Below are 57,671 nucleotides of genomic sequence, written 5' to 3' on the forward strand. Positions count from 1 at the left end.
TGAACCAAATCTATGGCAGCGCGTGCATAGCGGTGGCGTTTTGATTAATGAACAGCTCGCAAGGCGGGAATCACTAGGGTTGGGGGATCAGCTTCAGTTCAAGCTTGGCGACACCTCTGATACTCGAACCGTTGTCGGTATTTACGCAGACTACGGACGCCCACAGGGCGAACTGATGTTGCCGCTTGCGCAAGTGCACGATGCGCTGCCCGAGCGTTATACCCGTTTCGTGTTGGGGTTAACCGATCCCGCTGATGAGGTTTGGCGGGATTGGTTGGATGCATACCCCTGGCTTCAGGAGAGCGATTTGCGTGACCAACAGGAACTCAAACGAGCAGCCAATGCTGCCTTCTCGCGTACTTTCCAGTTAACCCGATTATTGAATGGGTTAACTCTCGTGTTAGCGGGCACCGCACTCGCGTTAATGGGACTGGTCATATTCCGCTTGCGCCAATCCAGTTATACCTTGCTTTATGTCAGTGGCGTACCACGCGCAAGTCTGCGCCGTCGCTTGATAGCCCACAGTATTCTGGTGACGGGGCTACTCGCGATATTGGCGGTACCGCTTGGTTTGTTCCTGAGCTGGGTGCTGGTGGCGCGGGTCAACCCGGCAGCTTTTGGCTGGGCGCTGCCGCTGCATTTCTATCCGATGTTTTGGCTACAGGTTTGGGGCGTATGCCTGCTGATTGGAGCAGCAGTCGGTTTACTGGCCGGTAATCCGGTACGGTTGGAGACCCTCAAGAATGAATAGCCGCGCAGTTGTTTCTACCTGGCTCACTGCGCTGGTCTTGTTGCTGGCTGCCTGTAGCGAAGAGCCATCGACTTCCTCCACCATGAGCGCACTCACCGATCCTCCGCAGGGTTTCAAGCAGGCGCACCCAGGAATGCCGGTTGTGCTCCCACAAGATATGGGTGCGCACCCGGAATTCCGCCTGGAGTGGTGGTACCTCACTGCGAATCTGGAGGATGCGGACGGTGAGCAATTCGGGGTGCAGTGGACCCTGTTTCGCAACGGCATCAAGCCGGGCCCGTATTCCAGTGGTGAGCAGGAGCGCAAACTCGATTGGCGGCGCAACGAAGTGTGGTTCGCGCATACGGCGGTGAGTCGTCCCAACCAGCATTGGTTCGCGGATCGAGCTGCGCGCGGTGGCAATGGACAAGCCGATGTAACTGCCGAGCCGTTTCACGCATGGATTGATCACTGGCAGCTGGCATCTGATCAGGATGGCGTTTGGACACTTGAGGTGGTTGAGCGGGAGTTTCGCTTCCGCCTTCGTATACAGCCGCGATTACCGCCAATCTTCCACGGTGAACAGGGCTTTAGCGCAAAATCCGCCGGGGGCGGTGGCTCGATGTATTTCAGCTACCCGGATCTGGCGATTGAAGGCGAAGTAGCATTCCTCGATAACGAAGAGACCGAAACCTTTACGGTAAAAGGGCAGGGTTGGTTCGACCGCGAGTGGAGCAGCCAGTACCTGAAAGAAGACCAGACCGGCTGGGACTGGATGGCCCTGCATCTGGATGACAAGCGCCACCTGATGGTGTTCCGCGTGCGTGGCGCAGAAGATTTCTATTCCGCCACACTGGTGGCCGCAGATGGGACGACGACGCCGTTGAAACCGGGAGATTTCACCCTCAGCGCCATGGATTATCGGAATACCCGCTATGGCCGGGTGCCGGTGGTGTGGCGGCTTACCGTGCCCTCGGCAAATCTCGAACTCGACGTTCATTCCTGGCCTGGTGAATACTGGAATACGGGAGCTATGCGCTATTGGGAGGGGCCGGTCACGGTCAAGGGCAGTCATAGCGGCGCTGGGTATCTGGAAATGACCGGGTACGGCGATTAACGCCACTTAAGGTCACTTGCAGTAGGAAAGTCAGGCCGGCTTACCTACAATACGCCGCCTTCCTCCAAATCGAGCTCACTTGAGCCGACCCGAACCCCATATTCGAGCCTATACCGTGACTTCCTCAACTTCTGATAACGCCAACCCTAAAGATTTTCAGTCATTGCCGCTGAAACCAGCTTTGCTAAAGAACCTCAAGGATCTGGGCTACGCCCAATTGACCGAGATCCAGGCGGCGGCATTGCCGGCGATGGTTGCGGGCAAGGATGTGATCGGCCAGGCCAAGACCGGTTCCGGTAAGACGGTGGCATTTGGTCTCGGCCTGTTGCAGAAACTGCGCGCCGAGCAATTTCGCGTGCAGGCGCTGGTATTGTGCCCGACTCGCGAGCTGGCCGATCAGGTAGCCCGGGAGCTGCGCAAACTGGCGCGCGCGATTCACAACATCAAGATCCTCACTCTGTGTGGCGGTATGCCGTTTGGTCCGCAAATCGGCTCTCTCAAGCACGGTGCCCATATCGTGGTAGGTACGCCTGGCCGCATTGAGGATCACCTGCGCAAGGGCAATCTCGATCTGGGTAGTGTGGAGACTCTGGTGCTGGATGAAGCCGATCGTATGCTCGACATGGGTTTCCAGGCGGTGCTGGACGAGATCCTTGCTACCTTGCCGAAAAGTCGGCAGACCTTGCTGTTTTCTGCGACCTATCCAAAAACCATCGATGCGCTCGCCAGCCGCGTGCTCAGCAATCCGGTAAAAGTGGAAGTGGCTGCGGGTCACACCAAAAGTACCATCGAGCAGAAGTACTACAAGGTGCAAAACAATGAGGCGCGCCCGGCGGCTCTGTATCAATTGCTTGCCAATCACGATGCGTCATCGGCGCTTGTATTCTGTAACACCAAAAAGGAAACCGATGAGGCCGCCAACGCGCTCAAGCGCGCAGGTTTCGCCGCGCTCGCGCTGCACGGCGATATGGAGCAGAAGGAACGCGACCGCACTTTGACCCTGTTTGCCAATGGCAGCGCGTCGATTCTTGTAGCCACCGATGTTGCCGCACGCGGGCTGGATATCGAAGAGCTACCCATCGTGGTGAACTACCACCTGTCGCGAGACCCAGAAGTGCATGTGCACCGGGTTGGCCGTACCGGACGGGCAGGGCAGAAGGGCGTGGCAATCTCTCTGGTCAGCAAGAAGGAAGTCTACAAACTCGAGCGTTTGGAAGAATTGATGGGTCAGGAAATCCCTTTGCTGGACGTGCCTGATACCCCACAAGGCTTTGCCCCTGTTCGCCCAGTCATGACAACGCTGCAGATCGACGGCGGCAAAAAGCAGAAGGTCCGCGCTGGCGATGTGGTTGGCGCACTGACCGGTGAAGGTGGCATTGATGGCAAGCAGATCGGCAAAATTCAGCTGTTCGATTTCTCCACCTTCGTAGCAGTGGAGCGCCCGGTGGCCAAAAAGGCCCTAAAAAAGCTCGCCAATGGCAAACTGAAAGGTCGCAACTTCCGCGCGCGTATTGTGGGTGTTTAACCCAGAACATACTGAACAGGGACGGCTCAGGGGAGAGCCGTCCGCTCAATGCTACATGCTGAATAGCGTCTATTTCGCCTAGGGGCAGATGCTAACCTTTTCCCAGTAGCCGGGTCCTGATTCCAGTAATGTGGATGTTGCCGGGAACCATAATGAGCTGGAGCCCAGTGCATCGCCAGAGCCAACCGCACAAGCGCTGGATGTGAACAGGGTGCCACATTCTACTGCCCGGCCAGCACTGATATGTGTGGTATTCGCTGCAGTTTCACACGCGGTTGAAACCCGGGCCTGCAGTGTTTCCAGTGCACTGGCATTGCCCGCCGTATCGACAGCCTGAATCAAAATGGAATAGTCGCCTGCAGCAGGGGCTGTTGCGGTACATTCAAACTCTGCAACACCTGAGCAAGTGAAGCTAAGCTCAGAAGACACACGCAATTCTTCCGCATCCCCATCCAAATCACTGACCGTTCCGGAAACTCGAATATCGTAGCCCTGTACAGTGAGTGCTATCGATTCGATCACGGGTGGTTCGGGAACCGGCAGCAGGGTTGCGGTAAATGCTCGCGTTTGGCTCTCATTTCCTTTGGCGTCGCGCGCTAAAACAAAAAACGTATAGTCACCTGGCGGGCCGATAAGTGTGAAACTCGCGCTGAAGGTATGCGCTGGTGCATCGAAGCTAATGCCACTGGCTGGCGCGAGTTGTCCGGTACCTCCATGATTGCCGTCACTGTAGTGCAGCTCTAGCGTTTGAATATCGTCATCGACATCGATAAAGCTTGCATTGATATGTGCGGTATCGGGGGCAACACGGCTCCAGCCAAAACCGGCGCGTTTGGGCGGGTGATCCCAGTGGCTTCGCACTACGTGAATGGTTCGCTGTACAACCTGACTGAGATTGTCGCTGCCATCGGTTGCTTGATAGGTCTTGGTGTAGGCGCCTTCCGTGTAGGTATCTGGGTCTGGTCCCGGTGTTACACGCGGGTAGCTATCCAGATCATCTTCGACACGGTAACCGGGATCGATAAAATCATCGCCAATTTCGATTTCAATAGTATCTGCGCCGTTCAGGGTCAAGACAGGAGGCTGGGTATCGGTGACGATCTCGACCTGTTGCTCGGCAACCGCAGTATTACCATCGCTATCAGTAAAGATTGCTGTCACGCGATACTGGCCATCATGGGATGCATCGACATTATGGTTGAACGCTTCCAGCGATAGGTATTGGAAGCCATCTTTCATATCCAGTGCGTAAGCGCTTGGATCAAACTCCCAATTGTCCCGGCGGTAAGTGCGCACCGTACTACGTTCCGCGGGTGTCGAGTTGTGCAAAGACTTGCCATTTGGCCGGTTCTCAAACTCGATCAGTGGTAATTCAGGATCCGCAATCCCAACGAGGCGAAATGCTCCACTCTCGGTTTCATTCCCGGCACTGTCAGAGACCGTGTAGCGAATTGCGCGCACCCCGAGGGTACTGGTATCGACCGGTGTGTAGGTAACTGAATCGGTCAGGTCGCCATCGAGCAGGTCCCAGCCTACGTATCCCGGGTCTTGCCAGGGTTCGCCAACGCTATGCAGCGCTACATCGCACCACCAGAAATCGCAGACTGGTCCCAGTAGCGCCAGCCGGGGCGGGGCGTCGTTTGCGAGTACATTGATTTTTTGTATCCAGGGCACTGCGGTCAGGTTACTGCTGTCGGCGACGCTAAACCGACGCAAATAGTACCCAGCGAGTCCGGTTTGCGGTGCGCCGCTATCGGAAATTCCGGTGGAGATGTCCCCGTCTTGCAGGTCGGTAGCGACAAGGTTAGGTTCTGGTGCCGTCTCACCTTCGCGCAAATAGATTTGTTGTTGTGATTCTCCTGCTAGCAGCGGCGGTGTGTTGCTCGGTGCACAGAGATTAGTGGTGCTGAAAAAGTCTGGGTCAGACTCAAAAAGTAGCACCGGCTCCAGGGCGTAGTTTGTTCCTATGTACTCATTACTGCCTGCCGCGCAGAAATTGATATAGCTCCCAGCACAGTAAACCGCACGCCCTGCGAGATGATGATTCATGGGGGTTGCGGTATGGCTCGGGCAGTGCCCGGATGGAATGTGGGTAAGCGCACTGTGCAGGTTGAGTCTGCCTCCGGAGAGCGTAATACCGGCCAATGCTTCCACTGGCTCTGCGCTTTCAACCAGTACCGCGCGCAACTCTTCCACGGAAAGCTCTGGGTATTGTGCGGCAACCAGCGCGGCGGCTCCGCTCACGAACGGGGCAGCCATGGAGGTGCCGCTATAACTTGCGTACTCTGATCCCGGCACGGTCGAAAGAATATCTTTCCCAGGTGCCGCAATGTCAGCGCCGGTTTCGCCAAAATTGGAAAAATCTGCGCGCAGGTCTGCGCGAGTAGTGGCGGCTACGGAAATCACATTGGGAGAATCGATGGTTGCAGGGGAGGTGACCTTTAGCGATTCATCCGCACTAAATCCGTTATTGCCCGCTGCGGCGACGAATAGCATATCGGCTTCGCGCGCGTAGTGAACTGCATCGGCGATGGGGCGATTGAAGATTTCCTCGGCGACTGCGTCGGTGAATACAGCACCGTAAGAATTGTTGGAAATTCGCGCGCCCATATCGGCAGCATAGAGGATGCCACTCACGATATCGGCGGTGTAGGCGGCTTTGGAGTTATCGGCGAAAACCTTGATCGCCATCAGTTTGGTTTTCCAGGTGACACCGGAAATACCTAGGCCGTTATTTCCCTCGGCACCAATAATTCCTGCAACGTGGGTACCGTGGCTGTCGGTATCCATGGGATCGGCGTCTTTGTTGGCAAAGTCATAGCCGTGTACATCATCAACGAAGCCATTGCCGTCATCGTCGATACCGTTATTGGGGATTTCTCCCTCGTTAACCCACATGTTCGCGGCTAAATCGGGGTGCGTGTAATCAATGCCAGTATCAATTACGGCGACTACAATATCTTCCGCGGAATAGCGAATGGACCAGCCCAACTCCGCATCGATGTCTGCACCTGAGGTACCGTCATCCTGTCCGGTGTTATGTAGCCCCCACAGCGCCGGTGACAAGTCGTTGGGTAGCGATTGCAGCTGGAATGCTGCGTTCGGAGCGACATATTCAATATCTGGATTATTTCTTAATGCCTCGAAGCTGGCGCCGGCTCTGGTGGCGTTCCCAAAGGTAACCAGTTGCCACGAGGCAAGCTGCTGGTTGAATGCCTGTAAATACTTCACCGGTGAGTAGACCGACTGGGTGGAAGTAAATTCATAGGGCTGCAAAATCTGGTTCCAGAGATTGCTGGTCGATCCTTCGCGAAACTTTACTAAAAGTTGGCGGCTGGCCAGGTTCGTCGTTGAGTCGGAGAGAGGGTTGGAGACAAATTGTGGAATCGTTGGCTGGTCTGTCACAGCGTTGAGCTGAGAGGAAAAAAATTGGAGAAAAGTGATCAAGCACAGCGTAGAAGATAATCGCATGTCATACTCCCTTTTAATGACAGTTGCTTAGTGCTAGTGCGCTTCAGAGTTGCTCGTTAACCATCTTGCTTCCCTTTTGAGGCACGCGAAATCTCTCATGATCGCGGCGCCATTATATTCTCGCGGGGTCTTTTTACCCTGAGACCTTCGTATCTCATGCTTAAGTTGTAGAACGACCGATCAAATATGTATTTGAATGGGGGAGGGCCTTCTCTTAGTAATTTGGTGAAGGCTGGATTGGATTGGTTGCGCCGATAATGAACTTTCGGTTGAAAGGTCGGGAGTGCGGTGGGGAAATTGACTAGGGAAAATAGAGGCCCGATACATAAAGTACGTATCGGGCCTGCGGTTTAAATGCCGTAGTTATTGCTTGGTGTCAACCGCTCTGCTTTCTAGCTGGCCTTTGCCAAGCAGGTCCAAGTAGAACGCATACTCTAGAGCGCGTTCCTTGTTGCGGCGGAAACGGCCAGAGGAACCACCGTGCCCGGCTTCCATATTGGTATGGAACAGGAGTTGGTTATCATCGGTTTTCAGATCACGCAGTTTCGCCACCCACTTCATGGGTTCAAAGTACTGCACTTGAGAGTCGTGCAGTCCAGTGGTTACCAGCATGCTCGGGTAGTCTTGCTCTTTTACCTGATCGTAGGGCGAGTAAGACAGCATGTAGTCGTAGCTATCTTTGTTGTTCGGGTTACCCCACTCATCGTACTCATTGACGGTCAGCGGGATGGACTCATCCAGCATGGTGGTGACCACATCCACGAAGGGTACTTTGGCGGTAATGCCGCGGTAGAGGTCGGGCTCCATATTCACCACGGCACCCATTAGCAGGCCACCGGCACTGCCACCCGACGCAAAGACCTTATCCGAAGCAGCATATTTCTGCTCAACCAGACCTTTGGTTACATCAATGAAGTCGGTAAAGGTGTTCTTCTTGTTGAACATCTTGCCCTCTTCATACCAGGGACGTCCCAGCTTTTGGCTACCGCGAATATGGGCGATGGAGAATACAAAGCCGCGGTCCAACAGGGAGAAGATGCTGGGAATAAATACAGGGTCAATGGTGTTGCCGTAGGACCCGTAGCCGTACTGCAGCATCGGGTGGGAACCGTCTTTCTTGAACAGGTCTTTACGGTAAACCAGAGACACCGGAATCTCTTTGCCATCCCGCGCAGTAATACTAATACCTTCCGCCTGGTAGCGGCTGCGGTCGAAGTCACCGAGAACCTTGTCCTGCTTCAGCAGTTTGAGATCGCCAGTCAGCAGGTCTGCATCGTAAATTGTGCTGGGTGTGGTGAGGCTGGAATAGGAAATACGCACGGCATCGGCGGATACTTCCGGATTGCGGCTCAGAGACAATTGGTAGACGGGGTCGTTAAACCCGACTTCAAAATCATCCTCATTCGACAAGCCGATAATGCGCAATGCGGACTGGCCATCGGCCCGTTCGACCACGGCGAGTCGGCCCTCAAAGGTGGTGAAGTCCTCCAGCAGCACATTTTTCCGGTGCGGGATGACTTCTTCCCACTGGGACTTGTCGCCAACCGTATCCGCATTTGCCTTCATCAGGCGGAAGTTTTCTGCCTGCCAGTTCGTCTGGATAAAAAACTCTTCGCCCAGTTTCTGCACAAAGTATTCATGCTTGGGTTCGAGAGGGTGCAGTGGCTGGAACTCGCCATCAGGTGTATCGGCATCCAGTGCGGAAACACCTTTCACCAGCGTGGAGTAGTGATGGATGTACACCATTGAGCCATCGCGAGACTTGGATATGAAGGTGTAGAAGGTGTTGTCTTTCTCTTCGTAAACGATCTGGTCTTCGCTTTGTGGGGTACCCAGCTTGTGTCGCTTGACCTGATAGCCGAGCAGGGTCTGCGGGTCCTTATTGATGTAGAACACGGTCTGGTTATCGTTCGCCCAGACGACGGTGCCTTCGGCATTCTCCAGCTGGTCGTCCAGCAGTTTGCCGGTGTTCAGGTCTTTGAAGCGAATGGTGTAAATACGGCGGCCGACTTTGTCTTCCGGGTAGGCGAGCAGTGTGTTGTTTGGGGAGACCGCTGTCTGTGCCACATTGAAGTAGGATTCGCCCTCTGCCAGTGTATTCACATTGAGCAGTATTTCTTCTGCAGCTTCCAGGCTACCTTTCTTGCGCGCATGGATCGGATACTCACCGTCGGATTCATAGCGCGAGTAGTACCAATAGCCGCGTACCTGCACCGGTACCGAGGACTTGTCTTTTTCCAACCGCCCGACCATTTCTTCGTAGAGGGCGTCTTGCAGCGGTTTGGTGTGCTGCATTATCTGGTCCACGTAACTGTTCTCAGCCTCCAGGTGCGCCAGCATTTCCGGGTCGCTACGGGAGTCGTCGCGCATCCAATAATAGGGGTCGACACGCTCGTGGCCGTGGATCGCCATTTTGTGCGGGACCTTCTTTGCCACAGGTGCGGCGACTTTAGGTGCCAGTGCGCTGGTGTCAGGGGAGGTGGGTTTGTTCTCGTCGGCGGGCTTGCCACAGCCAGTGGCCAGTATCGTCATAGCTAGTACTGCTATTTGGGGCTTCATAGCATCTCCGGTGGATGATTATCGTTATACCGCGTACCGCTGTATCCTATAACAGTTCCAGTATCTATGGATATTCGCTGCGGCAAAGCGAGGTTGTGAGGGGATACGGGCGCAAGTTACTTCTTGAGGCGTGATGCTGAGAAGCAACTAACCTAACATCGATATGAATATCTATTTTTCCCCACTGGCGGTTCTAGCGCTTTCCGTGATTATCGTCACGCTTCCTTTCTGGCCGGTTTTCCAGCGGCAGGGGCACCCGCCAATACTGAGTGTATCCGCCGGTGTTGGCATTACGTATGTATTTCTCGCGGTGCTTCCCAAGATGGCGATTGTTCAGGCTTCCCTTGGCGGCAAGGTGGACGATGGGTCTATCTTGCCGGTGGAGCGCCACGTATACCTTGGGGCTCTTGCCGGTTTTGTCATCTTTCTCTTTATTGCCAATAAGGGGTTTTCAGAGCGTGCTCAGGCACCAGGGTCGAGACTGACCATCGGCGAAATCATCGTTCTCGTTGTTTTCTCCGTGTATTTCGCACAGATTGGATTCTTGTTGGGGGAATGGCCCAGCGGGTCACTACTCGGGTATTTCGCCTTAAGCTGCGCGATAGGGATGCACTTTATTGGTATTAATTATCATTTGTGGCAACGATATCCATGCCGCTATTCCCGCTTATTCCGCTGGTTTTTTTCTTGCAGTTTGATTATTGGCTGGCTCGCTGCCGGCTTTGCGGACAAGGTTGGTGAGTTTGTGAAGCTTTCATCCATGTTTGTGGCAGGCGGGATCATTATCACTGCCATCCGTGAAGAAATACCCAGCCAGAGTGACGCCAACATCCTTTACTTCTTGGCCTCAGTAGTGGCGACAACGGCATTCGTTTTGTTCGCTGAAATCGTTCTGCTCAGATAAAACGCACCATCAAGCTGTGCATTGTGACTTGTTTCGGTTGCGCCACAGCAGTGGTGAGGGTAGTGGTGCCAGCCTCGTATGGCGGGGGGGCGGCAAAATATAGATAATGCCGCGCATTCTCGGCCCAGAGCCTCTGAACCTCCTAGATTCCGGAATTACCCATGGAAATCAGCGTCAACTTCCTCGATAACCTCAGACTTGAAGCTAAGTTTGATGACTTTACGGTCATTACAGACCAGCCGATTCGCTACAAGGGCGATGGCTCGGCGCCGAGCCCGTTTGATTACTTCCTGGCTTCCTCGGCCCTTTGTGCGGCGTATTTCGTGCGGGTTTACTGTCTTGCACGGGATATTCCTACTGACAATATCCGCCTCTCCCAGAACAACATTGTTGATCCGGAAGACCGCTACAACCAGATCTTCAAGATCCAGGTGGAGCTGCCGGAAGATATCTCCGAGAAGGACCGGCAGGGGATTCTGCGCTCCATCGACCGCTGCACCGTGAAAAAGGTGATCCAGACCGGGCCCGACTTCGAAATTGAGACGGTTGAGAACCTGGCGGAAAACGCGCAGGCGCTGTTGATGGTTTCCCCGGATGCCGAGCATCAGACCTTTATTGAAGGCAAGGACCTGCCGCTGGAGCAGACCATTGCCAACATGACCAAGATCCTTGCGGATCTGGGCATGAAGATCGAAATCGCCTCGTGGCGGAATATTGTGCCGCACGTGTGGTCCCTGCATATTCGGGATGCAGCCTCACCGATGTGCTTCACCAACGGTAAGGGTACCACCAAAGAGAGCGCGCTGTGCTCCGCACTGGGTGAGTTTATCGAGCGCCTGAATTGCAATTTCTTCTACAACGACCAGTTCTTCGGCGAAGAGATCGCAAACAAGCCATTCGTGCACTATCCCAATGAGCGCTGGTTTGAACTGGAGGAGGACGACTCGCTTCCCGAAGGTGTCCTTGATGATTACACCCTGCCGATTTACAACCCGGACGGTGAGTTGGCTGGTTCGAATCTGGTGGATACCAATTCCGGCCGCATTGATCGCGGTATTTGCTCGCTGCCGTTTGCACGCAAGTCCGACGGGGAGACCGTCTACTTTCCGTCAAACCTGATCGAAAACCTGTTCCTGAGTAACGGCATGAGTGCCGGTAATACTTTGGCCGAGGCGCAGGTGCAGTGCCTGTCTGAAATTTTCGAGCGCGCAGTGAAAAAGGAGATTCTCGAACAGGAAATTGCCTTGCCGGATGTGCCGCGTTCCGTTCTGGAAAAATACCCGGATATTATTGAAGGCATCGATGAGCTGGAAAAGCAGGGCTTCCCTATCCTGGTGAAGGATGCCTCCCTGGGTGGCCAGTTCCCGGTGATGTGTGTGACCCTGATGAACCCCCGTAACGGCGGCGTGTTTGCCTCTTTCGGTGCGCACCCCAGCTTGCATGTTGCGCTGGAACGCAGTCTCACGGAATTGATGCAGGGTCGCAGTTTTGAGGGCCTGAACGATGTGCCTCCGCCCACGTTCAATAGCTTGGCGGTCACCGAGCCCCATAACTTCGTCGAGCACTTTATTGATTCTACTGGTGTGGTTTCCTGGCGCTTCTTCAGTGCCAAGTCCGACTACGAATTTGTCGAGTGGGATTTCTCCGGCAATCACGCCGATTCGAACGAGACCGAAGCGGATCGACTTTTCGGAATCCTCGAACCCATGGGGAAAGAGGTCTACATGGCCAACTATGAGGACCTCGGCGCATCGGCGTGCCGGATTCTGGTGCCGGGATATTCCGAAGTGTACCCGGTGGAAGATCTGATCTGGGACAACACCAACAAAGCGCTGGATTACCGCGAAGATATTCTCAACCTGCACCGCTTGGAAGACGAGGCCCTGGAAGATCTGTGGGCGCGGTTGGAAGAAAGTCAGATCGATAACTACGAAACCATCATCACCCTGATCGGCGTCGAGTTCGATGAAAATACCGTGTGGGGCCAACTCACGGTGCTCGAACTGAAACTGCTGATTCAGCTGGCATTGCAGCGTTATGACGAGGCATTGGAGTCGGTGGAGGCGTTCCTGCAGTACAACGACAACACGGTAGAGCGCGGGCTGTTTTACCGCGCTGTACAGGCGGTGCTGGAAATTGCGCTGGATGAAGATTTGGTGTTGGAAAATTTTATCGACAATCTGTGTCGTATGTTCGGCAAGGATGTGATGGACGCTTCCGTTGGTTCCGTACACGGCGGTGTGCGCTTCCACGGTCTCACGCCAACTAATATGCAGCTTGAAGGCCTAGACAAGCACCTACGCTTGATTGCCAGCTACAAAAAACTGCACGCTGCACGCGCCCAAGTGGCTGCGCAGTAATCGGTATTAGTGGATAGAAACGAGATGCGGTTACGGCATTGCACATCCGGTAGCGGGGTTTTCCTCGCGGCCGGATCTGGCATTCAACAGAAGAAAACTCATTACGTGTAGGTCCTCAAAGCGCTCTTCATAGGGCGGGTATACCGTTACGCCGTGAGGAAAAGCGTTTAGGTGGCAGCGTGAGCAGCTGAACCCTTTTTGGGTATAGGTCTCCAGCGTTGTGTTGACCAGGTTTTCCGTATTGGAATGCTGAGCACCGGGGATGCCTGGCCCCAGAGTGGAGTTGGGAACTTGCAGGTTTTTGTTTTGGGTGCCGATCAGCTGGTAGTAAGACCAAACGGAATCGCGCAATAGCCACTGGTATTTCTTATTGGCGATTTGCACATCAAACGGGATAGGTGTTTCCCGTGATACGTTGACTTGTTTAATTTCAGCTTTTGCCGGGAGCGTATCCCCTTGTTTGAAGGGGCTCGGTATCAAGCCTGCCTCGCCGGTTTTTCCGCCGACCTCGTAGCCGTTCGGATAGTTTGGGCTTGCACTCGCGCTGTAATGGGATTCTGTTCCGGGGTTTAGCGCAGGGTGAGCGGGGAGGGGCAGTGGATCGTGGAACCGCTTTTCCAGTCGAACATTATCAACGTGCTCGAAGGTAGAAGGCAGGTGCCCGAAAGGTGTTACCCGGTGAATATGGAATCCGATCAGGCCCATTAACGTGGGTTCACTCAGGCCGCCATCAGGGAGCGGGAACTGTAAAACGCGGCGGAAGTAGCGCCCGGGAATGTCAGCGTCGGGGCCTGCTGTTTTCAATACCTTCCATGCAGCCTTTATTTCAGTAATTCCTTGCCGTGCGTATAGCGGCAAATCTCGCAGATAAAATTCCAAGCCGGTTGGCAGCGGTTGAAAGTTACTGCTGTCATCGTGCGGGCCGTGCGCGGGTTTGGGTGCGGCGTTGTGCTTGTTTGCATAATCGATGTAGTTGTCGACCGCGACCACCTGGTTGTCGGCATCGAAGTATTTGAACTGTTTAATGTACTGAAAATACGACTGACTGAGCTTTACCTCCACCCGTACAAACTCTTTGTTTTGGTCAACCAGTGGCCCGGTGGGGACGTTGGCGTTGGTGTATGGCTGGTTGATGCCGGGCGCAAACGGTCTTCCGTAAACGTAGCTATTGCTGTAGCAGGGTGGTGACGGTTCGCGCTGTAAACCCAAGAACTCGGGGTTTCCCCAGTCTATCGGCCAGTACTTTGCCGGAGTGAAGGCCTTTTCCGGTTCCATGTAGGACTCCCAAACCACGATGGGGTGGGGGGCGGTATTGTTAGCTATACCGGCGAGTTGCTGGCTAGGGTCTGGCTGGCCGCCGGGACCACCTTGCTTCCAGGGCCAGTTCAGGGCGATGAATGATTGCCAGGCGAAATCGTACGTATCCTGTTGGCTGACCGGAGGAGTCGTGTAGTCGTCCGGATTCGCAGGGTACTGGGGATGGTTAAGATCGAAAGGCAGTAGCCATGGGGTCTGCCACTGTGGCAATGGGGTTGCGCTTGTGGCACCTGATACTAGCAGCGCGCAGGCTAAGACCGCATAGCTTCTCAAAGGCACATTCATACTGCGATGCTCCATCCGGTACTACTTCCTATCGTTTTAAGCGTAGGACGAAAGCTGCGCGCCAGGGTTTGATACGGTGCCAGGCGTTTCTAGAGTACTTGGGGCTTGGTAAACGAGGGGCGCGGAAAAAGAGGTGCGTAATAATGAAAAAGGCGGCCGAGGCCGCCTTTTTCAAAAAGTGAAGACTGGTTGGTTATGGAGTTGCAGACGCCGCTGTAGCCGCTGGCGCCGGATCCTCGGCCTTAGGGTGTCCGTCTTCATCCAGCTCAACAATCGGAATCTCCAAGCCCTCAAGGCTTTCCCGAATGTTGGCGGCATCGCCTACCACCACAATTGCCATGTTTTGTGGATCCAGCAGACCGGTGATGACCTTGTTCAGGGCATCGCGGTCGGTCTCTTTCAGCAACGCGTTCTGCTGGGTACGGTAATCCAGTGGCAGGTCGTAGCGCAGGATGTTGTTCAGCAGGCTGAGCTTATTGCTGGGCGTTTCATACTTGCGGGCTTCCTGCTGGCCGATTGCAGAGCGCAGGTAATTGAACTCTGTTTCGGTCATGCCTTTGCTGTCGAAGTTTTCAAACTCGGTCAGTACTTCGTTGAGTGCATCGGCGGTGGCATCCTTCTTCACTTCCGAACTCAGCATGTACATGCCGTCCTGCGGCTCACCGATCAGATAGGAGCGGGCGCCATAGGTATAGCCTTTGTCCTCACGCAGGTTGAGGTTGATGCGGCTGTTAAAGTTTCCACCCAGCGGGAAGTTGCCGAGGTAGGCGAGGTAGTAATCGCCGAGCGCGTCGTACGGTAAGCCATGCTGGCCCACACGCAGACTCGATTGCGCCGCGCCTTCCTTGTTGACCAGATACACGGTACGCCCATCAATTGATGGCTTCTCCAGAGCAATCGCTGCACGGGTCGGTTCGGACACTTCCAGTTTTGCCAGTTCACTAAGCGATTCGAGAATGCGCGAGGTAGGCAGGCTGGTGCTCACGGTAACGCCGCTCAGGTGGCGAGGAAAGTGCGCTTTGTAGTGTTGCGTAACGTCTTCGAGCGTGATGGTTTCGACCGTGCTCGGCAAGCCGTTACCCGGGTAGCTGAGTGGGTGTTCTGCGCCGCGCATTACCGCTCCAACCGCGCGAGTTGCCAGACCTTGTGGCGTCTTGCGCGCTTGCTGTAACCCTTCAATGGTTTGCTGTTTGATGCGATCAAAATCCGCTTCGGTGAAGGCTGGTTTCAGCATGCGTTCCATCATTAGCGGAACGGCAATATCCAGATGCTTTTCAAGCACATTCAGGGTAACCGTCGTTTCGTATTGGCCGCTGCTCACACTGACACTGGCACCCAGGCGCTTCAGCGCTTCGGTGAATTCGGCTGCGCTGCGCTCGGTGGTGGCTTCAGTCATGAGGGAAGTCATCAATGAGGTCAGGCCGGCTTTGCCGCGAGGCTCGTCCCGCTGACCTACGTCGAACACCGCGCGCACGGTAATGGTTGGTGTTTCGTCGTTTTGCACCGCCAGCAGTCGAATACCATTCTCGAGTTTACCGTCCTGTATTGCCGGTAGCTCTACCTGAGGGTTAATGCCTGGGGTGGGTTGTACACTGCGATCAAACGTATCTTTCACCGGGCGCAACGCCAATTCCTGGCCTTTGTCGGCATAGGTTTCCGGAATTGTGCGTGTCCATTCGTGATTTTGTTTGGCTGCCGCTAGCTCGGGCTTGCCGTTTGGCACGACACTGAGCAGAACCGAGGGTTGCTTGGCAATGTACTGGTCGAACACTCGGGTCACATCATCGGTTTCGATGGCGAGGTAGGCATTGATTTCCTTGTCGATGCCCTTGGGACTGCCGGTAAAGGTTTCGAACGCGGCCAACGTAGAGACTTTGCCCGAGACCGACTGCAGGCCAAAGATGCGGCCAGACTCGTAACCGGCTTTGAATTTAACCAAGTCGTCTTCGGTGACTCCGCGGCTGGCAAATTCCGTGAGGGTGTCGCGTACTGCCTGTTCCATTTCGGCGAGGGTTTCACCGGATGCCGGATTCTGAATCACGATAAACCACATTTCGCAGGCCAGCTCTTTACAGGAGTGGCTCACGCTTGCGGATACAGCGCGACCGGTCTGCACCAGGCGCTGGTACAGCATGGAATCCTGGCCCTGCCCGAGGATAGCGGCGGCAGCGTCCAGAGCCGGCTCGTCAGGATGGCCGTAGTGCACGGTGGGCATCATCATTGCCAGCGCGGGCAGGTGAATGTTGTCTTCCAGAGTGACGTAGCGATCGGCGTCTAACTTGGCTGGCTGCTTGGGCAGTTCTTGTACCTCGGGGCCCGCGGGAATAGGGGCGAAGTACTTGGATACCCATTCGAGGGTTTGGGCCTTGTCGATATCACCACCAATGGTGATGACCGCATTGTTGGGCCCGTACCAGCGCAGGAAGAAGCGCTTCAGGTCGCTGAGGTCGGCTTTATTCAGATCTTCGAGCCAACCGATAACCGGCCAGGAGTAGGGGTGGCCGTCGGGGTAGGTTGAGGCAAACATGGTCTCAAGCGCGCGCCCATAAGGACGGTTGTCGACGCGTTGGCCGCGCTCGTTTTTTACGGTCTCCCGTTGTACTTCGAACTTCTCCTGAGTGACTGCGTCGAGGAACACCCCCATGCGGTCAGACTCGAGCCACAGTACGGTCTCGAGCTGGTTGGCTGGCACAGTCTGGTAGTAGTTAGTGCGGTCGCTGTTGGTGGTGCCATTCATGGTGCCGCCCGCTTCGGTGATGATGCGAAAATGCTCTTCATCACCGACATTCACCGAGCCCTGGAACATCATGTGCTCAAAAAAGTGCGCGAAACCGGAGCGGCCGGGATCTTCACGATTCGAACCCACGTGGTAGGTCACATCAACGTGCACCAGCGGATCGGAGTTGTCTTCGTGCAGGACAAGGGTGAGGCCGTTATCGAGTTTGTACTTCTCGTAAGGAATTGCAATGTCAGCGCCATTGCCGTCGAAGGTCTCTACCAAGGTGACACCAGCGGGCAGGGCCGCTTGCTGCTCGGCAGCCTTGGGTGTTTGCAGATTGGCGGAATCTTCTTTGGTGACGGGGTCAGAGCTTTTACTGCAGGCAGCCAAAATTGCGGATGCGAAAATCAGGGCGATTTTTGTGCGGTGCATGGCGGTAGAAGACCTTTTTATTCTGTTGGATTTCAGATCCTAGCACAGCGAACCGCGCGCCGTAGTGTAGAGGAAAAAGCGTAGAGGAAAAAATAGCGAAGAGATGGCGCGGATTAACGCGACTTGTCACAAAATAAATCGACAGGCAATAAAAAAGGGCGCAACTCATCGAGTTGCGCCCTGAAGTTAGGGGGTCGATTTCAAGTTCGATTTAGAACTTGAATTCAGTACCTACGCCAACGTAGCTGCGGGAGTAGTCGTCGGCAGCAGTTTCGTCGGTGTAGAAGGTGAATACCTTAGCGGCGGAGGACAGTTTGTAGTCCAGGCCCAGGCTGAAGGTTTCGCCGTCAGTCTTAACGATGTCAGACTGGCCGTATTGTGCTTTCGCAGTCCACTTGTTGATCTTGTAGGCAACAGAAGTCATCCAGCCGTCTTGCTTGCTGCTGTCTGCTTTTTCCTGCTCTTCGTACAGACCGCCAACCTGCAGGCTGCCGAAGTTGTACTGGGCGACCACACGGGATACGTCCCAATCGTTGCCTTCAACGCCCATGTCGTAAGCGTACGCCAGGTAAACACCGTCTTTGTCGTAAGCGAAAGACAGGGAAGTGCCGTTATCGCGGGTATCTACGACTTCACCAGCGTCGTCCAGGATCTCAGCGTCTTCGTTGCTGATGTAGGCAGCGGCTACTTTGAAGCCACCGAAAGACGGAGTGGTGTACTGAACCGCGTTGGACGGACGGTTGTCGCTCTTGGTCACCAGGCTCTTGATGTCACCTTCGAGGTCGTTGAACAGGTCAACTTTCTTCTGGGCAACTTTCAACGGGGAGTCGAACTTACCGGCGATAGCCTGACCGAAGCCACCTTCCAGGCCTGCATAGATGTTGCGCTGGCTGAAAGTGTCGCCGTCGCCATCCATGTTTACCTGATATTCCATCTTGTAGATGCCCTTGATGCCGCTATCCAGCGGCAGCTCACCTTTAACACCCAGGCGAGAGGCGTTGCTGGATACGTCAGTAACAGCGCCGTCACCTTCGTCGTTGGACTGGAAGGAAACGTTGGCTTTACCGTAGAAGTCGAAAAGCTCTTCGGCGTTGGCAACGGTAGGCAGTGCGGCAACCAGGGCCAGAGAGATAGCGGTCTTTTTCATGTCTGCTCTCATATCGAAGTAGGTAGTGAAAATGGATGCAATAGGTTGTGTTCTTCAGATGCGGCGCAGTTTGCGGCACTTATGTTACAAACATGTGAAAGATGAAAATAATTTGAAGGTTGTGTGACTAAAAGCTGTTCGATTTAGCTGTAAGGCACAAAAGACAGGATGTTTTTGCCCGGATTTGGGGCGATTTGTGACAGAGAGGGTCTTTCTATGATCCCTCCTTTGGAGACCAAAGTAGCGAGTTTTCTTCGTTTTAGGTTATTTATTGCTCACACATAGGGTCTCGTGACGAACTTCTGTAATATCTCGACCTATGGGTCAGGTGGTTTATCGCTGGTGTATCGGCGCGATTAAATACTCCATGGATTGGGGTTTTTCGGTTGGAGTAGTGACATGGATGTGGCGTACATGCCGAACAGGAATCGGTCGTGAACAGGTTTTGGGGCAACTGGCGCCCAAGCATGGCTACGAGCTTGTGGGTGTGTGCCATCGGCATTGGCCAGGTCGCCTACTGGCCGAGACTGCCGGGCAGTGCGGAACTGGCCAGCCAGATTTTGCTGGCGGTTGTTGCTCTCTGGCTTATTCTTTTTGTCACTGGTATCGCTAATACCGTTCGCGGTGGCTACTGGCTTCTCGTTTGCCGCTTTTTGTTCCCGTTCGTTTTTGGTACCTGCTGGGCTTTGGCGTCAAATCTCCAGTCGCTAGAACAACGTCTCCCCGCGGATCTTCACGGCTCTGACCACAACGTCACCGTTGAGATAGTCTCGTTGCCACAAAGCGCACCTGCAGTGTCTTATTTTGGAGCGCCGTTACCCGCTGCTCGCGGCTACCGCGACGTCAGGTTTCGTGCCCGTATTACTAACGCTACCGATCCCCGTTTTCTGAATAGAGTGGTTCAGCTCGGCTGGTATCGGATGGCACCAGATGACTTTGTCGGCTTGCGTGCCGGCAGCCGCTGGCGGCTACACGTTCGGTTAAAACAGCCTCGTGGCAGCACAAACCCGCACACCTTCGATTACGAGGCGTGGTTGCTGGAGCAGGGGATATTTGCCACCGGTTATGTGCGTGACCGCGACCAGCAGCCCGAATTACTCGCTACGGGGACGGGCATCGACGCGTTGCGCGAAAGTATCCGGGATGGGCTTGGCGGAGACGGCGTAGATAGCTATTCATCGGCCCCATTGATGCGGGCACTCCTGCTGGGTGATCGCGGTGGAATCGGCGAGGACACGCGCGGCTTGCTTCAGCGCACGGGTACTGCGCACTTGCTGGCGATCTCCGGGCTGCACGTTGGTATGGTGGCCGCCTGCTTTTTCTTTATCGGCGGTTTGTTGGGCCGCTTTGCTGGATTGCTTCCCAGAGCCCCGCGAGTATTTCGCAACCCTGTGGGGTTGGCGGGAGCCGCGGGGTTGCTCGCCGCCGTGATTTATACCCTGGTGAGCGGTGCGCCGCTCTCTGCACAGCGCGCCTTACTTATGGTTGCGGTAGCGGTCGTCACTCTGATTCTTCGGCGCCGCCTTGATGCGCATTTGGCACTGGCTTTAGCCTTGTGTGGCGTGCTGTTGTGGCAGCCCCTTGCGGTACTGAATGCCGGGTTTTGGCTTTCTTTTGTGGCGGTCGCCGTGCTGCTATTGCGGTTTCAGGGGCGTGTGCGGGTTACTGCGGCGGCAGAAGGAGAGGAGCAGGGATTGCGAGAGCGCATTGCGCGTGTTTTCGTCATAGGCTTTGCAAACAATGTGCGGAGCCAGCTGGCGATTGTGGTTGGTTTACTGATTCCATCGCTCATAATTTTTTCCGGTCTCAGCCTGACTGGATTGCTGGTTAACTTGGTTGCCATCCCGTGGGTGGGTTTGACTATTCTGCCGTTGATTTTACTTGGGGCCGTGCTCCCGATTCATTCGTTATCCGCACTTCTGTGGCGTTTGGCAGACATGCAATTGCAGTGGTTGTTGGGGTTTATGCGGGGTGTCGACGAAGCGCTGCCCGGCTGGTTTGCGCTGCCGGCTCCTACTATCTGGCTGGCGGTGCTTGGGGTTTTGAGTTGTCTAATCTGGCTGTTGCCAAAGGGACTGCCGGGGCGTGGGTTGGCGTGGCTATTGATTCCCGTTATAGGGGCAAGTGCTCTGCCATTTCAGCGGGCGCAGTCTCCTTACCTTGAATTGTCGGTGTTGGATGTGGGGCAAGGTTTGGCGGTTACCGCAGTCACACAAGACCACACACTGGTATTTGATACCGGTGCGGCAACCGCCGCGGGGTGGAGCGCTGGTGCGGCCGTGCTCGCGCCGTACCTCCGGGCACTCGGTCGGGATAGGGTGGATCAACTCGTTGTCAGCCATGGGGACCGGGATCACGCCGGTGGCGTGGCCGGTTTGTCTGAAAGTATTGAGGTTGTCGAGAGCTATTCGCCCGGGCAGCTGACACGGCGCCTGGCTCGTGATCTGCCTAAAGCTACGGCCAGCAAGCGCTGTGTGGCTGGACAATCACAACGCGTGGGTCGCCTGACTTTGACATGGCTTTGGCCAGATGCGGCAACGGAGCAAGCGAACGGATTTCCGCGGCTCAGTGGAGAAGAGAACGATCACAGTTGTGTCGCCCTGTTGCAGTGGGCCGGTGTGCGAATTCTCCTCACCGGTGATATATCGAGCAGGGTAGAGCGGCGACTCGCTCGTCGCTATCCCGACTTTTTACCGGTGGATGTACTGATAGCGCCACATCACGGATCTCGTACTTCGTCATCGGAAGGATTTATCCGGTGGTCGCAACCGAGTTGCGTGGTGTTCAGTGCTGGCTACAAACATCGTTTCGGGCACCCGCATAAGGAGGTTGTCGCCCGTTATGCTGAGGCCGGTGTAGGGCAGCTAAATACCGCGGATAGCGGAGCTGTCCGATTTTGGTGGGATTCAGCCAGTGTGCTCGAGATTCATGAGGCGCGCGCAGAAGGACGCTTTTGGTATACGGGTCACAGCAACAAAAATTATAACAATCAGACACTTAGCTGCCGCTGATAGCTGTGGTAGAGTCTCAGGCCACGGCATCGAATATCGTTGATAGGGTGTCGAATTTATACACAGAAACCATAAGAATCCCGTACGCAGTCTGGGGCACAAACGTGTTAGAAATTATCAAATCCGGCGGCTGGCTGATGCTGCCAATCCTGCTTTGTTCTGTTGCTGTAATCGCCATTTTCATCGAGCGTCTCTGGACCCTGAATGAGCGCAAAATCGCGCCTCGCGCCCTGTTGGGTGAGGTTTGGGGTAGCCTGCGCAGCAATCAGCTGAACTCTGACAAGATCAAAGAACTGCGCGATTCCAGCCCGCTGGGGCGGATCTTTGCCGCAGGCCTGTCCAATTCCAAGCATGGCCGGGAGGTCATGAAAGACAGCATCGAAGAGGCTGCCAGCAAGGTGGTCCACGAGCTGGAGCGTTTCCTCAATGTTCTCGGTACCATCGCCGCGGTGGCGCCGCTGATCGGCCTGCTGGGCACGGTACTGGGTATGATCCAGGTCTTCACTGCGATCATGCAGGAAGGTACTGGCAACGCCGGGGTGCTGGCCGGTGGTATCTCCCAGGCCCTGATTACCACGGCTGCTGGCTTGAGCGTTGCGATTCCCGCGCTGATGGCTCATCGCTACTTCCAGCGCCGAGTGGACTCCATTGTGGTGACCATGGAGCAGGAAGCGGTAAAACTGGTGGATGCGCTGCATAGCGACCGCCGCATCGAAGCCGCCTGAGCTTAAATTCCAAGATTCAGGAGCGTTCGATGCAATTCCGCCGTCAAAGCCAAGAGCAGGATGGGGTTAACCTCACGCCGCTGATCGATGTGGTCTTCCTGCTGCTGATCTTTTTTATGGTGTCTACCACCTTTACCAAGGAAAGCCACCTGAAACTCAACCTCCCCGAAGCCTCCGGGCCACAGGCGGAGGCGCCGCCGTCCACCGTTGAAATCCTTATCAACGCAGATGGTTCCTACTCTGTTGATGGCCGTGCGCTGATCAATAAGAAGCTGGCCACCCTCAAATCGGCACTGTCGGAAGTGTCGGCTGGCGAGTACAATCGCCCGCTGATCATTACCGCCGATGCCACCGCAGAGCACCAGGCTGTGGTTCGTGCAATGGATGCTGCTGGTCAGTTGGGGTTTGTACACCTCAGCATTACCACGCGGCAACCGGGCGAACAGTAATCTATAAAGTGTTAACCGGAGTGCCAAGCTGGGGCTCCGGTGCTTTTTACCGCGTGTTCGGCTCCGTCTGAGCTGTCGAGTCGAACGGCCACAACCTGATTGTTTATGGATAAATCCCCGCAACCGCCACGCAAGCCAAACAACGGAGCCAAGACCTACCGTCGCCTGCTGTCGTACGCGGCGCCGCACTGGCCGCTGTTTATCCTTGCCGTGTTCGGTTTCCTGCTGTTCTCCACCATGGAGGTGGCGCTGATCGCGGTAACCGAGTTACTGCTGGATGCGGTTGGCGTGGGAATTGATGCCGGGCGTGGTTTCCTATCTAAATACGTGGGGGCATTTTTCCCCGGCGGCCAAATGCCGCAGGACACGGCCCGCTGGTTAGTGCCTCTGGGCATGTTGATCATTGTTGCATTGCGTGCACTTGGTAACTTTATTGGTAGTTACGGCTTGGCCTATGTGGCGCGTGCGGTTATCCACCAACTGCGTACCGAGTTATTCGAGCATATCGGGCGTCTGCCCAGTAGCTACTTCGACCGCTATACCGGTGCGTTTTTGATTTCCAAGGTTGCCTATAACGTTGAGCAGGTAACCAACTCCATCACCAAATCACTGAAAGTGATCTTTCGGTCCTCGTTTACCGCAATCGGCTTGTTGACCTATTTGCTGATGGTGAACTGGAAGCTCACGCTGACATTCTTCCTGTTTGTTCCGATCATTGCTGCCATCGTCGGTATTGTCGGCAAGCGTTTCCGCAAACTCAGCCACCGTATCCAAAACACCATGGGTGATGTTACCCACGTAACTCAAGAGGCCATTAACGGCTATGAGGTGGTGCGGATGTACGGAGGGCAGAACTACGAGAACAGCCGTTTTCAGGCGGCGAGTAACGCTAACCGCCAGCAGTTTATGAAACTGGTGGTGGCCGATAACGCGAGTGTTTCGGTGATCCAGATTCTCGTTGGCCTCGCCACGGCATTGCTGGTCTGGTTCGCATTGGCGCCGGGCATGGTGGAATCCATGACCGCCGGTGTGTTCGCATCCTATATCGGTGCGGCGGCGTCGCTGGCCAAGCCTATTCGCAACCTTTCCGAGGTTTATGCAGAAATCCAGAAGGGTATTGCGGCAGCGGAAAGTATTTTCGATGTGTTCGATTCGCCAAAAGAACCCACCGGCGGCACCGCCCAGCTGCCGGAGCCGGTAACCGGGCAGGTTACTTTCGAGAATCTCGGCTTCCGTTATTCGGAAGATGGCCCGGAGGTTCTTTCGGATATCAGTTTTACCGTAGAGGCTGGCAAGACGATCGCACTGGTTGGCTCGTCGGGTTCCGGCAAGAGCACACTGGTCAGTCTGCTGTCACGTTTTTATGAGCCGACCTCTGGCCGCATCCTGCTGGATGGGGTGGACATCACTCAGGTGTCGCTGGCAGATCTGAGAGAGCAAATCAGTCTGGTGTCGCAAAGTATCGTGCTGTTCAATGACACGGTGTATCGCAATATCGCCTACGGTGAGCTGGAAGCGAAACCGGATACCGAAGTGCAAAAGGCGATCGACCTGGCGCATGCGCGCAGCTTTATCGAAGAATTGCCCGAAGGCGAGCAGACGGTATTGGGTGACAACGCGCAGATTCTGTCTGGCGGCCAGCGTCAGCGGCTGGCGATTGCGCGGGCGTTGCTGAAGGATTCTCCATTACTGATTCTCGACGAAGCGACTTCTGCGCTGGACAATACTTCAGAGCGTCATATTCAGGCTGCACTGAATGAAGTTATGAAAGATCGCACGACCTTTGTGATCGCACATCGTCTCAGCACTATTGAGAATGCCGACTGCATTTTGGTGATGGAGCAGGGCCGTATCGTAGAGCAGGGCAGCCACGCGGAGCTCCTAGCCCGTGGAGGCCGTTACGCACTTTTGCTACAACAACAGAATGCCGAGGGCGCGGGCTGATTGGCCCGTTAATCGCACACGTCAAAACAGGGATAGGGAGCGCTTGGCGAAATGTCGCTAGAAGACTGGTTGAATAAACGCTGGTATCCGGCCGCCAGCGGTGGCGAGGACAGCGGCCATCAACTGCCACTACTTGCACCGCTCGAGGTGGCGTTTCGCCATGGCAGCCGCTGGCGCAAGCAGCGGAATAAGCCGGCGCCCCTGCCAGTTCCAGTAATCGTGGTGGGTAACATCACCGTAGGTGGCGCAGGGAAGACACCGTTAGTTGCCGAGCTGGGGCGCTGGCTGCAAGAGCGCGGGCGCAAGCCTGGCATTATCAGTCGCGGTTACGGTGGCCGGGCCAAGCATTATCCCTATAACGTTACCGCTCAATCTCATCCTCTCGAATCTGGTGACGAGCCGCTCATGCTGCACCTGATGACGGGGCTGCCGGTGATGGTTGCACCCAAGCGTCTCGAAGCCGCGGAGGCCCTGATTGAGCAACACGATTGTGACGTGATCCTGTCGGATGATGGCCTGCAGCATTATGCCTTGTGGCGCAGTATGGAAATCTGTGTGGTGGATGGGCAGCGAGGGCTGGGCAACGGCCATTTGTTACCCCGTGGCCCATTGCGCGAGTCGGTTGATCGGCTCGATAGTGTCGATATGGTGGTTGCCAACGGGCAGCCAAACGAACTGGTTCTGTCGCAGTGTGGGGAGAAACTCGACTTCACCATGGAACTGGAGCCGGCGCTGTGGCACCAGTTCAATCTGGACCAGACTTCATCGCTAAAGCTGGAGTCCGGCCCACAGATCGGCCCGTGTCATGCAGTGGCCGGCATCGGCAACCCACAGCGCTTCTTTAATGCCTTGCGCGAAGCGGGGTACACCGTCTCGGAAATGCCGTTCCCGGATCACCACCAGTACAGTGCGCAGGAACTGCAGCTGGATGGCATTACGCCAGTAATTATGACCATGAAAGACGCGGTGAAATGCCGTGATTTCTGGCAGAGCCACTGGTGGGCGCTGGAAGCACGCGCCCAGTTGCCAGAATCCTTTTACCAGCGTATCCATCAACACCTTGAGAGCTTCGAACCCGCATGACCCGCACGAGTAGCACCGCAAGCGCACCCAGTTTTGACGTGATTATTCCAGCGCGCTACGCATCCAGCCGACTGCCGGGCAAGCCGCTGGCGGAAATCGCCGGTAAGCCGATGGTCCAGCGTGTCTATGAACGCGCCCTCGAGAGTGCAGCAGAGCGAGTGGTTGTCGCCACGGATGATGAGCGGGTTGCAGAGGTGGTCACTGCATTTGGCGGCAAGGTTTGCATGACCAGCGCCGAGCACGCTTCGGGTACCGACCGTTTGCAGGAAGTCGCTCAGCAATTGGGCCTGGCTGATGACAGGATACTGGTGAATGTACAGGGGGATGAGCCACTTATCCCGCCGGCGGTGATCAATCAGGTTGCCTCAAACCTGGCGAATAACTCCGGTGCCGGTGTGGCAACACTCGCGGAGCCTATTGAATCCGTGGAAGATTTTTTGAACCCCAATATCGTCAAGGTCGTGTGCGAAGCTTCTGGCCTAGCGCGTTATTTTTCGAGGGCACCGATTCCCTGGCCGCGCGACGCATTCGCTGCCGAGCAAGGCGCTTTGCCTAAAGGGCTAAATCCGCGCCGCCATATTGGGATCTATGCTTACCGGGCAGCTTTGCTAAATCTGTTTGTGGCGTGGCCGATGGCGCCAATCGAACAATTTGAAGCATTGGAACAGCTTCGTTTCCTGTATAACGGCCATGCCATCCACGTGGATGACGCCAGCGAAGTGGTACCCGGTGGTGTTGATACTGAGCAGGATCTTGCGCGGATGCGCGCATTGTTCGCCTGAGTTTCCTGGAGCGCTAATCGTAGCTCTTATAGCAAGCGCATCCTCAAGCAGCGGTAGTACATGATTCAGTCCGATATTGATCTGCAGCCATTTAACACGATGACCATAGCCGCGCGTGCCAAGCACTTTTGCGCGGTTACTTCCCTTGAAGAATTGCGGGCAGCACTTGCATTTGCTCGTGAAAACTCTCAGCCCATTTTACCCCTCGGCGGCGGTAGCAATATCGTACTTACCGATGACTTCCCGGGGCTGGTGTTGCACTTGGGTATGCGCGGTCTGGAACTTGAGGAAGATGCCGGTGGTGTGCGTATTCGTGCGGCCGCTGGAGAGAACTGGCATCAGCTGGTAATGCGCAGTGTTGAGGCTGGGTTTGGTGGCCTTGAGAATTTGGCCCTGATCCCGGGGAATATCGGCGCGGCGCCTATTCAAAATATCGGCGCTTATGGCGTAGAGCTTAAAGATTACTTTGAGCAACTGACCGCGGTGGAGATCGCGAGTGGCGATTTAGTGACGTTTACCGCCGACGATTGCGCATTCGGGTATCGGGACAGCGTCTTCAAAGGTGCAGGCAAAGACCGTTATCTAATCTGCGAGGTGGTTCTGCGCTTGCCGAACACTTGGAAGCCGCGAGTGGATTATCCAGCATTGCAGCAGTTTTTTGCCGAAGAGGGCAGGCCACTAGATGCGTTAACGCCTGCGGAAATCGCGGATGCGGTGATTGAGATACGTAACAGCAAACTTCCCAACCCGGTCGAAATTCCTAATACTGGCAGTTTCTTTAAGAATCCGGTGGTTAGCGAAGCACAATATACGGCACTAAAGGCATCCCACCCGAATGTGGTCGCCTATGCGGCAGGTGATGGGTGGAAACTAGCCGCCGGTTGGCTGATCGATAATGCTGGCTGGCGCGGTTTTCGCCGTGACGGTGTCGGCGTGCACGACCGTCAGGCCCTGGTTCTGGTGAACCCCGGGCACCGCAGTGGCCACCAGGTCGTCGGGCTGGCGCGCGAAATCGCTGCAGATATCAAAGACAAGTTTGGTGTAACACTGGAGCCCGAGCCGCGGTTTTATCCGTAATCCATTTTTGATCTTCCGTGTATCCCACGTGGAATGCGGCACCCGTGGTGCCGCGCCTCGCAAGTATCACCACTGAAAAATATTACTCCCGTCACTGAAGCGCTCTCTCGGAATTAGATCGGGGAGAGGCTCGCTACAACCGGGCTTTGTACGCTTTCCCCAGTTTTTGTACGCATTCTCCACAATTTGATGACAAAACGATCTCTCGTAGATTCAGGTGTGTCCGGCACATATCTCTGACAAGTACCGAAATTTTGCTGAATTTGTCTTCAATTTCTCGCGGAAAGCTTGCTTTGCATCAAGACATTAGTCTGGTATGTTTTCTATGGGCTCTGTGGATGGATCTTTGCAGGAGTAACCTGCTGAGCAATAACAAGAAATTTGGTTTTACGCGAGCTGAATTCAGTAGGAAAATATCGCGAAAAGCTGATTGAAAATCCGTGGTTGGGGCTAAATTGATAAAAGTCTCAGTGGTAGACGATCACGACCTCGTGCGTATGGGGATATCCCGTATGTTGGGGGATGTGTCCGATATAGAAGTGGTCGGTGAAGCCAAGAGCGGTGAAGATGCCATCGCCTTCGTACGCGAAACCCCAGTAGACGTCGTCCTGATGGACGTGCGTATGCCTGGGATGGGCGGCCTAGAGGCTACGCGCAAGCTGATTGCCCGCTTCCCGCAGTCCAGGGTCATTGCCGTCAGTGCTTTGGATGACGACCTGTTTCCAAGCCGCTTGATTCAGGCTGGAGCGAAGGGGTATGTCACCAAGGGCGCGGACCTGGAGGAAATGGTGCGGGCGATTCGCTCGGTGGTCGCTGGGGAAACGTATATTAGTTCCTCCATGGCCACCAAGCTGGCATTGCGGAGTGTGAGCGGCGGTTCGTCACCTTTTGACGAGCTGTCTGAGCGCGAGCTGCAGACCGCAGTGATGATCGTAAACGGGAGTAAGGTCGCCGAGATTGCCGAAACCCTCGCGGTAAGCCCGAAAACCGTCAATACCTATCGTTACCGCATTTTTGAGAAATTGGGGCTGAACTCGGATGTTGAGTTGACCCTGTTGGCGGTCAAGCACCATGTACTGGACCCCGAGGAGGCGCTTTAGCGCTGGTGAGAAGCGATTTCTTAGTATGAATTTTGAACAGGGGCCTTTGCTGGCCCCTGTTTCGTTTTGGTGAAGTTGTCGCGACTTTTTAACGACTTGGTTCTGAATTGATTATTTGCGATGTTCGACAGTAAGCGGTTTTTATCTACGGTCACACGCAAACCCGGCGTTTATCAGATGTTTGATGCCGGGGGGAAGGTTTTGTATGTGGGCAAGGCCAAGAATCTGCGCAATCGCCTGGGAAGTTATTTTCGCGCGACCGGACTCACCGCCAAGACCATGGCATTGGTTGAGAAGATCGCCGATATCGAGGTGACCGTCACCCGCAGTGAAACCGAGGCGCTGGTACTCGAGCAGAGCCTGATCAAGTCCCAGCGCCCGCCCTATAACGTGATGCTGAAGGACGATAAGGGCTATCCGTACATCTTTCTTTCCAGCAAAGACACCTTTCCACGTATCGCGTTTCACCGCGGTTCCAAGCGGAAAAAGGGCGACTACTTCGGCCCCTTTCCCAACGCATCCTCGGTAAGGGACAGCCTCAATTTCCTGCAAAAAACCTTTCGTATTCGTAATTGCGAAGACAGCGTGTTTGCCAACCGCTCACGTCCTTGCCTGCAATACCAGATAGAGCGTTGTACGGCGCCGTGCGTCGACTTTATCAGCCCCGAGGACTACCAGGCGGATGTTCGCCACGCGCAAATGTTCCTTGCCGGGAAAAGTGACAGCATCATCCGTGAGTTGGCCGACGCCATGGAGAAGGCCTCGGCAAGTCTGGAGTTCGAGAAAGCCGCCCGTTTGCGTGATCAGATTGTCGCCTTGCGCAGGCTGCAATCGGATCAGATTGCCGAGAGTGCCGCTGGTGATGTGGACGTGTTGGGTGCCGCTACATCCGGCGGCCTGTGTTGCGTACATGTGCTGTTTATTCGGCAGGGGCGTATTTTGGGTAGCCGCAGTTACTACCCCAGTGAGAAGCTTGGGCTCGAATCCTCTGGGCTATTGTCGGCATTTATTCCGCAGTTCTACCTGAGTGGGAACCGGGAGGTACCCCGGGAGATACTTATGTCGGAAGACCTGGAGGACAGCGAACTCCTTGCCAGCGCGCTTTCCGAGAAGTCCGGTAAAGAGGTACAGCTGGTGCACCGGCTGCGTGGCAATCGCGCCTCGTGGGTGGAAATGGCGCAACAGGCGGCCAGCCAGAACCTGCAAAGTCGCACCGCGTCACAGCAGAAGCTGCAGGACCGGTTTGAAGATTTGCAGAATATCTTGCAGTTGAATGAATTACCCGAGCGGCTCGAGTGCTTTGATATCAGCCATTCCAGTGGCGAGGCAACGGTGGCATCGTGTGTGGTATTTGATACAGGCGGTCCGGTCAAATCGGATTATCGGCGTTTCAATATCGAGGGTATCACTGCCGGAGATGATTACGCGGCCATGGGACAGGCGCTGCAGCGCCGATACACGCGTCTTTCCAAGGGTGAGGGGCGCTTCCCCAATATTCTCCTGGTGGACGGTGGTAAAGGTCAGGTGCGGCAGGCGATTGATACGCTGAATGAGCTTGGGGTACTTGGCGTTCAGATTATTGGTGTCGCCAAAGGAACTACCCGCAAGGCGGGCTTCGAAACACTGCATGTGGTGGCGCAAAATCGCGAGCTGGTGCTTGAGTCGGACTCGCCAGCACTGCATTTGATTCAGCAGGTGCGCGACGAGGCCCACCGCTTTGCGATCACCGGGCACCGCCAGCGGCGCGATAAAAAACGCCGTGAATCACCACTCGAAGGCATACCCGGTGTTGGCCCTGCACGTCGTCGCGCGCTTCTCCATCACTTTGGTGGGCTGCAGGAGGTCATGCGGGCCTCGGTCAATCAGATTGCCAGCGTTGAGGGGGTGAGCAGTAAGCTGGCCCAGGAGATATACTCCAGCCTCCATAACGAATGAGTGTGCTGTACAAATATGCTGCACAGTAGCGGCGTATTTCCTATTAGCGTTTCTTTTTCGCCGCTAGATTGCTAAGTTACGCAGTGCCGACGAAGTGTGTTCAGCGAATGTAAAAGGACCAGCATGACTCTCGCCAACAAATTGACCCTACTGCGTGTAGCGCTCATTCCGGTTTTTGTGCTGGTTTTCTATCTTCCCTATAAGTGGAGCTACATTGCTTCCGCTCTGATCTTCTCCATTGCTGCTGCGACCGACTGGCTTGACGGTTATCTAGCGCGCAAACTGAATCAGAGTACCCCGTTTGGTGCCTTTCTCGACCCGGTGGCAGACAAGCTGATGGTCGCTACAGCCTTGGTGCTGCTTGTCGACCTGCACGACCACCGCCTGTTTACGATTGCCGCAGCCATTATTATTGGCCGCGAGATTGCGGTTTCCGCACTGCGTGAGTGGATGGCTGAACTGGGTCAGCGTGGCAACGTGGCAGTGAACTACGTTGGCAAGATCAAAACCACGGCGCAAATGGCTGCAATCATTGTGTTGCTGGCATTCGATGTAGAGGAGTTTCCGGTGATGGAAACCATCGGATACATCCTGCTGTATGTGGCCGCAGCCCTGACACTTTGGACAATGGTGGTCTATTTACGCGCGGCCTGGCCTGCGCTGAATGGCGAAGATTCGTCCGCTTCCTGATCGATTTGTAACGCGTTCACAGATCTGGCGTCTCGTGTAGGGACGTGGATTTTCAGGTCGCAATCAATTCGGTACGATAGTTCCATTCGAGCATTTGTGCGCCAGTGGAGTTATCGTGCCTTTTCGCTTATTTTTTTCCCAACAATACACTCGTTCAATAGCTACCCTTGTTGCTGCAGTATGCTGCATTGGCCCGGGGGCTAACGCCCTAGAAAGCAACAAGTACAAGCGGGCAGAGTGGCTCCCAAAGTGGTCCGATGCGGATCGCGATTGCCAGAACACCCGTCACGAACTCCTTGTTCGATTTTCCCTGGCACCGATTACCTATACCGATACACGCCACTGCCAGGTGAAGGGTGGTCTTTGGATGGACCCGTACACAGGCCAGTTTTTTGAGTTGGCTTCGGATCTGGATGTGGAGCACATTGTGCCGCTCAAGTGGGCCCATGAAAGAGGCGGTGCAGAATGGTCGCGTGAACGGAAGCGCGCATTTGCCGAAGACCCCGACAACCTGTGGCTTGTCGACGATGGGCGTAACCAGAGCAAGGGGCACAAAGGCCCCGATGAATGGATGCCGCCTTACGGCCCAGTGCGGACCTACTACTTGCGCCGCTTTCTGGGTGTCGCCGAGAAATATGGATTGCAGGTTAGGCCAAACGAATCCCAATTAATCCTGGCGATGCTGGCGGATTCCCGCAAAGGTTAATGAGCTTTTAGAGGTTAAGCTGCGTGAGGTCGCCCTATGGCGAATATCGGGCCGTTAGCTGGGCACGCCGCGATTAGTCCGGAATAGCTTCCAGGATTTCCCCAAAGCGGTTTTCGACCGGATAGGGGGTTGCAGACCAGCCGAGCCGCACGATTACGGCACCTTGTGAGGGTGCCACCATCACTTTTTGTTCGCGATTCCCCAGCATAAAAAAACTATCTTCCGGCAAGCACGGGTATTGGTTCGATGATTGCTTGCGCCCTAAACAATTCAGCCAGATTTGGTAGCCGTAACGAATGTCGTTTTTACTGATATTGGGCTGTACCGCTTGAGAGATCCAGTGCGGATCAATGAAAGGCGTTTCGCGGTGTGTTGCGGCAAGAGCACCGCTAGCGGCGTATAGTTGCCCCATGCGCGCCCAATCGCGGGCCGTCCCGTATCCGTAAGAGCTGCCTACCAATACACCGTCATCATCCAGTTCAATCAATATGCTGGGTGTGTCGAGTGGCTCGGTGAATTCCTTCCTCAGGAAATGCAAAACCCTTTCCGTGCCTCCAAGTCTTTCGTGTATCCAGCGTGCCAGCAGATTGGTGCTGCCCGATGAGTATGAGAAGTGTGTGCCAGGTGTATGCTGCAGGGGCCGTTCCAGCGCATAGCGGGAGCAGGGGGTTCTGCCAAACAGCATGCGAGAAACGTCGCTGCCCAGCCGGTAATCTTCACAGAATTGCAGTCCATCACTCATTTGCAGCAGATTGTGCAATGTAATCATTGAACGGCTGTCACCAGACCACGCGTCAAAAAGCCCACTGGCATGCCTATCCACCAGGCCGAGGGTTTCCATGCGGCCCATTAAAAGGGCGATGGCGCTCTTCGTTAACGACCAGCCAAAGAGTGACGTCGTGGGGCTAATTCCTGCGCCGTAGGCCTCTCCAACAACGCACCAATCCTGCATCACCAGCAGTGCGCGTGTGTCGAGCCCCGACTCGTTGTCCTGCTGTATTTGCCGGTATAGCAACTGCTGTAGCTGGTTTGTCTGGTATCGGAATCCGGTGGGAGGTTTTTCAGCCCCCAGTGAATGAAATTTTAACGGCGTGTCAGCAGAGATTCGTTGCGCTCGCCTTGTGCTCGATGGAGCGCATATCATCGAGCCGATCATTGGTCGGTACCGTGCATGAATGGTAGAAAGACTTGCCAGCGTCGCCGATGTCACATGGTCGTTGTGGCGGATGGTGATAAGGCGGAAGAGGGGGGAGTATTGGGAGAGGTCCTGGCGTATACGCCTCGATGAAAACCCGGAAATGTTGTGTGCAGAACATGCAAGTTTTGCACTCATGACCAGTAGTGCTCTCAGTGCCTCTCTCGGTGTCTCTATCAGTCGCTTGAGCGGATATCTTGTCTCGCGCGAGCGACTGATCAAGCAAATAATCCCAAAGCTCGCCCCAAAGCAGGCCACGCCGATAGCCACCACGACAATGAAATCAAATGTCATATTGAAAGAAATGGTATTGCGCAGGGCTACTCGACAACGCTAACCGCTGGCAAGCCGTATTCTCTTTTCAATACGGTAGGGCCGGGCCGATACACTCGCATAAGGAAGTTCCATCCATCTGTAATATCAACGCGGTTTGCGTGCTTGCCACAGTGTTCTTCGCTGCCGAAATATGCGGTAAAGGTGTTGTCTTTATTCAGTGTCACATTGCGGTCGTTGATAATGTTGTTGTCGGATTTCATAAATCCATCTTCACCGTAAACAGTGATCGACCAAAAGGCATTGTTGTCGGGTACCGCGTAGGTTGCTCGGTAGCACTTTGAACTATCCTCTGGGCCTGTGTAGTTGATGTACACAGCGTCTTTTTCGGGAAATAAATATATCGCGCCGGCTACCGCCAGATGACGCATTTTCTCATTAACTTCTCCCTTGGGCCCCATCCAGTCAGGCTCGTATTGATCAAATTTTTGGAATTCTTTCTCGTATTTTTTGCGCAGTGAAAGCATGGAGTCTTTGTCCCACGGTGGGGTGGGGAAAGGGTCGGCGCTCGTTGCATTGATCTTAATTTTCTTTTGGAGCGCGTTTACCAGTGCTACGTCATTCGGATCACTGGGATCTTTTAGCTGGATCCGCTGAATCACCGCAGCGTACTTGGTGTCTTCCGGAAGTTTGTGTGTGCCGGGGGTGTAATACACCGCAGAGGCATAATGGTCATTGTCGACCACGTATACCGAGAAATATCGATCGTCTGGGAATTCTGGAATGGTGATAGTGGCACCACCCTCTGTGTCGACAACGGCACCGGCGTAGAGCGTGTCGCGATTCATGCGCACCACCGTTTGGTTGTTAAGAGGGGTTGGCTCCGTAATGTAAAAAAATTCGTTCACCTTGCCGCCAGCATTTTTCTGGAAGTCAGCAAGTGCGAAATCGACTTCGGCGCGGATGTAGTTTTCGGGTGTCACCTGCTCCGTGGCGTGTGCTGGGTACAGCTGCAGTGCAACAAAAATGAAACAAAACAGTTGCAGGCCGTACTTCACAAGACTGTCGCGTGCAGTTGGTTGGAGATTGTGAAAACTAGAGGTTGGGTAATGTCTTGTCACAGCGCACACTCACGTTCGATCGTTTGCTCTTGAGTGTAGTTGTGCGGGGGTGTTTCGGCGCAGCAGCGCGAGCTATACCGATAACCCAGTCAGGAATTGGGTGAGTGGCGTCGGGAATTTACGTATAGAATCAGTGCGCGAGGGGGGAGGAGTGGTGCCCGGGGCGGGACTTGAACCCGCACGACCAGAAGTCGAGGGATTTTAAATCCCTTGTGTCTACCAATTCCACCACCCGGGCCAGTGGATGATCAGCTGGCTCGTTTGTTGGCCAGTGATGGTGGTAAGCCTGAATAGGCTGACCAAAAATATGGAGGCTAGGGTCGGAATCGAACCGGCGTACACGGAGTTGCAGTCCGCTGCATGACCACTCTGCCACCTAGCCATAGGTGTCGCATCAAGCGATGAAAACGTCGCGGAGTTTAGCGGATGATCGCCAAAAATCCCAGCATTTTCTGATACTTACGCGCCTCAGGGCGTGTAAGAGGGCGCTATTCTATGGTTTGCGAAGGATTAGTCAAGGCAATTTCTCCAACTTCTCGCCAGCGTACAAAAAGTGATCGCGAGGGCTGTCAGGGGCCGCGTAATAACTAGTCAGAATGAAGGGAGTTTTGCTATCGCGAATTGTTCTAAACGAACCCGGAATCATGCTGGCAATCCTGCCGACCTGACTAATACTGAGAGTAGCTGGCTAGCACACATCTCCCCCCAAGTCGTGTTTAGTAGTGCCGGCCGGGCACCTTCCTCCATACAGGTGCCCCGTGTGTTGTAAGGATGAAATCCTCCAAGTTTCACTCCTAATGGTCTTGGCCCTGACGCTCTCCCCCCCCCGTCGTCAGGGCTTTTTTTTGCCTGAAAGAAATGCGCGGTCCAGCTGTGGGATTTCACTGCCCGCCGCTTCCTCTGCAAGCTTGCGGAATCTCTCCAGGGTGACTTCTCCACGATCAGCGGCCAACGCGGTAACCACATCATCGAGGCTGTTTTCGCCTTCGCTGGCTTCCTGGATATACAGGTCAATTTCTTGCAGCACCACCGCAGCGCGCGCGGTAATGGGGCCGGAGGAGCGCTTTACCAGGAGGTTGGGAGATTTCTCACCCCAAGTGGCGAGTTTCTCCATGGTTTCCTGATAGCGTCGTTCGCTAATCCCGCCTGTACGGCGCAATGTTTGTAGCGAGTAGTACTCCGCAATCCCTTCCACTATCCAGTCGCTCTCTTTATCGCCGCGAATGCCGGTACCAACGTGGATCAGTTCATGCAGCAAACTACTGGTCCGGTTCCCGGATATAAGTGGGCGGTCCGAATGGATAAATAAGGAGCGAGTGCCGGAGAGGCCGCCGCGCCACATGGGGTCGGGTGCCATTACGATAAGCAGTCTATCGGGAAACAATGGAAATACTTTTTTGAGTTCTGGCAGTGTCCAGTTGAGAAAGGAGAGGGTGTCTTGCCGGCGAATGCTTTTGCCCCGTGGGCCCGCAACAACCGTATCTGTCCCGTCGATAAATTCCTGTCGGCTGCCCACATCGCCCGCGATCATCCAGCCTTTCGGGCGCACGAACCGGCGCCCGTCATCTTTCAGAAGAAAGATACCCGCTTCATCGATTGCATAGGGCGCGAGGCTACGCCAGTTATCCGGTGCAGTGATTTCCAGGGTGGCGCGGGAGTGAAGCCTCTCCGGGGCGCGGACCGATATCGGGGGGATTAACTTGTCGGAACGGAAAATCGCCCAGTCTTCGGTAATGCGCGAATCGTAGTGCCCGGAACCCTTCTTTTGATCGATAACGAACTGGTATTGAATGCTGGCGGACTCCCCCTTGGGCGTCCATACCGCTTTGTCCCCATCCATCTCGATGTCATCGTCGCCGCGGATGTTGTGGTGACGCTCGGGCTTCAGGTGCAGCGTCAGTTTGCTGGGTAGTTCTTCGCCAGCGAGCGTGATGGTGACGTCGGCCATACCGGTTTCAGGATTGAGTGCCGCTTTATAGCGCACATCGTAATAGTTCACGCCTTTGGCATTGGCGCTAACCGAAAAGGTGAGGGCGGTGAAGATCAGGAGAAATCGTAAATATAAACGCACTGGTAGAGCTCAAACCCATGTCGAATGGTTAAATCTGGTGTCTGTGACCACAAACAAGGGTATCAGTGCCGCAGATTCTGGCTCAATCAGTGAAACGTAAAAATGAGAAGGCGTAGGAGGGAAAATGGTCGGTGAGAGAGGATTCGAACCTCCGACCCCTTCGTCCCGAACGAAGTGCGCTACCAGGCTGCGCTACTCACCGACTAGGTCGAGCAAATTGCTCATGCTTCCTTGCGAAGCGGGCGGCATTATAACAGCCGGTCACGACCTGTAAACCACTGATTTCATTAAATTTACGAACCTGCCGCGATTGTCGCGCGCGGCAGGTTTGTGTGTTGTGGCTCAGCGGTCGATCTTGCGAATCAGGCCTTCCTGGGTGGTGGATGCAACCAAGCGACCGTCCCGGGTAAAGATCTGGCCACGGCAATAGCCGCGAGCACCACTCGCCGAGGGACTATCGGTCACGTACAGCAGCCACTCGTCGGCCCGGAAGTGACGGTGGAACCACATGGCGTGGTCCAGGCTCGCCGGCATCATATTCGGGTCAAACAGGCTGATGGGGTGCGGCTGCAGGCTGGTGCCCAGCAGTGCCATGTCGGAGGCGTAACACAGTGCGCTGCGGTGTTCGATCGGATCGTCCGACAGCTCGCTATCCACCTTGAACCAGAACATGCAGCGGGGCTCGCGTACACCGGCGCCAAAATAGCTCATTGGGTCCACCGGACGGAAGTCCACCATAAAGCGACGCTGGTTGTGGGCCGGGTCGTTCATGCCTGCTTCTTCGGCCAGTCGTTGGGTGTTTTTCAGCTTTTCTGGGGGGATCACGCCATCTGTTGGCATGTCTATCTGATGATCAAACCCGGGTTCATCGATTTGGAAGGAGCAAGACATATTGAAAATGGCCTTGCCCTTTTGGCGGGCCACGACACGGCGGGTCGTAAAGCTGCCACCATCGCGAATCGGGTCTACATCGTAGATTACCGGCATTTCACTGGAACCGGGGCGCAGGAAGTACGCATGCAAAGAGTGTGGTAGGCGGTCTTCTACGGTCCGCGTAGCCGCCATTAGTGCTTGGCCTAATACCTGGCCTCCGAAGAGAACCTTACGGTAATTTTCCACGTGTTCCTGGCTGCGGAACAGGTTGGTGTCGAGTTGCTCGACGTCAAGGAGCTTGCTCAGCTTTTCTAACATGGGCGATACTGCCTGTCCTTTGTAAAATTTCACCCCGAAACCCCTGCTAAATAGTCGTTTAGCCGTTAGGGTGGGGAGAAAATGATAGCAAGTGTTGGCTAGATGACCATTACTGAATATATCAAATCCGATGTAAAAGCTGTTCTTCAAGCGCAAGGTAGCCTGCCGTACAAATTGACTTTAGGCGCCATGTCGGAGCACTACAAGGTCAGCTTGACGCCAGTGCGTCATGCGGTAGATGAATTGGTGGAAGAGGGGGTAATACTCCGCAAAGACAATGGTCGACTCGAAGCGCGGCCGGAAGTGTTGAAAGGGGTCAAGCTAGAGGCTCCTCAAGCGGATGCCACCGACCACAAGCTGTACGATGACATTCGTGAAGATGTGATTGCGCGCAGTCTTAAGCAAGATACTGAATATTTGCGGGAGCAAGCCACTGCGGAGCAGTATGGTGCGGGCCGAACGGTCGTCCGACAGATTTTCTCTCGACTGGCTGGTGCTGGCCTAATCGAGCATGTGCCACGTTGTGGCTGGCGGGTTCACCCTTTCAGCGAGCAGGATATGCACAATTACCTCGATATCCGCGAGATGTTGGAACTGAAAGCACTGGATCTTGCACGTGAACACTTTACCGAGGACGAGCTGCGACAATTACTCAAGGCTAACCATCCCGGGCGCGGAAACACTGAATCGCAATTGGATTTTGATTTACACGATTACTGGATCGAGCGTTGTGGCAACCGCTACATCCAGGAGTTCTTCCAGCGCTATAGCCCGTTTTACAACGCACTCTTCAACTATGCGGTTATTGACGAAGAGGTAAAGCGAGAAATGGCGCAAGAACACTGCGAGATCGTGGAGTGCCTGCTAGCTAAAGATTGGAAGGGGGCGCGTAACGCATTGAGCGCGCACATTCGTGAGCAGCGTGAAGCCGTATCCAGGATGATTGAATTTCTCAACGATAAACAGACGGCGTAGCACTTATCCTATGCCGTGTGCGAAAGGGTCTTCGGGGTCAATAATGACGCGGGATTCCGCACTGATGTAAGCGCTGCCGGTGATTGTGGGAATCACTTTCCCTTGTTCATATGTCGAGTCCGGTAGCGCCCTTATACGACCCTCGAAAATACTACCGATCACACTTTCCTGCCGCCATACGTCACCTTCTTTAATCTTGCCATCAGCGTACAGGCACGCCAGTTTCGCACTGGTTCCGGTTCCGCAAGGAGAGCGGTCATAGGCGTTGCCAGGGCAGAGGACAAAGTTTTTGCTGTCGGCTTGCTCCGGATTGGTAGGTGGTGAGAAAAGCTCGATATGATCGATCTCATGACCATTCTCACCGGCGATTCCGTGTGCAACAAGGGCCTCACGAACCCTATGGCAGTAGTCCGTCAACCGCTCGGCATTATCCACGGTGATTTCCTGTCCATGATTCCCGACCAGGAAAAACCAGTTCCCCCCCCAGGCGATGTCACCGGTTACCGTCCCCAGGCCATCCACTTCTACGGATACGTCTTTGCGATATCGATAGCTGGCGACATTGTCGACGCTTACCCGGTGGTTGTTATGCAGGACAAAGGAGACATTGCCTACGGGGGTCTCCAGTTCGTGTTTCCCTGGTGTGATCAAACCTTTGCGGGCAAGGGTGACCGCTAGGCCGATGGTGCCATGGCCACACATACCCAGATAGCCGACGTTGTTGAAAAAGATCACCCCGGCAGTGCTTGCAGGGTTTTTTGGTTTGCACACGATGGCGCCTACTAGTACATCCGATCCCCGTGGTTCCCGAATGAGGGCGGAGCGAAGGTAGTCGAAATGCTCTCGAAACAGGCTTAGGCGCTCAGCCATACTGCCCGTTCCCAAATTCGGGCCACCGGCGACAATAACTCGAGTAGGTTCGCCACCGGTATGGGAGTCGACCACCTCGATAACTTGGTCGATCGAGAGGTCCTTAATTGGCTCCGTAACTGGACTATCGATTTCGATCACAACTTTCTCCACCTGATTTTTATTTTTGCGGTTTCTTGTGATGTTTATAGTGCCGACTGGCTCCATTCTTCATTAATTAGTCGCCAGGCCCCAGTGGGATTGTCGTCTTGCAGCAATGCGGGTAAGCGATTGTTACGCACATTGTCATAACAGTGCAATTTACTGAAGCGTATGAGCGACGCAGGGATGCCTACAGCGGTAAATCCTGGATGCCCAGAGGCGGGGAAGGGCCCGCCATGGTTCATTGCAGGTGAGATTGCCACACCGGTCGGCATCTTGTCGTTTAGCAAGCGGCCAACGCGTGCGCGTAAGATCGGTTCCACCTGGTTGTAGTCAGTATCGTCACTGCTATCGATTGCGGAGTAGATACTGCCGGTGAGATTACCTTCCAGGCTATTTATGATTTGGCATGTTTCCTCGGTACTTTTGCTAACCACGATGAGTGCGGTATTCCCGAAGGCTTCCGCTTGATAGCGGTTGGCTTGCAACAAGAATTCCTTGCCCGTAATAGCAAGAAGGGTGTTGGGACGGCAAAATCGTGCTGGGTCGCAGTTAAGGTTCTTTGTCAGGACCTTAGCGCCACTGGCAATTAATTCTTGCGTTGTCTGGCGTAGGTTGGCTTCAGTATCCTCACTTAGGAGTGTGCCTATGGGCTTGCTGTCAAATAGGTCTGCGCTGTGTTGCATGAATACCGTTGTATCGGCACCCTCCGGAAGTATTAACAAACCAGGGCTTGTACAGAATTGTCCGGTACCCATCAGGCAACTGTTGGCAAATTCCTCGGCAAGCGCTGCGCTATTTTCCCGCAATGCGCCCGCCAGCATGATTACCGGGTTGATACTCGAGAGTTCAACATAAATCGGTGTGCCCACCTCATCGGCGGCTTGCTTTAGTGTGAGACCCGCAGAGCGCGAGCCGGTAAATGCCACGGCGCCGGTACGTGGATCGCTGACCAGTTTTAAACCGTCAGCACGGCTTGTGGCGTAAAGTACTTGTATTGTGCTCGTTGGCAGGCCGCTGGCCTGTAATGCCTGGTGTGCCAGCCTTGCAAGTAACTGGCTGGTGCCGGGGTGCGCAGAGTGTGCTTTAGCGATTACCGGGTTGCCGGCTGCGATCGCCGCGGCAAAGTCTCCTCCGGAGACACCATTGAATGCCAGCGGGAAATTGTTTGGACCAAATATTACGACTGGGCCTATTGCACGGTGGATGCTGCGAATATTCGCGCTGGTGTCTATGGTTGCGCGTGCCCAAGAACCATCGGCTGCAGCTCTTGCCGCTTGGCGCAGTTGGTTTGTCGTCCGCGGTAGCTCTACCTCAAGTAGGCGCGGATGTATGGGCAACCCAGTTTCTTCTGCTGCCAAGGCGCAGATGGATTTAGCATCCGCTTCGATGAGATCTGCAAAGTGCTCGAGAAACTGTGCTCTTGCTGACGCCGGGCAGGCATTCAGCTGCTCGGCGGCAAGGACCGCTGCATCCAGTGCAGTATCACAGTCATGCCAGCTTGAGACAGGGTAGGCCTGCGAGAGTTGCTCACGGGTTGACGGGTTCACCGGATGAAAGCGGCCCGATTCGGCCGCCTGACACCACTCGCCCGCAATCAGTACTGGTGCTGTGTACATCGCAAATTCTCCGCTCATGGGCATTACCGGATAGTGGGGCGATTCGCGATCGCAGTGCGGATAATTTCCAACACCTCTTTACGTTCTTCACCAACAATATTCAGGCGAGGATTGCGGCAGAATTCGCTACCGAATCCGCATTCCTGGACAGCTAGCTTTATGTATTGAACCAATTTGGGTTTGGTATCCAGGTGCAGTAGGGGGGTGTACCAGCGGTAAACCTTGCGTGCCTCTTCGAAATTGCCACTAGTCGCAAGGTCCCACATCAAGCGGTTTTCCTGAGGAAAAGCGTTTACCAAGCCAGAGATCCAACCGTGCGCGCCGAGTGCAATACTTTCAAGGGCCAGATCGTCGACGCCGCAAAACAGTACAAAATCCTCACTCACTAGGTTCGCGATATCGGTTAGGCGCCGCGGGTCATCAGAGGCTTCTTTTACTGCCACGATGTTGGGGATCTTTGAAAGGTCTGCTACAGCCTCGGCGGAAACGTCTACGCCATAGCAGGCCGGGTTGTTGTAGACCATTACGGGTAAGTCTGTCGCGTCTGCTACACCACGGATGTGGGTCACGATTTCAGTCGCATCCGCTTTATACGACATCGGCGGTAACACCATCAGTCCATCAACACCCGCGCGTTGCGCGTCGCGCGCAAATGCCCGTGCCTGAGTGGTGGTGTATTCCGATACGCCAGTAAGTACTGGTACGCGCCCGTCAACATGCTTAACGGTTGCGGCGAGCACTTCTATCTTTTCGCTTTGGTTTAGTGAGCAGTTTTCGCCCACAGTCCCAAGCATCACCAGTCCATTGATACCCGCATCCAGCATCACGTCCAAATGAGCCAGTGTGGCCGCGATGTTGACACTTTCGTCGGCATTGAATTGTGTCGTGGCTGCTGGGAATACGCCGCTCCAATTAATCTGCATGAGACTTCCTCTATTGATTGCTGCTGCTTGCTGCATGTCCGTTGTGCATTGATGCATAAGATGTTGCGCTCCTGCTCCTAGCTCCCACTAGCTCCTACTAGCTCCTATAGGTAAAAAGCGCTTCTCCTTTATTTGTTATTGTGTACAATAAATAAAGTTTTTGTGGCCTGTCAACAAATATTTGCCCATCGGGCCGACGGCTCAACGATGGTGTGTCGCTGGCCAGAATGAACGTCGATAAATGCATTAGAGGGACTTTGGAGTTTGCCGATGACGCTTGCTGCACTATATGAAGAGCACCTTGAAATTCTGGCCCGGCGCCACAGCGAAGCCATGGAGGCTGCGGGATATTCGCGGCTGTTGATTCACTCGGGTGTGCAAAGACTTCCGTTTTGCGACGACAACCACTATCCATTTAAGGTAAATCCACATTTCAAATACTGGTTGCCATTGTTGGAGCATCCCCATTGCTTTGTGGATTTCCGTGTTGGGCAGCCGCCTCGGTTGATCTACTTTCAGCCCGAGGACTATTGGCATAAAACGCCTGCTGATCCAGAGGGCTATTGGGCGACGCATTTTGAAATTGAGTTGGTAGCTCAGGTTGAAGACGGGATAAGGGCGCTCGGTAGGGACTTGGGTCACTGTGCGTTTATCGGTGAAGAGGCGTGTATGATTCCCGGGTTGGCGGAAGAGAATATCAACCCCGCCAAACTGCTAGACGAGCTTCACTATTACCGGGCTTATAAAACTCGGTACGAGGCGGAGTGTTTGCGACGGGCGAATCGCATTGCCGCGGCAGGGCACTTGTCTGCAAGGGATGCATTTACTTCCGGAGGCAGTGAGCTGGATATCCACCATGCGTACTTGCAAGGTGCCGGTGTGCTGGAAGTGGAGTTACCGTATACAAACATTGTGGCAATGAACAGCCATGGTTCCGTTTTGCACTATCACGGCGCCGATCGCCATGGGTTAGCTGTAAAGGATATCCACTCCCTCGTCATCGATGCGGGCGCAAGTTTTGCAGGGTATGCCAGTGATATCACTCGTAGTTATGCCTACCGAGACGGCGTCTACGCGGAGTTGCTACATGACCTGGATCACGCACAAAGGTCATTGGTAAACATGTTGGAGATTGGCAAAGAGTTTGCGGAATTCCACTGGCAGTCCCATTTATTGATCGCAGAGATACTGCAGCGTCATGGGTTCGTTGATATGGCGCCGCATAAAATGGTTACCGAAGGGGTCACAAATGTGTTTTTTCCCTGTGGTCTTGGGCACTTTATCGGATTGCAGGTGCATGATGTCGGCGGCTACCAGATGGCGCCCCGAAGTCAGGCGGAAAAGCGTGATCCGCGGGCGCCATTCTTGCGCCTGGCTCGCAAGCTTGAAGCTGGTCAGGCATTGACCATTGAACCGGGAATCTATTTTATGGATATGCTGCTTGGTGAACTGTCTAGAAGCAAACATAGTAGCCGGGTGAACTGGGATAAAGTGGATGAGTTTCGCAAATACGGCGGGGTACGTGTGGAGGATTGTGTGCTCATGCATGAAAATCGCGTCGAAAACCAGAGCCGCGACGCATTTGAGGCATTGCTCGCTCGAAAGGGCGATGGAAGCCCTTCAATAGATTTTTCTGCGGCCTCGGTATAGCCGCATTTCGTGCCCGATGCAGACCCTATGGTGTAGGTGAACTATCTGATGAGTAGGCTGAAATGTATGAATTCGACATGTGAAACCGCAGTGATCGGTGCCGGCATCATTGGGGTAACCATTGCCGAGCAGCTACAACAGCGGGGGCACCAGGTATTACTGTTAGATAAAGAAGAACCTGGCCGTGGTTGTTCTTACGGTAATGCGGGGCATTTTGCCACTGATGTGGTGATGCCCCTGGCGAATCTGCAGACAATCATGTCCTTGCCGAAGCTATTGGCAGATCCGTTGGGGCCTCTATCAATTCGCTGGCAGTACTTTCCCAGAATGTTGCCATGGTTGACACGTTTTGCGGTCGCTGCTCTCCCTGGGAATGTCAGACGATCCTGTGACAGCCTACGCGCGTTAAACAGCCGGTCTATCGAAAGTTATGATCGCCTGCTGAACCGTTTGGGGTTGCAGGAACTGATGACCAAAGAGGGTGCACTTACCGTCTACGAATCGTCCGCGTCAATTGAAAAGAATCGATCGCAAGTTGTGCAATTACGCGAATTTGGTGTTGAAGTAGAAAGTCTGAATGGAGAGGAAATTCGGACTCTTGAGCCCGCGTTAAGTGATAAGGTTGCGGGTGGACTATTTTTCCCAAAAACAGCGCATACGGTAAATCCATATCGACTGGTGCAGTCAATTTTTACGAAGTTTCGATCCATCGGAGGCGAGTTTTCTCAGCGCGCTGTAGCAGGGGTTCGGACGCTTGCAAATGGTGATACCGCTATCACTTTACAAGACGGCACAACTTTGCAGGCGCGGAAGGTTGTGATCGCTGCAGGCGCCTGGTCGCGGTCTCTGGTGCGACACTTGGGGTACTCCGTGCCCCTGGATTCTGAGCGCGGTTATCACCTGATGTTGCCGGATACGGGTTGTGTTTTGACGCGCCCGATGGTGTCCTTTGAGCGGTCGTTTGTCATGACTCCAATGGAGGAGGGCCTACGCCTTGCGGGGACGGTAGAGTTAGCGGGGCTTGAGGCTCCCGAAGATCCCCGCCGAGCGGATATTCTGTTTCAGCATGCCCGATCGATTATCCCCGGGCTGACAAACCAGCGGGCGAGTCGCTGGATGGGGTTTCGTCCCTCACTACCGGATTCCTTGCCGGTTATTGGCGCTTCGCCAAGCAATAGTCGTCAGCTGTTCGCTTTTGGTCATCAACATTTAGGTTTGACCCAAGCGGCGATTACGGCGGAACTCATTGCGGATCATATGGAAGGTCGGAAGGCAGAGTTGGACCTGTCAGTATTTTCGGTGGATCGCTTTTAACGCGTTTCAAATCTCAGAATTATCCCATCAGCTTCCCAATGCCCCAATAAAAAAGCGCCGCAGAGCGGCGCAAAAACCAGAGAGCTCCACTCTCTCTGCAGGGTACCTCAGGAGAAATCATTGAATAGCCCTTGCGATGAACCGCAATCTCAAGGGCCACGTCACATTTTCTAACTTGATCTAGAAGTTGAGATAAACACCAGCGTACATGTAACGACCTAACAGAGAATAGTTATTTGAGCCGTACGAGGTGTATGGATGGTCGGTCCAGCGTTTGTCGGTTAGGTTGTTGATGCCGAGGTAGGCCTGTGTCGACTCCGTGACCTGATAGCCTGTCCATAGGTTGAAGTACAAAGAGTCCGGGACGATGTTGTTTTGATAACGTTCTGCGCGTCCATCCAGGTCAATAGGCCCTGCCTGGGTGTACTTCGTGGTAAGACGCATCGAAAAGTCGTTCAATGAATAGCTGGTTGTAAGATCGCCTTTCCACTTGGGTACATCGTATTCGCCAACATAGTCAATTGTTTCTAGTTTTCCGGTAAGGTTGTCGGTGGAGGAGTAGGAGCTTTCCAGTTGACGCGTGGCCACCAGGTTCAGGCGGAGGTCACCGGGCAGTCCCGTTAGATCTGCGAGGCTAAATTGATAATCCGCTTCGATATCGATTCCGGTACGACGGGAACCATCTGCGTTGATAAAGGTATCCCGCACCGACACGACATCGCCATCAGCGGCGCGAACAATCTGATTACAGAAATCATTATTGATGGTTTCTGAATCGACACATAAAGACATTGTGTTGTTTGCGCCAAAGCGCGCAATCATGTCACTGAGGTCGATGTCGTAGTAGTCGATAGAGACATTGAGGTCTTCGATGAAGCTGGGTGTAAAGACAAAACCAGCTGTGAAGCTTGTTGCATCTTCTTCCTTGAGGTCCTGGTTGCCTTCAGATATGACACGGCCACGTTGTCCCTTGAGGTTTGAATCCCAGTCGGGGGCAATGCCCAGGGCCGCACAGTTCGCTGCGCGACGACCATCGCTGGGACCACCGTCTATTTCGTCGGAGTCGCAGGGGTCTGTCAGGTCGCTGTAGCCAATGCTTGTACCCAAGTACATTTCACCGAGCTGAGGTGCGCGAACTGCTTTTGAATATACCGTGCGGAATCGAACACTATCGTTCAGCGCCCAGTTTAGGCCGCTTTTCCAGCTGGTAAAGTTGGCCGCTTCCGTTGAGTATTCTGCTCCCCTTATTGCGGCTTCAAATTCCAGGCTTTGCACCAAAGGCAGGTCGGCCAGCAAAGGTACCAGTAGTTCACCGTAGGCCTCGTGAACTGTGCGGCTGACGTCATCGATCGGGGTTTTCTGGGAACTTAAAATACCGGAGGCCCATAATTCGGATGGCTGGTAATTCAAATTTTCGTAACGGGTTTCAATACCTGCGCCGAACTGTACTGTACCCGCTGGCAGTTCAAACAAGGCACCGGTAAGGTTTGCGGCGAAAGCGTGTTGCTGCACTTCTGTAGTTGTGTCATGGGTGACCATGAGGTAGTCGATGACTTCTTGCGAGGCGGGAGTAAACGGGGAAAACTCTGGGCAATTCCCAGTTTCCTCACAAGGCCCGATAATACTAAACGTACTGGTGTCTATACGATCGTAACGAATGTTATTGCCGCGAGTAAGAACAGAGTCGGTGAAACCACTGTTTAGGTAAGTATCCCAGCTCCAACCATTGGCGAATTCGCCCTCGAGGCTAACGCTGACTGCAGCATATTCACGCTCAGTGTTATGCCAACGTGGTCCCGCCGTGGAAAAAGTGTAGGGGATCTCCAGCCAATTATCGCCATAATCCGCAAGTACTTGCTGGACGCCTGATGGAATGGCGATGCTGTTCGCTTCGAGGTCTTCAACGGTAGTCCACGCACTCCAAATGAAGTCGGGGTCGATCTCATCGTAAGATTCGGTTTTCGAGTACATCACGTCTGCAGAAAGGCGCAGGGTGTCGGTCAGCTCATAGCTAGCACGGCTATACCCGTTCAGGCGCTCAAATGGACTCCGAGCAAAATTGTATGCATTAGGATCATAGCCACTACCATCGGTCACCATCCAGCCTTGCATAATTGCGGATGCTGGGGTGCGCAATTGTGCCTGGTCGCCATCCAGCTGGAACCAGTCGGTACCACCCAGTTCCGAATTCCAGACGCCAAATGTGTTGCCGCTGATGTTGAAATCTGGGTAAGTAATATTGTTGTGGATGATGAAATCCGGGATGCCGTCTTCTGGGCCGGTGTTTTCCGGATTGGGTATATAGCGTGTCCGCCCAGCCGCGCTTTTTCGGTCGCGATAGTGCAGGGGTTCCTGCTCGAAGTAATCAAGGGAAAAAGCGAAATTCCCACGGTTATCATGGAAGTTCTCGCCAAAGGTAACCGTGAGTGCGCTGGTTTCTCCACCACCTTCTTCGGAGGTGCCCATCTGGGTGCGTACGTTTATCCCTTCATAATTGTCTTTCAGGATAAAGTTCACAACGCCGGCTACCGCGTCAGCCCCGTACACGGCAGATGCGCCACCGGTGAGCACTTCGACACGCTCTACCAGTTCGGAGGGGATCATTCCGATCTCGGAAATCATAATGTTGCTGTCACTGGTGATCTGAACCGGGCGGTGTCCGTTGACCAGAGCCAGTGTTCGAATTACGCCCAAGTTGCGCAGGTCCAGCGCATTCAGTCCGGAGTTTCCGAAGGAATAGCTACCACTAGTAGAGTCGAAGCCCTCACCGAACTGCGGCATGGTAGACAACACTTCATTCAAATTTAATTCACCGGTCATTTTGATCGATTCTTTGTCGATCACTGATGTAGGTGAGGGAGTATCGAAAGTAGACCGTTGAATTCTTGAACCCGTAACAACCACTTGCTCTATTGCCGTTTCTGCCTGTGAGTCATCGGGTTTCTCTGTGGGTTGTGACTCGGCGAGAGTACTGTGGCTAGCCGCCGCAGCTATAGCGAGTGCCAAAACCTTCCTGGAAGTTTGCATCGTTGTTCCCCTAAATTGCCAAAATATTATTTTGCGTACAGAAGCATATTTAACTTATCTAAATATGATTTTGTGTGCAATAGTTTATTTTGCGGGAAAGAACGCCATACTGGAGTGGAACCGCCAAAACCTATTTTGAATGTTGTGGCACGCGAGCGGTTGGCGTGAAAATCTACTAAATAGTCATCAGGATTCGTGTGAAAAGTGACCATTTCGGAGCTGACCGACTAGAGTCAATATAGGGGCGGCGCACTGAAGCTGCGGTCTATGTTGGCGGGAAATTGTCCTGCTGGCAGGGATGCTATGGGAACAATGCTTCAAAATCGTTCATTTATTGGGTGCGATAGGGCGCGATGTGCTTCCCAGATGAGTGGAATAGCTTTTCCAAGCTGGGGGAATTGCCTATCATTCATGAATGAATAGTCAATTTCAGTCTCCAAGTTTACGGACAGTTAAGGTCGGAAGTATGGATAAGGCAAAAGAGAAGGTTCAGCGGTTCCGTGCGCGCGAGCAGCGTATCCTGGACGCAGCGCTGGAGCTGTTGCTCGAGCATGGTGAAGAGAAGGTGACAGTTGAGCAGATTGCTGAACGCGTCGACATTGGCAAGGGCACCATTTACAAGCACTTTATCTCCAAGACCGAGATCTATATGCGCCTGCTGATGGACTATGAAAAGTCTCTCACCGAGCGTTTAAAAAGCGCCGTGGCAACGGCGGAGCAGGGCGATATTACTGCCCCGGCGCGCGCCTATTTTGAGTCCCGTATGGCGGATCCGGCGCGCGATCGTCTGTTCCAGCGTCTTGAAGAAAAGATCATAGCGTTGAATTTGGCGCCAGAAATGATCGCCGAGCTTCATGCGCTGCGTAACTCCAACGCGTCCGCACTAAACCGCGTCTTTGAACGCCGCATGGAGCAGGGAGTACTTAAACAGGTACCTGCCTATTTCTACTATTCCACGTACTGGGCCCTGGTGCAGGGTGCGGTTGAACTGTATCACTCCAAGTCGTTCTCCGACGTTATCGAAGATCGCGAGGGATTGATGGAGTTCATCATGGACGTCGGTGTACATATCGGTGACATTTCCAGTCGCCGCCACCAGGAATCAGATCAGCCTGCCGGCGTTGCGCAAAATACCCCAAGTACCCCGGGCAGCAGTTTTGGCTGAGCCATTATTCCAGCAGCTGCAAAAGTTACAGGACGAGTTCCAGGGATATCCTCCGGTATCCTCCTGGAACCCGGACCTTTGCGGCGATATGGATATGATCATCAAGGCCGATGGTCACTGGATTCATGAAGGAACTGAAATTGAGCGCCAACCGCTAGTAAAGCTGTTTGCGAGCATCCTTAAAAAAGAGGGTGAAGATTATTTCCTGATCACCCCGGTGGAGAAATGGCGCATCGTTGTGGAAGATGTGCCTTTTTTGATTACGCAGGCCGCGCGGGAAGAGGATGGTGATTGTGCGCAGATATTGCTCACTACGAATACCGGTGATGTGCTTCCTTTAGACAAAATGCACCCACTTCTGCTGAAGCCTTATGGTGAGCCATCTCAACCAATACCCTATATAGAAGTCCGCGACGGGCTTGAAGGGCGTATGTCCAGAGACGTTTACTATCAATTGATCGACTGGGCTGAGCCGCGTCAGCCGAGCGAGCCTCCTGCCAAGCTCTGCCAGCTCTGGCTAAAAAGTAACGGCGAAGAGTTTTTACTCGGCCAATACTGATCTATTCTCCAAAAAATCCCAGAGTTGATCCCGTTGGCTCTGTAAAAAATATCGCACGAATATAGTTCACTCTTCCACGTAATTTAAGTCCGATTAGTTTTTGCACGAAATAATGTTTCGTGAAACATATTAGAAATATACAAGAAATATATTCGAAATATAAATTTCATATTTAAAGATATTTGAAATATTTGTCCCATTTTCATATTCGCGTCTTTCATTCGTAACATTTTCGCAACACTCCATTCCTAGACTCCCCCTCGTCCAAATTGCTTTGGCCGTTAAAAAAAATATTTACGGATAAATCCATTTCATCCTTGTTAGGGGGATTCATGAAACTCGTAACCAAGAAGCTGCTGCTGGCAGCTGCTATCACTGGTCTGCTGGCTGGCTGTGACAGCGGCGGTATTACCATTGCTCCGGAAACCAACGACAACTCCGTAGATAACAGCACTGGCGGCGGTGACGGTGGCGCGGTTGTAAATAACCCGTGCGCTTCTTATGAAAAAGCCGGTTCTGTTAAGCAGGGTGAATTCAACTCTGAAACTGGTAACTGTGCCTACAACGCAGCGTTTGTTGACTCCGGCAACCCGCTGACTGTTGACTTGGTAATTCCTGCCCTGGAAAACGGTGCGCACCTTTTTGAAGGTAGCCTGTTCGTTGGTAACAACTACGACGACGACACCACCATGGCTGCTGCTGGTATCGCCGAAGGCGGTGACGGTGCTCGGCTGACCGTACAGGCTGGCGCTACTGTTGCATTCCCAGACAGCACCAAGTTTATGGTTGTAAACCGCGGCTCCCAGCTGGTAGCGGTAGGTACTGCGCAAGACCCAATTACATTCACTTCTCTGTCTGACGTAGAAGGCACTGTAGGTCCTGAAGACGTACAGCAGTGGGGTGGTATGGTGATCAACGGTTTCGGTATCACAAACAAGTGTGCTTACGATGCCGAAATGAACACCTCCGAGTGTCACGTACTGGCCGAAGGTGCTGCCGGTAAAGATCAGTCCAACTATGGCGGTGACAACAACGGCGACAGCTCCGGTCACATGGAGTATGTTCGCGTTAAGCACACTGGTGCGGAAGTTGCGAACGGTGACGAGCTGAACGGTATCACCTTCAGCTCTGTGGGTTCCGGTACCATCGTTAAGAATCTGCAGGTTTACTCTACTTACGACGACGGCATCGAGATGTTCGGTGGTGCGGTAAGTTTCGAAAACTACCTGGCCATGTACGTTCGCGACGACTCCATCGATATCGATGAAGGCTGGAGCGGCTCCATCACAAACGCACTGGTTATTCAGAGCGAAACCGACGGTAACCACTGTATCGAATCTGACGGTATCGGTTCTTACAAAGACACCAACGATTACTCCGCTCTGATCGCTGCCGGCCTGAACAGCCGCCCGGTGATCGATGGTCTGACCTGCATCATCTCCGCACAGAGCGAAGGTACTCACGATCCGGGTGCTGGCTGGCGATTCCGCGAAGGTATCTTCCCGATGATCACCAACTCTATGGTTATCGGTTCCTTCGCCGCTGATGAAAATGGTGTGGAAGGCAGCAACTACTGTCTGCGTGTTGAGAGCGACGAGACCACTGCAGCGTTGGCTGCTGGTACAGAAGCGAGCATTACTTCCAACATCTTTGCCTGTGCTGATAAGACCAAAGGCGGTCCGATTGGTGCTGACGAGCTGGAAGCCTGGGCTGTTGCAAACGGCAACGTATTTGCCGACGTACCGGCTGACGCCGCTCTGAACCCGACTGCCGCTGCCGACACTGGTCTACAGCTGCTTGAAGGTCCTCTGTCTGTATTCTCCATCGACACCGACAGCATGATGGTAAATGACGCTGCGGTAGGTATCTCTCCGGTCGAGCGCGCGTACCTGGGTGCCCTGAGTGCTGGCGACAGCGACTGGACTGTTGGCTGGACCTACGGCCTGCACGACGGCAGCCGCGCTCAGGCTCTGTGGTTCGAGCAGCAGTAAGTGCTTAGGTGGTCAGGACTTTAGATTCTGACTGCTAGATTCTGACTGAGAGGCGCCGCCTTCACACGCTGGAGCCGGCGCCTCATTTGATTTTGAGATCAGGAACGATTAGAGGCCTGGGAAATGGATAAGAACGAAAAGTTTCAAAGAGTGCCGTTGGTATTGGCTATCGCCACGGCCTCTGTCATTGCTCCGAACGCATTCGCGCAGGTAGAGATGGATAATATTGCTGGACCACAGGCTCAGCAAATTGAAGAAGTCATGGTTCAGGGGCGCCTGAAAGACTCGGCAGAGATGCTGGTTAGTGAGCGCCTGGAAGAAGAAGTGGTAACGGACATTCTCGGCTCTGAGATGATCGGCCGAGTAGGGGATTCTACGGTTGCTGCTGCGCTGCGTCGTGTGGCTGGTCTGTCTCTCGTTAATGACAAGTTTGTTTACGTTCGTGGTCTGGGTGAGCGCTATTCCAGTACCACTCTGAACGGTGCGACCGTGCCGTCTCCAGATCTGACCCGAAACGTAATTCCGCTGGACATTTTCCCGACATCTGTTGTGGATTCTCTCGCGGTACAGAAATCTTATTCCGCCGATCAGGCGGCAACCTTTGGTGGTGGTAACGTCAACATCCGTACCAAGGGTATTCCCGATGGCCTGACTTTCTCCATTGAGTTGGGCAGCGGTATGAACACCGAGACCGATGGTGATGTGCTGTCTTACCGCGGCGGTGACGATGACAACTTCGGTACCGATGACGGCACTCGAGCCTTGCCTGTGGAGCTGGAGCAAGCACTGCAGCGCTTTAAGGGTGAGCTGGGTGTGCAGGATATTCGCGAAGTGCTGGAGCAGGAAGGAAATGAATATGCCTCAGCTTCCGAAGCAATCGCGGCCGCAAAACAACTCAACCGTGAGCTTGCCCTGCACTTGAACCGCGACATCGCCGTGCAGGAAGACTCCAGCAACCCGGATATGGATGTGAAAGGTAGCGTCGGCAACCGTTTTTACATCACCGACGACCTGGAAGTGGGTTTCTTGGCGGGCGCTTCCTATAAGAATCGCTGGCGTGAAGAAGAGACCGTAAAGCGTTCTTATGGTTTGCCGGAAGAGGTTGTGGATGTCGAGAATACCTCAACGTATTCTGTCGACCTGAGCGGTAACCTCAATCTGGGCGTTCGTTATGGCGACGACCATGAAGTTACCCTGACGAGCTTGTACCTGCGTAATACCGACGACGATACTTCTATTCGCGATTACTTTAACGAAAACCGCCAGCTGTCTGATGGCCGCGGTTTCCGTGAATATGCGTTGAAGTATGAAGAGCGTGATTTGCTGGTGAATCAGGCTCGTGGCTCACACACCCTCGGCCCCGCAACCAAAAGCATGGTTCCAGGGGGGCTGTTGAGCTGGGCGCCGGAAGAGCTGAAAGTTGATTGGTTCTACTCCGAGTCAACGGCGCAGACCGATATTCCGAATGAAGTTACCGTCAATGCCGATACCCTGACCAATAGTCTTGGCGAGGTGGTGAGCTCTTCGGTCAGTAACGGTGTAAACAGTTCCGGCTTCCGTTTCACCGAACTGGAAGATGAGGTCGTGAACTACGGATGGAGTTCTACTCTGCCGTTGGAGTTCTCCAGTTCTTCATTGGAGTTGAGCGGCGGTTTTGCGCGTACCGAAAAGGCGCGCTACTACAAGCAGAGCGAGTTCCGTATCGGCGCAATCAATGTTGCCGACCCTACGTCTTTGGGCGGGACCCTTGATCAGGTGTTTGGCGATGGGCAAATCACCGACACGGCCAACGACTACGCTTTCGACCGCGCTGGCACCAATAATCAGAGTTATATTGCCGCAACGTTGACGGATGCCGTATTCGCTAAGGTTGACTGGACCCTGAATGAGACCTGGCGTGCTTCCGCTGGCGCACGCTGGGAAGAGTACAATCAGGTTGCGCTCGACTGGAATCCCTATGGTTACAGTATCGAGAGTCCACAGATTGACCTGGATGAAGATGCGCTGCGTGATGCCACTTACAGTGACGACGCGGTATATCCGTCTCTTTCATTGACCTACATGGGTGCGCTGTGGGCGGAAACCTTCCAGCTGCGCTTCGGTGCGAGTAAAACTGCAGTGCGCCCGGACCTGCGTGAGATTACTGAGGCGATTTACATCGACCCAATCACCGACGAACAGGTGAAAGGTAACCCGGACACCCGCCCGTCTGAGATCACCAACTTTGACGTGCGTGGTGAATGGTACTTCGACAATGGCGACAACCTGACGGTGTCCGCTTTCTACAAAGATATTGTTGATCCGATCGAATTCTTTGAGTTGGCCTCCAGTGATACCAACGTCGCTCGGGAAATCATCAATGCGGAATCTGGTGAGATTACGGGTGTAGAAATTGAGGCGCTGAAGGGGCTCGGCTTTTTCGGTGATTTCATGGATAGCTTCTTCGTACAGAGCAACCTGACCTTCCAGGAAACGGAACTAGTTGCCGGTGCCGAAGCAGACGCGCCGACCAACCCGATCCGTGAAATGACCGGTGCTTCCGAGTACGTAGTTAACATGCTGGTAGGTTTCGACTCTCCAGATGGCGGACATACCGCAACTCTGGGATACAACGTGTTTGGCGATCGTCTGTACGCAGCCGGCCGTAACGGTGCCCCAGATGCCTATGAGTTGCCGTTCCACTCGCTGGACCTGACGTACTCTTGGTACCCGACCGAAGAAATCACCATCAAAGCCAAGATGCAGAACCTGCTGGACGAGGCGATCGAAATTGAGCGCGCAAACGTGGTCGTATTCGAAGAAAAGCCGGGACAGTCTTTTGCGCTGAGTGCTCAGTACAAGTTCTAATCGCGATAGGTTTCGATAACAAAAAAGTACCTGGAAGTATTACAGCAACAGGGAACGCTTAAAGAGCCGGACACTGGTAGCAGTGTCTGGTTTTTTTCATTTTGGTGACTAACAATTTCAAGGCAATAAAAAAGGGCGCCCATTGGGCGCCCTATACACTGACTGCTCAGCAATTACATGTTTGGATAGTTGGGGCCGCCGCCACCTTCCGGAGTCACCCACACAATGTTCTGGGTGGGGTCCTTAATGTCGCAAGTCTTACAGTGTACGCAGTTCTGCGCGTTGATCTGGAAGCGCTTGCCGTCACCGTCCTCTACCACTTCGTATACGCCGGCAGGGCAGTAGCGCTGTGCTGGCTCATCGTAGATTGGCAGGTTATGGTTCAGCGGGATGTCACTGTCCTTCAGGGTCAGGTGACAAGGCTGATCTTCTTCGTGGTTGGTGTTGGAGATAAACACCGACGACAGCTTGTCGAAGCTCAGCACACCATCCGGCTTCGGATAGTTGATCTTTTTACAGTCTGCGGCAGGTTTCAGCTGGGCGTGGTCCGCTTTGCTGTCGCTTAGGGTCCACGGCAGTTTGCCTTTGAACAGGTTGATGTCCACGAACGCATAGGCTGCGCCCAAGATGTTGCCCCACTTGTGCTGTGCTGGACCGAAGTTGCGCTGCTTGTGCAGCTCTTTCCATGCCCAGCTGTTCTTGTAGCGCTCGCTGTAATCGGTCAGCTCGTCGCCGCCGCGCTCGGTGCTCAGGGCTTCCGCTACGGATTCCGCGGCCAGCATGCCGGACTTCATTGCGGTGTGGTTGCCCTTGATCTTGGCGAAGTTCAGGGTGCCGGCGTCGTCACCGATCAGCATGCCGCCCGGGAAGGTCATCTTCGGCTGGGACTGCAGGCCGCCTTTTACGATGGCACGTGCACCGTAGGCCACACGCTGCCCGCCTTCCAGATACTGTTTGATCACCGGGTGATGCTTGTAGCGCTGGAATTCGTCAAACGGGCTGACGTGTGGGTTGCTGTAAGACAGGTCGGTAATCAGACCGACAACTACCTGGTCTTCTTCCAGGTGATATAGGAAGCCACCACCGGCGGAACCGGATTCGTCCAGCGGCCAGCCGGCAGTGTGCACAACCAGGCCTTGCTTGTGCTTGCTGCTGTCGACCTTCCAGATTTCCTTGATGCCGATGCCGTAGTGTTGCGGCTCGCGATCTGCATCCAGAGAGAACTTGGCAATCAGCTGCTTGCCCAGATGTCCGCGACAGCCTTCGGCAAACAGGGTGTATTTCGCGTGCAGCTCCATACCGGGCATGTAGCTGTCTTTTTGCTCGCCGTTGGCGCCGATGCCCATGTCGCCGGTCGCGATACCTTTTACAGAGCCGTCTTCGTTGTACAGGACTTCTGCAGCCGCGAAGCCTGGGAAGATCTCAACACCGAGGGCTTCGGCCTGTTCGGCGAGCCAGCGGGTCAGGTTGCCCAGGCTGATAATGTAGTTGCCTTCGTTGTGCATGGTGCTGGGCACCAGCATGCCGGGAACCTTGATGGAGGACTCCGGGCCACGGAGTACGTAGATATCGTCGCCCTCGACCGGGGTTTCCAGAGGCGCACCGCGCTCTTTCCAGTCGGGGAACAGTTCGTTCAGCGCGGTAGGTTCAAATACGGCACCGGAGAGGATGTGCGCACCAACTTCCGAACCTTTCTCAACCACACATACGGCGATGTCTTCATTGATCTGACGTAGCTTGATCGCGGCGGCCAGTCCGGCAGGGCCCGCGCCGACGATGACTACGTCGTATTCCATTGACTCGCGTTCCACAGGTCTCTCCTCAACTAATTTAGTTATTCACCTGCCGAATTATGACAGGCAACTTTTAGGTTTATCGATTATATCGGTCCGTGACCAATCTCACCAATTGCGTAACTTTTCATATCCGCTGGCAAAAGTGGCGTAAATCGCGGTATTCGCCTGTCTAGAATAGTGTGGGTTTATGGCCTGAAATTGATCTTATGAATGACTGCTAGGCTTACTATTCAACTATTGATTTTGCTCGGTGAAAGGGCCAACATACGCCCCGGTCAAACAACTGTTTGAACTCGAGGTCGGCTCGCAAAGGCCCGAAAACGCTCACTTTGAGCGCTTTGGCAGAGCCGCTAAACACTCAGCCGCGAGGCTACGCGAGTTAGCCACGCCGCAGGTCAGCGCCATGGTAGGCGGCAGATTGCGGCTTTTATGTAGACTACTGAGACGGGATTTTCATGAAAGTTCTTGTAGCTGTGAAGCGCGTTGTCGATTACAACGTGAAAGTTCGCCCCAAGGCGGACGGTTCTGATGTGGACATTGCCAACGTCAAAATGTCCATCAACCCCTTCTGTGAGATTGCGGTCGAAGAAGCGGTACGCCTCAAAGAGAAGGGCGTGGCCAGCGAGATCGTTGTTGTCTCCATGGGCCCCAAGCAGTGCCAGGAACAGATTCGTACCGCACTGGCTCTGGGCGCCGACCGTGGTATTCAGGTAGAAACCGATGCCGAGCTGCAGCCGCTGGCGGTTGCCAAGTGCCTGAAAGCCATCGTTGAGAAAGAAGCGCCTCAGCTGGTGATTCTGGGCAAACAGTCCATCGACGGTGACAACAACCAGACTGGCCAGATGCTGGCCGCGCTGACCGGTATGGGTCAGGGC

The 57,671-nt window shown here is 54.2% G+C and carries 38 protein-coding genes and 3 tRNA genes (2 of these 41 running past the window's edge); 24 read left to right on the forward strand and 17 right to left on the reverse strand.

The genetic code is table 11. From position 1 onward, the window contains the following. The 3 genes from Mag101_RS07950 to dbpA form a co-directional block, all read left to right on the forward strand. Positions 1–751, forward strand: partial view of an ABC transporter permease gene (locus tag Mag101_RS07950; protein ID WP_077403201.1) — the 3' portion only. Its footprint begins 1,682 nt before the window's first position; the window shows 751 of its 2,433 coding nt (coding positions 1,683–2,433); its start codon lies beyond the left edge, outside the window; its stop codon occupies positions 749–751. Continuing rightward, a complete protein-coding gene (locus Mag101_RS07955; protein ID WP_077403204.1) occupies positions 744–1,847 on the forward strand; it encodes a lipocalin-like domain-containing protein in 1,104 nt (367 codons plus the stop codon). The genes Mag101_RS07950 and Mag101_RS07955 overlap by 8 nt, the downstream gene beginning before the upstream one ends. Positions 1,848–2,010: 163 nt before the next feature. Then, on the forward strand, positions 2,011–3,372 hold the full coding sequence (gene dbpA / locus Mag101_RS07960; RefSeq protein ID WP_198040164.1) for an ATP-dependent RNA helicase DbpA: 1,362 nt from the start codon (positions 2,011–2,013) through the stop codon (positions 3,370–3,372). 78 nt (positions 3,373–3,450) lie between these two features. Here the strand turns inward: dbpA and Mag101_RS07965 are convergent, their stop codons facing one another. Both Mag101_RS07965 and Mag101_RS07970 read right to left on the reverse strand, forming a co-directional pair. Continuing rightward, positions 3,451–6,648, reverse strand: coding sequence for a S8 family serine peptidase (locus Mag101_RS07965; protein WP_198040132.1), 3,198 nt, complete (start codon positions 6,646–6,648; stop codon positions 3,451–3,453). 558 nt (positions 6,649–7,206) lie between these two features. After that, positions 7,207–9,402 (reverse strand): S9 family peptidase, encoded by a 2,196-nt coding sequence (locus Mag101_RS07970; protein WP_077403213.1) that lies wholly within the window; start codon positions 9,400–9,402, stop codon positions 7,207–7,209. A 163-nt stretch (positions 9,403–9,565) separates the two neighbouring features. On the opposite strand from Mag101_RS07970, the gene Mag101_RS07975 reads away from it, so the two are divergent. Both Mag101_RS07975 and Mag101_RS07980 read left to right on the forward strand, forming a co-directional pair. Further along, positions 9,566–10,306, forward strand: coding sequence for a hypothetical protein (locus tag Mag101_RS07975; RefSeq protein ID WP_077403216.1), 741 nt, complete (start codon positions 9,566–9,568; stop codon positions 10,304–10,306). A gap of 161 nt (positions 10,307–10,467) precedes the next feature. After that, positions 10,468–12,666 (forward strand): OsmC domain/YcaO domain-containing protein, encoded by a 2,199-nt coding sequence (locus Mag101_RS07980; protein WP_077403219.1) that lies wholly within the window; start codon positions 10,468–10,470, stop codon positions 12,664–12,666. Between the two features lie 30 nt (positions 12,667–12,696). Here Mag101_RS07980 and Mag101_RS07985 read toward each other — a convergent pair whose 3' ends face one another. The 3 genes from Mag101_RS07985 to Mag101_RS08000 form a co-directional block, all read right to left on the reverse strand. Beyond that, positions 12,697–14,193 carry a hypothetical protein gene (locus Mag101_RS07985; RefSeq protein ID WP_157520256.1) on the reverse strand — a complete coding sequence of 499 codons (1,497 nt, stop codon included), beginning with the start codon at positions 14,191–14,193 and terminating at the stop codon, positions 12,697–12,699. A gap of 268 nt (positions 14,194–14,461) precedes the next feature. Continuing rightward, positions 14,462–17,419, reverse strand: a complete 2,958-nt coding sequence (locus tag Mag101_RS07995) for a M16 family metallopeptidase (protein ID WP_077403227.1) — start codon at positions 17,417–17,419, stop codon at positions 14,462–14,464. Between the two features lie 211 nt (positions 17,420–17,630). Beyond that, complete coding sequence (locus tag Mag101_RS08000) at positions 17,631–18,566, reverse strand: porin (protein ID WP_077403230.1); 936 nt, start codon at positions 18,564–18,566, stop codon at positions 17,631–17,633. 434 nt (positions 18,567–19,000) lie between these two features. Here Mag101_RS08000 and Mag101_RS08005 point away from each other — a divergent pair, with 434 nt between their 5' ends. The 11 genes from Mag101_RS08005 (at position 19,001) to Mag101_RS18135 (ending at position 32,068) form a co-directional block, all read left to right on the forward strand. Next, complete coding sequence (locus Mag101_RS08005; RefSeq protein WP_077403233.1) at positions 19,001–21,577, forward strand: DNA internalization-related competence protein ComEC/Rec2; 2,577 nt, start codon at positions 19,001–19,003, stop codon at positions 21,575–21,577. A gap of 104 nt (positions 21,578–21,681) precedes the next feature. Continuing rightward, entirely contained in the window at positions 21,682–22,302 is a 621-nt protein-coding gene (locus tag Mag101_RS08010) for a MotA/TolQ/ExbB proton channel family protein (protein WP_010130486.1), read from the forward strand. Positions 22,303–22,331: 29 nt separating this feature from the next. Further along, entirely contained in the window at positions 22,332–22,751 is a 420-nt protein-coding gene (locus tag Mag101_RS08015; protein WP_077403236.1) for an ExbD/TolR family protein, read from the forward strand. A 105-nt stretch (positions 22,752–22,856) separates the two neighbouring features. Continuing rightward, positions 22,857–24,695, forward strand: a complete 1,839-nt coding sequence (msbA, locus tag Mag101_RS08020; protein ID WP_077403239.1) for a lipid A export permease/ATP-binding protein MsbA — start codon at positions 22,857–22,859, stop codon at positions 24,693–24,695. Between the two features lie 51 nt (positions 24,696–24,746). Continuing rightward, a complete protein-coding gene (gene lpxK, locus Mag101_RS08025) occupies positions 24,747–25,778 on the forward strand; it encodes a tetraacyldisaccharide 4'-kinase (protein WP_077403242.1) in 1,032 nt (343 codons plus the stop codon). Beyond that, on the forward strand, positions 25,775–26,560 hold the full coding sequence (gene kdsB / locus Mag101_RS08030) for a 3-deoxy-manno-octulosonate cytidylyltransferase (protein WP_077403245.1): 786 nt from the start codon (positions 25,775–25,777) through the stop codon (positions 26,558–26,560). The genes lpxK and kdsB overlap by 4 nt, the downstream gene beginning before the upstream one ends. A gap of 60 nt (positions 26,561–26,620) precedes the next feature. After that, a complete protein-coding gene (gene murB, locus Mag101_RS08035; RefSeq protein ID WP_077403248.1) occupies positions 26,621–27,637 on the forward strand; it encodes a UDP-N-acetylmuramate dehydrogenase in 1,017 nt (338 codons plus the stop codon). A 455-nt stretch (positions 27,638–28,092) separates the two neighbouring features. Continuing rightward, complete coding sequence (locus tag Mag101_RS08040; RefSeq protein ID WP_077408155.1) at positions 28,093–28,737, forward strand: response regulator; 645 nt, start codon at positions 28,093–28,095, stop codon at positions 28,735–28,737. 120 nt (positions 28,738–28,857) lie between these two features. Further along, entirely contained in the window at positions 28,858–30,672 is a 1,815-nt protein-coding gene (uvrC, locus tag Mag101_RS08045; protein WP_077403252.1) for an excinuclease ABC subunit UvrC, read from the forward strand. A 123-nt stretch (positions 30,673–30,795) separates the two neighbouring features. After that, entirely contained in the window at positions 30,796–31,362 is a 567-nt protein-coding gene (pgsA, locus tag Mag101_RS08050) for a CDP-diacylglycerol--glycerol-3-phosphate 3-phosphatidyltransferase (RefSeq protein ID WP_077403255.1), read from the forward strand. A 115-nt stretch (positions 31,363–31,477) separates the two neighbouring features. Beyond that, positions 31,478–32,068: an HNH endonuclease family protein gene (locus Mag101_RS18135; RefSeq protein ID WP_232325180.1), complete on the forward strand. Its 591-nt coding sequence runs from the start codon at positions 31,478–31,480 to the stop codon at positions 32,066–32,068. Between the two features lie 73 nt (positions 32,069–32,141). Here Mag101_RS18135 and Mag101_RS08060 read toward each other — a convergent pair whose 3' ends face one another. The 7 genes from Mag101_RS08060 to Mag101_RS08090 form a co-directional block, all read right to left on the reverse strand. Next, complete coding sequence (locus tag Mag101_RS08060; RefSeq protein ID WP_198040133.1) at positions 32,142–33,401, reverse strand: serine hydrolase domain-containing protein; 1,260 nt, start codon at positions 33,399–33,401, stop codon at positions 32,142–32,144. Positions 33,402–33,583: 182 nt separating this feature from the next. After that, entirely contained in the window at positions 33,584–34,594 is a 1,011-nt protein-coding gene (locus Mag101_RS08065) for a DUF1214 domain-containing protein (protein ID WP_232325181.1), read from the reverse strand. A 215-nt stretch (positions 34,595–34,809) separates the two neighbouring features. Next, positions 34,810–34,895 (reverse strand) — tRNA-Leu (locus tag Mag101_RS08070). 70 nt (positions 34,896–34,965) lie between these two features. Continuing rightward, positions 34,966–35,039: transfer RNA gene (locus tag Mag101_RS08075), tRNA-Cys, on the reverse strand. A gap of 450 nt (positions 35,040–35,489) precedes the next feature. Beyond that, the gene (locus Mag101_RS08080) at positions 35,490–36,728 is read right to left on the reverse strand and encodes a hypothetical protein (RefSeq protein ID WP_077403263.1); all 1,239 of its coding nucleotides are present in this window, start codon (positions 36,726–36,728) and stop codon (positions 35,490–35,492) included. A gap of 125 nt (positions 36,729–36,853) precedes the next feature. Beyond that, a tRNA-Pro gene (locus Mag101_RS08085) sits at positions 36,854–36,930 on the reverse strand. Between the two features lie 140 nt (positions 36,931–37,070). Further along, positions 37,071–37,919 (reverse strand): acyl-CoA thioesterase, encoded by an 849-nt coding sequence (locus tag Mag101_RS08090; RefSeq protein WP_077403266.1) that lies wholly within the window; start codon positions 37,917–37,919, stop codon positions 37,071–37,073. A 102-nt stretch (positions 37,920–38,021) separates the two neighbouring features. On the opposite strand from Mag101_RS08090, the gene Mag101_RS08095 reads away from it, so the two are divergent. Continuing rightward, positions 38,022–38,894 carry a GntR family transcriptional regulator gene (locus tag Mag101_RS08095; RefSeq protein WP_077403268.1) on the forward strand — a complete coding sequence of 291 codons (873 nt, stop codon included), beginning with the start codon at positions 38,022–38,024 and terminating at the stop codon, positions 38,892–38,894. Positions 38,895–38,897: 3 nt separating this feature from the next. On the opposite strand, the gene Mag101_RS08100 is transcribed toward Mag101_RS08095, so the two are convergent. The 3 genes from Mag101_RS08100 to Mag101_RS08110 are packed head-to-tail and all read right to left on the reverse strand — an operon-like array spanning position 38,898 to position 42,447. Then, positions 38,898–39,905, reverse strand: coding sequence for a proline racemase family protein (locus Mag101_RS08100; RefSeq protein ID WP_198040135.1), 1,008 nt, complete (start codon positions 39,903–39,905; stop codon positions 38,898–38,900). A gap of 44 nt (positions 39,906–39,949) precedes the next feature. Beyond that, on the reverse strand, positions 39,950–41,542 hold the full coding sequence (locus Mag101_RS08105; protein WP_198040136.1) for an aldehyde dehydrogenase (NADP(+)): 1,593 nt from the start codon (positions 41,540–41,542) through the stop codon (positions 39,950–39,952). A gap of 5 nt (positions 41,543–41,547) precedes the next feature. Beyond that, positions 41,548–42,447, reverse strand: a complete 900-nt coding sequence (locus tag Mag101_RS08110; protein WP_077403274.1) for a dihydrodipicolinate synthase family protein — start codon at positions 42,445–42,447, stop codon at positions 41,548–41,550. A gap of 270 nt (positions 42,448–42,717) precedes the next feature. Between Mag101_RS08110 and pepQ the strand changes: the two genes are divergently transcribed. Together pepQ and Mag101_RS08120 are read left to right on the forward strand one after the other, a co-directional pair. Next, entirely contained in the window at positions 42,718–44,097 is a 1,380-nt protein-coding gene (pepQ, locus tag Mag101_RS08115) for a Xaa-Pro dipeptidase (protein WP_077403277.1), read from the forward strand. Between the two features lie 48 nt (positions 44,098–44,145). Then, positions 44,146–45,411, forward strand: coding sequence for an NAD(P)/FAD-dependent oxidoreductase (locus Mag101_RS08120; protein WP_077403280.1), 1,266 nt, complete (start codon positions 44,146–44,148; stop codon positions 45,409–45,411). Positions 45,412–45,591: 180 nt separating this feature from the next. Here the strand turns inward: Mag101_RS08120 and Mag101_RS08125 are convergent, their stop codons facing one another. After that, complete coding sequence (locus Mag101_RS08125; protein WP_077403283.1) at positions 45,592–48,438, reverse strand: TonB-dependent receptor plug domain-containing protein; 2,847 nt, start codon at positions 48,436–48,438, stop codon at positions 45,592–45,594. Between the two features lie 466 nt (positions 48,439–48,904). Here Mag101_RS08125 and Mag101_RS08130 point away from each other — a divergent pair, with 466 nt between their 5' ends. From Mag101_RS08130 to Mag101_RS08145, 4 genes are all read left to right on the forward strand, one after another. Further along, positions 48,905–49,603, forward strand: coding sequence for a TetR/AcrR family transcriptional regulator (locus Mag101_RS08130; RefSeq protein WP_077403286.1), 699 nt, complete (start codon positions 48,905–48,907; stop codon positions 49,601–49,603). Then, positions 49,596–50,162 (forward strand): DUF1285 domain-containing protein, encoded by a 567-nt coding sequence (locus Mag101_RS08135; protein WP_077403289.1) that lies wholly within the window; start codon positions 49,596–49,598, stop codon positions 50,160–50,162. Before Mag101_RS08130 ends, Mag101_RS08135 begins: the two co-directional genes overlap by 8 nt. Positions 50,163–50,494: 332 nt before the next feature. After that, positions 50,495–52,153: a serine/threonine protein kinase gene (locus tag Mag101_RS08140; RefSeq protein WP_077403292.1), complete on the forward strand. Its 1,659-nt coding sequence runs from the start codon at positions 50,495–50,497 to the stop codon at positions 52,151–52,153. A gap of 123 nt (positions 52,154–52,276) precedes the next feature. Further along, positions 52,277–55,000 (forward strand): TonB-dependent receptor domain-containing protein, encoded by a 2,724-nt coding sequence (locus tag Mag101_RS08145; RefSeq protein ID WP_077403294.1) that lies wholly within the window; start codon positions 52,277–52,279, stop codon positions 54,998–55,000. 173 nt (positions 55,001–55,173) lie between these two features. Here Mag101_RS08145 and Mag101_RS08150 read toward each other — a convergent pair whose 3' ends face one another. Continuing rightward, positions 55,174–56,811, reverse strand: coding sequence for an electron transfer flavoprotein-ubiquinone oxidoreductase (locus Mag101_RS08150; RefSeq protein ID WP_077403296.1), 1,638 nt, complete (start codon positions 56,809–56,811; stop codon positions 55,174–55,176). A gap of 440 nt (positions 56,812–57,251) precedes the next feature. Here Mag101_RS08150 and Mag101_RS08155 point away from each other — a divergent pair, with 440 nt between their 5' ends. Further along, positions 57,252–57,671: the 5' portion of an electron transfer flavoprotein subunit beta/FixA family protein gene (locus tag Mag101_RS08155; RefSeq protein WP_077403299.1), read on the forward strand. The gene runs 330 nt beyond the window's last position; 420 of the gene's 750 nt are visible here — the first part of the coding sequence; it begins with the start codon at positions 57,252–57,254; its stop codon lies off the right edge, out of view.

This window comes from Microbulbifer agarilyticus, from assembly GCF_001999945.1.
Taxonomy (GTDB): domain Bacteria; phylum Pseudomonadota; class Gammaproteobacteria; order Pseudomonadales; family Cellvibrionaceae; genus Microbulbifer; species Microbulbifer agarilyticus_A.

What these genes read in the sequence shown, in the direction of transcription:
- Mag101_RS08110 (WP_077403274.1), bottom strand. Translation starts at nt 42,447, where the DNA reads ATGCAGATTAATTGGAGCGGCGTATTCCCAGCAGCCACGACACAATTC.
- Mag101_RS08000 (WP_077403230.1), bottom strand. Translation starts at nt 18,566, where the DNA reads ATGAAAAAGACCGCTATCTCTCTGGCCCTGGTTGCCGCACTGCCTACC.
- Mag101_RS08140 (WP_077403292.1), top strand. Translation starts at nt 50,495, where the DNA reads ATGAAACTCGTAACCAAGAAGCTGCTGCTGGCAGCTGCTATCACTGGT.
- Mag101_RS07970 (WP_077403213.1), bottom strand. Translation starts at nt 9,402, where the DNA reads ATGAAGCCCCAAATAGCAGTACTAGCTATGACGATACTGGCCACTGGC.
- Mag101_RS07995 (WP_077403227.1), bottom strand. Translation starts at nt 17,419, where the DNA reads ATGCACCGCACAAAAATCGCCCTGATTTTCGCATCCGCAATTTTGGCT.
- Mag101_RS07955 (WP_077403204.1), top strand. Translation starts at nt 744, where the DNA reads ATGAATAGCCGCGCAGTTGTTTCTACCTGGCTCACTGCGCTGGTCTTG.
- Mag101_RS08120 (WP_077403280.1), top strand. Translation starts at nt 44,146, where the DNA reads ATGAGTAGGCTGAAATGTATGAATTCGACATGTGAAACCGCAGTGATC.
- Mag101_RS08095 (WP_077403268.1), top strand. Translation starts at nt 38,022, where the DNA reads ATGACCATTACTGAATATATCAAATCCGATGTAAAAGCTGTTCTTCAA.
- Mag101_RS07980 (WP_077403219.1), top strand. Translation starts at nt 10,468, where the DNA reads ATGGAAATCAGCGTCAACTTCCTCGATAACCTCAGACTTGAAGCTAAG.
- Mag101_RS07975 (WP_077403216.1), top strand. Translation starts at nt 9,566, where the DNA reads ATGAATATCTATTTTTCCCCACTGGCGGTTCTAGCGCTTTCCGTGATT.
- Mag101_RS08105 (WP_198040136.1), bottom strand. Translation starts at nt 41,542, where the DNA reads ATGAGCGGAGAATTTGCGATGTACACAGCACCAGTACTGATTGCGGGC.
- Mag101_RS08130 (WP_077403286.1), top strand. Translation starts at nt 48,905, where the DNA reads ATGGATAAGGCAAAAGAGAAGGTTCAGCGGTTCCGTGCGCGCGAGCAG.
- pepQ (WP_077403277.1), top strand. Translation starts at nt 42,718, where the DNA reads ATGACGCTTGCTGCACTATATGAAGAGCACCTTGAAATTCTGGCCCGG.
- pgsA (WP_077403255.1), top strand. Translation starts at nt 30,796, where the DNA reads ATGACTCTCGCCAACAAATTGACCCTACTGCGTGTAGCGCTCATTCCG.
- lpxK (WP_077403242.1), top strand. Translation starts at nt 24,747, where the DNA reads ATGTCGCTAGAAGACTGGTTGAATAAACGCTGGTATCCGGCCGCCAGC.
- Mag101_RS08090 (WP_077403266.1), bottom strand. Translation starts at nt 37,919, where the DNA reads ATGTTAGAAAAGCTGAGCAAGCTCCTTGACGTCGAGCAACTCGACACC.
- uvrC (WP_077403252.1), top strand. Translation starts at nt 28,858, where the DNA reads ATGTTCGACAGTAAGCGGTTTTTATCTACGGTCACACGCAAACCCGGC.
- Mag101_RS08125 (WP_077403283.1), bottom strand. Translation starts at nt 48,438, where the DNA reads ATGCAAACTTCCAGGAAGGTTTTGGCACTCGCTATAGCTGCGGCGGCT.
- kdsB (WP_077403245.1), top strand. Translation starts at nt 25,775, where the DNA reads ATGACCCGCACGAGTAGCACCGCAAGCGCACCCAGTTTTGACGTGATT.
- Mag101_RS08015 (WP_077403236.1), top strand. Translation starts at nt 22,332, where the DNA reads ATGCAATTCCGCCGTCAAAGCCAAGAGCAGGATGGGGTTAACCTCACG.
- Mag101_RS08145 (WP_077403294.1), top strand. Translation starts at nt 52,277, where the DNA reads ATGGATAAGAACGAAAAGTTTCAAAGAGTGCCGTTGGTATTGGCTATC.
- msbA (WP_077403239.1), top strand. Translation starts at nt 22,857, where the DNA reads ATGGATAAATCCCCGCAACCGCCACGCAAGCCAAACAACGGAGCCAAG.
- murB (WP_077403248.1), top strand. Translation starts at nt 26,621, where the DNA reads ATGATTCAGTCCGATATTGATCTGCAGCCATTTAACACGATGACCATA.
- Mag101_RS08060 (WP_198040133.1), bottom strand. Translation starts at nt 33,401, where the DNA reads ATGAGTGCAAAACTTGCATGTTCTGCACACAACATTTCCGGGTTTTCA.